The following is a 57,671-nucleotide window of genomic DNA, read 5'->3' on the forward strand; positions in this document are numbered from 1 at the left end:
TATATAAATTTTTCACTGTGGGGTATGGAGAGGAAAAAAAGTTCCCTCTCTTTTTTATTGCAATTATATGGTATAATTGTAAAGTTTACCTTTACTGAAAATATAAACGGGATTATGCTATTTTAATTCAGAAATTAATTGTTTAACATTAAATAAACAATATTCTTTGAAAATAAGATATAAGGAGAAGTGTATGAAAAAAGTAATTCTTTTTAACTTCAACGGGACCATTACCAGTACAAAATTTTTAGCAATTGATATGTATAACGAAATTGCTGAGAAGCAGGGATACAAAAAAATTTCAGAAGAAGATGTTCCTTATTTGAGTGCATTATCGATACGTAATAGATGCAAGGTACTTAATCTACCTTTATATAAAATGCCCTTAGTTGGGATCGCTATAAAAAGAAGATCTCAACAATATATTCCTAATTTGAAACCTGTGTCTGGAATGAAAGAAACTCTCAGTCTTTTAAAACAGGAGGGTTATAAAATAGGATTTACAACAAGTAATAATCAAGTTGTAATGAATGAATTTTTAACAAATCATTCTATTAATATATTTGATTATAGTCATTTTTCTTTTAGTCCTCTCTCTAAATCAAAAGATATTTCTTCATTTTTGAAAAAGTATAATTTAAAGAAAGAAAATGTGGTTTATGTAGGTGACGAACTAAGAGACATTAAAGCAGCTAAGAAAAATGGCCTTTTTTGTATAGCAGTATCTTGGGGATTCGACTCAGTAGAGCTTTTAAATACAGGACGTGCAGATAAGGTTATAACACAACCTAAAGAGATTGTAGATGTTTTATCAAGAATATAATAATGGCTTTTATATTTCTTAATCTATTCCGATAAATTTGAAAACCCTTTGCTTATATGGGCAAAGGGTTCTTTTTTTATGTGAATATTTCTTAAGTTGCAAACCCGTGGAGTTATATTTGTAGTCCTTTTTTTCCTGTATGTAATCTATCAGTATTTGGCGTTCATCCTCAAATAACATTTTTAAGTTACTAATCTCTGATAAAGGCTTCCAGCAAATATCTAATATCAACTCATCTGGATCTTGAAATTTCCTTTCCCCACCTAACAACTTCACTTCGAAATACTTAATATGGACATTTACATCATATGTGACTGTATCACGTTCACATATTTTATCAATGACCGAAATCTTGTATCCCGTTTCTTCCCAAACCTCTCTTATACAGCATTCTTCATATGTCTCAGAGCCTTCTATACCACCTGAAGGTACTGACCATAGTTCTGGCTGATTCGCCTTCTCCTGGGCTACCATTAATATTTCGTTGTGATCGTTTATACAGATTGCAGCAGAGCCTCTCCACTTAGTCACCTGACCCCATCCCCTTTTATAAAATTATCCCCACCACATAGCTAAAACAAATAATGACCATAGGGAAACAAACTAAGTCCTAGGATAACAAGCCAATAAACATCCAGGATACTCTTTTTAAGTTTATTTTTTTTATTGAATATGTAAGTCAATACAATTGTAATTAGATATAAAAAAATGCTTATGCATGTTATAGCAGTCAGGTAGTAGATTGGATTTAACTTTATTATGTTCTTATCCATAAAATAAGAAATATCTTGACCAAATATTGCTAATACAGTAGCTAAAAATAGAAAAGTATATATAAATACATTAGCTTTCATCATATATTACACCTCCAAAACAAACTCTAAATAAGTTATATTTTTATATAATTAGTGTAATTTTACACTAATTTTTGTTTTTTTCAATGTAATAAAAGAGAACTATTAACTAAATATTTTTCCTAACATAATATAGATGGTATTAATATAAAAAGCAGAACATCAAATATGGTGTTCTGCTTTTTATGACATTAATTTATAATACTATAAAAATATTAACGTTCATTTTCCTACATTGTTCGATAAGGCATAAACGTTCCGCCAAAAAAATAACTCCATACTACGAGAAGTACAGCAAATAAAATGAACAAGAACCAACCTCTCACATATGTGTTTAATTTTTGTTTGTTTTGTAGCTTTTCTCTGTATTTTCGTTGGAGATCATGATGTTTCGATATGTTTTTCATTAACATCCCTCCCTTGAATATTGAACAAACGATTGGAGCCAGTGTTATGAAATATAAAACATACTATACATTACCTTTTTTTTATAACTATATTTATGAAAGGTGTTCTTTTAGGTTGAAGTAATCTTTGCACCAGAACCCCAAAGACTTCAAGGTACCAGTGAGTTCTTATTACTTTCTCCTTTGCTATTCATATCCATTACCACTTCTAACAAAAAGAGGAGAAACACAGCTATAAGCTCAGTTATAGAGGGAATAGTAATGCTTCTAATTAATTCATCAGCAGTATGTATAGCAAACCAAGAAAAGCTACAATCAATGACCAGTCTCACGAGGAATTTTCTTTTAGAATTTCTAATTTGTTGAGAAAATGTATTAATAAGAAATATTGATAGTAAATCAACTATAAATCCAATAATAAAAAACAGTAAGAGGAATATTAATAGAGATAGAAATGAGTCGTATTGTACCCCAAATATTTCAAATAAACCAATAAATCCAAACACAAATGCTCCTAGCATTAATGAAATAGCAATAATAACAATTAAAGTTATAAAAATAACAGTAAATGCTTTAGCAAAAAAATTAGATATATTGTGAGAGGGTCCAGTTTTCTTTGCTTTCAAGGTAAATATTCACATCCCTTGCTGCTAATTTTTCTTTAATGTATTTATCCTAGCCAATTGTGCGTATAAGCTAGTATTCCTAAGATGGCTCCAATTCCAGCTCCAAATAAAGTAGCCCCTACTAGCTTTAAGTTATTCTTATTATAAGTCATAAAAAACCTCCTTTCATCCAATTATATACAAAAATGGTTTTTAGTAAATAAATCTCTTTAAACGATATAATTAATATGTATATACACCCTTAGTTAACATAAACGTATTATCGGCAATAACGCAAAAAAGAGGAAAGTTTAGACTTTCCTCTTTTTTATATTCCTAAAGATAAAGCTAGCTATAAATAAAACTCCAAATAAGATCGTTAAATCAAAAATTACTGGATCTCCTGATTGATTAGTTTCATCTACAATTATCCCTTGTTGAAATAATAGCATCGCTCCAATTATTACAAAGAATAAAGAGTTGAATAATATATAGCTATTAGCTTTGATTTTATTGCTTAAAAAAACTACGTACACAAAATTACATACTAAAAAGATAGTTATCAAATAATAAATCGGTCTAAAAAGTGTAAAGGTTTCCCCCAGCATTTATATAATCCTCTCTTTTTGCTATTTTAATTTTAAAAATCAATATATTTCCATTTTATCAAAAAATTGATTTTATTTCACCTTGTATACGCTATACAAAGGTAGTTACCATAATGTACCTTTCCGGTACACATGACAAAAAGAACTCCTTGTGGCTCAAGGAGTTTAGAAAAGGTTACTATTATGAATTATGCAGCTTTTTATACATCTTTGATATGAAAGGCTTTCCTTGAAGGATAAGTTAGGAAAGAATGTATAAAAGTGCACCTTTTATACATATGCCCTTCCATATAAAAATAGTCTTTTGGAAAATTACGATATGACTTATTGTGAAACAAATTTCATATTAAGTTTCCTTTATAAGCTAGCTGACATGACGACCCAAGTTAGCTTTTTTATTTGGATCTTATAGTGAATATTATAAAACTAAATTTGTATACGGTTTACAACCTAAATAAAGAAAAACTACTGTGGTGCTGTTCAGGAAGGATAGTTTTTCTGAGCTTCAATAAATCACTTTGGATATCAAAAACATCATTCATTAGTAAAGCAATTGATTTTTTAGTATCTTTGCTCTCAATTTCATTTAATTTGTCCTCAATCTCATACACAATTGGGAAGTAATCCACTAATTGGTCCAGAACCGCATAAGCGATATAGGACACTCCTTTATTAAATCCACTAGGATGTTGTAAAAGACGTTGTTGTACTGTTTCAATACTGAGTAATGGTTTAAGGTGAAAGGTCACTAAATAATTGTCTCCGATAAATAAGTCCACTTCTTCAACATCTAATGTGTGGCTATTTAAATAATGAAGAACTAAAAAGCTGTAACCCTAATAATAATCAAGTTTAGGGCGTTGTAACAAGTGAAGACAATCTTCGATAGCTAAAGGGGGAAAGTGGAAAAAGGTCTCTAACACTTTTGCTTCCTCTTCAGAAGGAGAGGAAAAGTCTACCCAAAACCATTTAAACGAGGAATCAGATAGGTGAGCAAGGGGCACATCTTCTTTAACCTGTAGGTCTTGTGTAATAGCTATTGTTCGAATCATACTGATGCTCCTCTATGTGATTAATCATTCTCTATTGTATAGTATATTACAGAAAGTAAACGATTAATCCGACTGCTAACAAGGCAATAAAATCTTTCTAATATTTCTTCTTTTTTCGTCACTTGTATCTTTATTTTTCCTAAAATATTTATCTATAAAAATAATAAAACAAAGGAGGAGGAAACTAGGGATGGTATCCAGTATTAAGAAATGCGAGAAATTATCTGTATTAGTTAACGACATAGCAATTCTCTTTATTTCTTACTTTCAAATGTGAGAATACTACATAAATCCCTCTTCATATTTTAATTAGGTAGGAAGAGTACTAAAATCAATTTAGCTGTATAATAACGAATAGTGTATAACAGAGAATTCGTTTCTTTATCCTAATGTTTATAATTAAAACCTACAAAACAACTTATTGTATACGAAAACGTTCTATACGTCCTAGTTTATTAAGATAAAAAGGATTATTAATCTTAAAAACAGGAACGTCTAAGAATGTTACAAATTAATAAGGTGAGATGGAGGGGAAAGAATAAATCATAAGTATATATACTAAAAGACATAGTAGTGGGAGATTTTTATGAAATACGCACAAATTTTTATTGATAATCGAATTCGAAATGCCACGTTGATTGTATTGCTTATTTGTATGAGTATAGCTTGGCTTTTTGATAGCGATTATTGGTACAATATAGCTGTTCTTATGGTTTCAGTATCTTTTATCTTACATGGTATAAATGATTATATCGTAGGAAAGAACAAAGCGCGAGGAACTGTTATTATACTATTGAGTGTTCTTTTCACTCTATATAATTTACTAAGAATCTTTTTTTTATGATGAAAATAAGATTCTTACACTTGCAAAGAACGAGGAGTTTGTATGTTTAAGAAAATAGTAAAATGTTATGATTACAAATTTATTGTAGCCTTAACTGTTCTAAGTCTTATCGGCTTAGTCATGGTTTACAGTGCTAGTATGGTAACGGCGGTTAGTCGTTACGGTGTAGAAGGAGATTATTTTTATCAAAAGCAAAAACTTGCTCTGATAGCAGGCTTTTTCTTTTTCTGTGTTGCTGCCTTTATTCCCTATAAAATTTATCGAGAGAAAAAAGTATTAAAAATTTTATTAATAACAGTGATTACACTCCTTGCCCTGGTCCTTATTTTTGGACATACGGCAGGAAATGCACAAAGCTGGCTTATCCTGGGCCCGATTAGAATACAACCATTAGAATTTACGAAACTAACGATCATTGTATATTTATCGGCTGTTTTTGCGAATAAACAAGAGTATATAAACGATTTAAAGCGTGCTATTATTCCACCTATTCTTATTGTCTTGTTTATTTGTTTCTTAATTGCTTTACAACCGGATTACGGTGGAATCCTACTTATTTTAGGCACAGTCTTAGCCATTGTTTTATGTTCAGGTATTTCAATAAAATCAATGCTAAAGATTGCCTTACTAGGAGTAGTAGGCATACTTATTATGTTAGTCGTTTTATTAGTGACGGGACATATAGACACCGTGTTTTCGCCTGTTCGTTTAGCTCGTTTTACTGGCTATCTACATCCTTTTGAGAACCAACAAGGAAATGGGTACCAACTGGTTAATTCCTACTTGGCAATAGGGAGTGGTGGACTATCGGGCATGGGATTAGGACAAAGTGTTCAAAAGGCAGGTTATCTGCCTGAATCCCACACAGATTTTATTATGGCAATCATTGCAGAGGAACTAGGTTTTTGGGGAGTACTTCTTGTATTAGGACTATTATTTTTTATTATCCTTCAAGGGTTAAAAATAGCAAGAAGATCTAATGATCCTTTTGGAGCACTACTAGCTATCGGTATTTCCGTTATGATAGGTATTCAAGCATTTGTTAACCTTGGAGCAGTAACGGGAATTCTTCCTATTACAGGTGTAACGTTACCTTTTGTAAGTTATGGTGGTTCTTCTCTTACCTTGCTTATGTTTGCTGTAGGAGTACTAGCGAATATATCCATGTTTAATAAATTTGAAAAGAAATACAAACACAAAGTAACAGATCCAAGGGAACTGAAAAGTATCTAATGATTTGTATGAATGACATTTCTATAAAAATTGTTGAGGATAAAATAAAATTATAAACAAAAGACACTGGTTAAGAGCCAGTGTCTTTTGTTTATGGAAGGAGGTCAAGTTTGTAGTATTGCTAAGGGAATTCAAAGGTCTATTAAAACGCCTCTTATGTATCATTTATATACTTTCCTAAAAATCTTTATGTAGAAGATAAAAATTATTCCCTTCGGAAAAACTGCAAGGCGCTATAAACGATCCATAGAAAACAGGCCACCATAACTTGTTTTTCTAGGCAAAGAATAATTGTCCATAGTATCACTAAAGTTAAAATAGGAATAGATAACTTCCTTATCATTCACACCTTTCCTTTCTTCATTATTATCCTATCTATATTCATGAAAACATGGTAGCTTGCCTGTTTTGTGCAAAAAAAAGACGCCTATTAGGGCGCCTATATCCAACGAAATAGTTTGGAAAAGGGAAAAGTGTTTACTTTAAGAATGAACATGATCTTATTTAATCATTCCCCTTTTTAAAAAGAACAAAACATACATTATAGGTAACACAAATAAGCTGCTTAAATTCTCTATTCCATTTATTGATCCTCTGGATTTACCTCGAGACTTTCAACTTCATCATTCTTCTTTACTTCTAATCGCACAACTTTGTTTTTACTATCTCCAGGCATATTGTCGTCATCTTGCTCAAAGTCTTTAGATTTTTTATAAGTCTTTTTTCCACTAGACACTTCTATTGTTACATCATTATCGGTTTCATTAATTAATTTTCCAATTATGTTGTAATCTCCATCAGCATCTTTTTCGTATATACCATTTGAATCTGCTTTTGCTTGAGGAGTTAACTCTAGACTTTCTGCATTGTTATTTTTAGCATCAATCTCTACGTTTACTTGTTTTCCACCAATATCCTTGGGTGTATCTTTTTCTTCTTTAAACGACTTACTTTTAGGTATCTTTACTTTTTTACCATCGATAACAAGTGTTAACTCATCGTTCGTTTCTTTCTCTAATGTTCCTACTAAATCAAAGTCTTCACCTTGTTGTTTACTATCCGGATCTTTGGAGAACTGTTGTAAATTTGATTTGTTTTCAGAAGAGCTATTTTCACTTTGTGATGTATTTTGCGATGATTCATTTTGATTAGAGCATCCTACAAGAGATCCTGTAGCTAAAGTACCGGCTAATGAAATACAAAGCATTACCATTTTTTTATTCATATAGCTTATTTCTCCTTTTTGTTTGTTTTTGTTTATATTGCCTATTCTTTAAAAAACCAAACGAAATTACTTTTTTAAAACCGGAGAAGTAATATAGCATAGTCACAAGAATAATCATAATTATTCTTGTGTTAACTACTATCTTTGTATGAGACCATGCTGTCACCAAATTGAAATTAATTAGTTAGATATTTTGTTCTTTTCTTTATAATGAACTGTATATACCTTTACTAACATCTTCATATAAAATCCTCAGCTCTATATAAGTAGTGATACTATTTGCATGCATTTCACATATATACAGTTTAACTTTCCCATAACTATATTGTAGTAACCCAAGTTTGTTTCATTAAAAATGAGAGAGTTACGGTGTTTTAAACGTGTTTATAATGTTTTAGAGAAGTATCAGCAAAGTTCCACACTTAACTTCTGAATATTTACATTTTAATAAATATTATATATAGAATTAGTGTTAAAATAATGAAAGTTCCATTCTTTAGGATTACCCTTCATATAGATGGTCATTCTAATGTAAGCAAATTCTTTAACATAATCAATTATACTTTGGAAAGGAGGAAAATAAATGGAGTCCATATGGATTGAATACGCCTGGGCATTGTTAATTCTAATTGGTTTAGAAGGTTTATTATCTGCTGACAATGCTCTTGTACTAGCAGTTATAGCTAAACATCTACCGGATGATCAGAAGAAAAAAGCAATTAATTATGGAATTCTTATGGCATTTATTTTTCGATTTGGTGCTCTTTTCGCTATTTCATTTATCGCTAATGTATGGTGGATACAGGCAGTGGGAGCAGCTTATCTTCTGTATTTAGGCCTAAAGCATGTTCTTAAGGACCGGATTGGGAAACGCAATAAGAATATTCATCATGAAGATGAAAAGGAGTCTGTTGTAAAAGGGTTTTGGCCGACAGTAGGGAAAATTGCATTAGCTGACCTTGCTTTTGCAGTCGATTCCATTTTAGCTGCGGTAGCTATAGCCCTTGGTCTTCCAGAATCACCGTTTGATGAAATTGGTGGTATGGATGGAGGACAATTTGCGGTTGTAGTTCTTGGAGGCATTGCAGGTCTTATCTTGATTAAGTTTGCAGCGACCTGGTTTGTAAAACTCCTCGAAAAGCGTCCTGCCTTAGAAACTACAGCATATGCCATTGTTGCTTGGGTGGGTGTCAAACTTGCTGTTATTACACTTGCTCATAAGGATATAGGTGTCTTAGACTCTCATTTTCCCCATAGCACTATTTGGACATTGATCTTCTATGGAGTATTAGTTGGTATTGCTCTATTTGGTTGGTTTGCACCGAGCAATAAGCCTTTACAAAAGTCTTCATCTTAAAAAGATAACTAAGTATGACTTATTAACATAGAAAAACCTTCTGAATTTGGACTATGTAAAAAAGGAAAATTAGACGGCCTTGTAAAATTGATAAGGCTTTCTTTTTCATATGAAGACGGTCTAGATAAATTAAGTAGTTTATAAAATTATACGTTTGTGGTTAACATAAAACAATTTTCCGATACATATGGAAAAACCAATGCTTTGAGAAACATAAGATTGATAAAGGTGGCTTTTTCTTTTTGATGCATTGATGCAGATTTAATGTTCTTTGAGTAGGTGAGAATGGGATTAATGCATATTACAAGCACTTTCTATACCCCTGCTTGTAGTGAGAAAGATGATATTTGTTGTGTTTTATCTTCAGTTATAGAGTTACTTCAAAAAGTAACCTCTTTCTTATGGCAGATTGAGGTTGCTTTTTGACATAAAAATAAAAACTAATCAGTTGCAGTGACCTTTTCTAATTGGTTTAGCAATTGATCAATGAATTGACTGATTACAATGGTGTTCTTACTCGTAAATCCTTCTTCCAAACCTACTTGAATCATGAGTTCTCTTCCTGCCTCTATATCTACAAGTAAAGCCTTCTTTAAAGCATTGTTGTATTTATATGTTTGCAATTATCTCATCACCTATTTCTCTAAGTTGTTGCTTTTTTATTTAACAATAACTAGATTTTCACTATATAACAACATTCTTTCCTTTAAAACCCAATTAGGGTCTTAAAATACCTTTTTCAGGGTCTGAATAGCTCATTTTTAATACCTAATACATGTTACAATACGTCTTGTAGATGCGAATGAAAATTCCATTTCTTATTTCATAGGCAAGAGAAGTCCTCATAATTTGAGGGCTTTTCTTGTGTTTTATCTGATAATAGTTAATTTCGAAAGAAGACCGTTAGATTACAACATAATTTTTCAAGATCATTTATAAGAAATGACCTCCTAACTATTATTTAAGGAAGATATTTTTTGTATCAATGCTACCATTTTTATCTAAGGCAATTTTTATAGCATAAAGAAACATTTGTTGGATAAACTACTAACAAATATGATTATGATGAGAGTGTATACGTATGAGTTATTTTTATGGTGCTACCTTTTTATTTTCTGGTTTATTTCTAATAAACCTGTTATTTTCGTATCAAAGCAAGCATATTGATCCAGCCTTTTGGACGACTTTAAAGTATCAACTTTTTGCCTTTCCACTATTTTTAATAGCCAATATGCTCATCGGATATGGCATCAAATTTGGATTTAAAGCAATTCAGAATTTAACATTTGTTTTGGTTACATCTAAAGGAATAGAGATAGTGATTTCAATATTAATGGGTTATCTATTTTTCAAAGAGGTTCCTACTTGGAAAACAGCATTGGGTTTTTTTATTATGATTGTAGGGATTATTGTTTCGAAAATAAAATAGAACCTTCAACCGTTTAGAAAGTTCTATTGGTAAATTTAAAATAATAAACAACTTCTGTTTGGAGAACGTTGTAGTAAAGCTTTAGTTACCATAATCACTCTTTTGGACCGCAGAAAAAAAGAACCTCTTTTCGCGTAGCTCACGCGCAAGGGGGGGGGTAAGAAAGATTACTATGATGAGGTTATACAGGTTTTTATAAATGACGAACATGCTAATTATTATTGATTAAAGAGAGTCATAACAATCAAGCCTTTTATACATATACTCAGGCAGTAGAAATCTACTCTTTATGGTAAGAATATGTTATGCTTTCTTTTCAGTTATAGATTTTTTAGAACGAGGTACCCTTTTCTTATTTAACTGCTAAAGAAACTTCCACTCTTTCTTTTCCTCTTATAATGATGATGTCCATAACTTCCGTGATGACCACGTCTTTTCCTATAATCATCACTACTGCTATAACTCTTAAAAGGTTTTGATCTTCCTCTTTTATAATCACTGCTACTGTAACGCTTGTGCTTATTATTCATTAGTGAATCAAACAGTTTCTTGAACATGATTTAACCACTCCTCATAGTCATTTTAAATCTATAAAAAACAAAAAGCGCTTTTATCCTTTTAGTAGATAAAAGCGCTTGATGTACAAACACAGACTTCACCCAACTAAAAAAATAGGCAAAGGTCTTGCTAACAATTGAAATTTCCAACAAAGCCGGAAACATTTTGTTTCGTAGTGACGACTTTTGTTGTACAGCTACTCCCCTTTGGAGTATTAAGTTTGTTCAATGGCAACGCAAACCAATTCTATAAGTCAATTAATAACTAATTAGTTATTACTTTACTAAAAAGTATTCGTATTGTTTATCTTCACCGTGCTAGATGACTGAACATTGAACGTTTTTCAAAATTAGTTTAGATATAAGATAGTATAGTGATTAATTCCACTATAAGTGTTAAATCCCCGAGAGGGGATTAGTCTCAATATCTTTAAATACCAACAGTTCTCAATTCTTATGGCAAGGCTCTTCACCTAAAAACTTGTTAGTTCCTTTGAGTGCAATAATTTTTTGTTTAATCTAGGAGTGTACATGACCAGAAAGACAGACCTTCCAATAGTATAGATAACAAAAGCTAGCCAAAGTCCATGATTATGCCATATAGGAGTGATTATAAGCTGAATGATTACAAATAAAATTGTGGCGTAAATCATAGAGTTTCGAACTGGTGCAATTTCAGTTGCTCCTGTAAAAACGCCATATATGACAAGTCCAAAACAAGCAGCGAACGGATAGACAATAAGCCATGATCCGTATTGTAGTGAAATTTCAATAACATTAGGTAGATTTGTAAAAAGCCTAATAATAGGTTCTTGAAAAATCGTATATAAGCTAGATATGATGAAAGCTGTTATTAGCGACCACTGTCTAGATAAAGTAAGAGTTTTCTTATATAACTCTTTGTCATTGGATCCTATTGATTTACCAACAAGAATACTTGAGGCATTGGCAAAACCATCGAAAAGATATGCCATTATGTAGTGAATTTGAAATAATACAGCATTCGCAGCTAGAAATTCTGTACCGAACGAAGCACCTTTTGCTGTAAACATATTAATAACAATTAGTAAACAAATAGTCCGAATAAATAAATCTTTGTTAACATTAAACACCTTTTTCATAGAATGTGTATCCAGGAGCGACTGAACTGAGGGCAGCTTCCATTCAAACGGAGAAGCTTTCCAAACAATAAATACACCTAATACAAAGGCTGAAAATTCTGCAATTAAGGTAGCCGTAGCAACTCCTTGTACGCCAAAAGAAAAAACATGAACAAAAAGAATAGCTAAAAGCATATTTAAAACATTTGTTAGTATCTGTAAACATAAAGCTTGTTTAATCTTAGCCATTCCCATTAACCAACCAAGAATAACGTAGTTCATCAATGTAAAGGGTGCTCCCCATATTCTAATTCTGAAATATTCTACGGCAAACCTACTTACATCAGCATCGGGAGAGATTAATAGAAGGGCAGCGTGTTCAATTGGCCATTGTAAAGAAATAAAAAGGATCCCTAGTGTTACAGCTAATAAAAACGGACGGCATAAAGCAAGGACTCCTTGATCTGGATCGCTTGCTCCATTTGCTTGTGCAGCGAAGGCGGATGTACTAACACGTAAAAAGCCAAATAACCAATATAATGTATTAAAAATAAGCGTTCCTACTGCAACTCCTCCAATGTAAGCTGGAGCTGGAAGTTGTCCAACAACAGCAGTATCTACGGCACCTAGTAAGGGAGTCGTCATAGTTGAGATTGTTAGAGGAATTGCTAAAGTAAGATATGCACGATGATTCATCCAATTACCCTCTTTCTACATGGTAAAAATAAAAACAACAGCCTCGATTATGTTAGTGAAATCGAGGCTTTGCTATACATATATATGTTATTAAATTAAAGCGTACCATTTCTTGTTCCAATTGAACGAAAACGTGGATGCTCTGCAAGCATAGAACTTCTCATTTCCTTTACTATAGGGTTTTCTGAAGTAAAGAAAGCATCTTTTGAATGGAAATGCTCAATTAATTCTCCTTTTTCTAATACACCTAATGTATCGCTAATAGTATAGGCAGCTTTAATATCATGGGTAATAAAAAAATACGATAACCCAAAGTCTTCTTTTAATTCTCTTAATAGTTCTAAAATTAGGGTTTGAGTAACCATATCTAGACTACTTACAGATTCATCTAAAACAATGAGCTTTGGTTTAAGAGCAATGGCCCTTGCAATATTAACCCTCTGCAATTGGCCACCACTAAATTGATGTGGATATTTTTTCAAGTCTTTTTCACAGAGCCCTACTTTCTCTAATAATTCAATTACAGCTCTTTTTTGTTCGCTTAACGTTAGCTTTTCATAGTTTTCTAACGGTTCTGCAATGATACGTTCTGCTGTCATTCTGGGATTGACTGCTGAGTGTGAATCTTGAAAAACAACTTGAAGATCACGCCGAAGTTTCTGACGAGTATGTTTATCCGCATTGTAGATATCATGTCCTTGAAAGAGAATCTGCCCGTATTGTGGTTTTTGCAAACCAAGAAGTACTTTTCCTAAAGTGCTCTTACCGGCTCCACTTGTACCAAGTATCCCAAAACATGTACGTTCTTCAATAGAGAAGGTGATATCAGAAAGTACTTTTCTAGAACGATTTTTCCATTTAAAAAATGTTCTGTTTTCGTAGCTATGAGTGACTTCATTTACTTGTAATAAACTCACTTGTTCACCTCTTATAAAAATGCTTATAATATATCAAATTAAGTTGATAACAGGTTCATCTAAATATAGTGTTGGCCTTGCATTCAGTAATTTCTTCGTATACTCATGCTTAGGATTATCAAATAGTTGAAAAACATCTGCTGTTTCAACTATTTGCCCATGTTGCATGACTGCTACTTCATCAGCCAGTTCAGCAATAACTCCTAAGTCATGAGATATCAACAAAATCGCCGAACCATAATCAGAACGAACTTTGTCCAAATGACGCAGTACTTTCTTCTGATTATTGACGTCTAATGCAGTTGTGGGTTCATCAGCAATAATAATAGCTGGACGGAGGCTTGCTGCAATAGCGATCATTACTCGTTGAAGCATCCCCCCACTCAGTTGAAAAGGATAGTATTTCAAAAGCTTGTTAGGTTCAGGTAAATTCACTTGTTTCATTGACTCAATGGCAAGCTCTGTCGCTTGTTTTTTATTCCAATTCGTATGAGAGCGAATAGTTTCAACAAATTGGTGTCCAATAGTAAAAACGGGCGTAAAAGTATTCATTGGATTTTGCATGATAAAGGCTATATCCTTACCACGAATTTTACGCATTTCCTTTTCAGCTAAACCGTTTAACTCTTGTCCCTTTAGCATTATGCTTCCTTCAATTATTGTTTCTTTACGATTAAGAAGCTGAAGAATAGACATACTCGTAATAGTTTTACCACAACCACTTTCACCAATAAGACCGAGAACCTTTCCAGGCTTTAGTTCAAAATTTATATCTTTAACAAGATCTGTAATACCATTTTTGGTTTTTAATTGAACATGTAAATCTCTAACTTGTAACACTTTTGACTCTTCTGTTCCCAACTTTTTTCATTCCTTTTCAAAATCGACGTTTGACACCGTAACGTTCTGATAGCGCTTCGCCTAATAGATTGAATGTAACAATGATAAGCATAATAGACAAACCCGGATAAAGCATGAGTTCTGGATTTGTTCGAATATACGATTTTCCTTCGTGAATCATTGCTCCCCATTCAGGTGTAGGAGACTGGACGCCTAATCCGAGAAAAGACATAGCCGATATATCCATGATAGCCCATCCCATTTCCAACGTACCCATTACGACAAGTGGAGGTAGCACATTTGGGATAATATGATTTTTGATGACTTTCCATTGCGATGATCCATTGATCTTTGCAGCAGAGATAAAGTTCTGTTCTTTCAAACTAAGAACCATCCCTCGGAACATTCTTGCGTAATAAACCCATTGCACAAGCATCAAAGCTAAGATAACTTGCGGCAGTCCAGGTCCAAATATGCCAACTAACCCTAGTACAAGGATTAGGCTTGGGAAAGCCATAACACCGTCGCAAAATCTCATTAAAACATGGTCAACCCAACCACCTTTATAACCTGAAAAAGTACCAATGAGTAAACCAATTGCTAATGATGAAATGAAGATAAGCATAGCAAAACCTAGTGAGATACGTGCTCCATATAAAATACGTGATAGGTTGCATCTTCCTAAATGGTCGGTACCTAATGGATAATTCCAGCTTGGAGACTGCAATTTATAAGCCAAATTGACAGCGATTGGATCGTGTGGCGCAATCCAAGGAGCTACTATAGCAATGATAAAAAGAACACCTAATATTGTTGAACATATAGGAATTACTCTTTGATTTTTAAATCTCATACGTATACTTGTTATCATCAATGCTGTCCTTCTTTCCTTGAAATACGCGGATCTATATACATTTGAATTATATCTACTAGTAAGTTGCTCAAAATAAATAAAATAGCTGCTATTAGTACATAGCATTGAATAACAGGAATATCACGATTAAAGATAGCTTCAATGAAATAACGACCAAATCCAGGCCAAGAAAAAACCGATTCAACGATAATTGTACCTGTAAGTAATTTTCCAAGGTTCATTCCAAGTCCAGTTATCATTGGAGAAATGGCAATTCTAAGAACATGCTTTGTCATAATTGTTTTTTCCTTCAGCCCTCTAGTCCGAGCAAACAGTACATAGGGCTCTTGTAAGTTTTCAAGAACACTTGAACGTAATAGCCTTGTATACATTGCTATTAAAGGTAGGGCTAATGTAATAGAAGGCAGTACGAGATGCTGCCATGTCCCAATTCCCTCAACTGGAAAAAGATTAAGCTTAACAGAAAAGAAAAAAACCAAGATATAGCCCAGCCAAAAAGTTGGAATAGATGCACCAAAAAAGGAGAGTAGTCGACTAAAATGATCGATAGCGCCTCCTTTCTTTACTCCCGCCAAAAAACCAAGAGGCACGCTGATGAGCACGGCTATTAATATACTTGCTAGAGCTAGTTGGATAGTGGCTGGTATTCGATATATGACCTCATCCCATACTGGTTTATTTGAAACGTAAGATATGCCAAAGTCAAGTTGGCATATCTTCAAAATAGAGTTTGCATATTGAACAAGAAATGGTTGATCTAAACCAAACTCATGTCTTTTTTGAGCTAAAATCTCATCAGTCTGTTGGATGTGTGCTGCTGTTAGATAAGCTTCAGCTGGATCCACCGATGAGAGGTGAACCATTCCAGTCGTGAAAAGTGCGGCCAAAAGAAAAACTGGAATAATGGACATAATTCGTTTTAGTATATAATTGCCCATGAAAACCTCCTGCTAGCTACTGTTTGATGCTAATTCCTGTGAATGGATTTTCATCACGATTAGCAGGGAATTTAAAATCTTTTACATTCTTTTGATAAATGGCTGTTTTCTTCATATATGAAATAGGAATAATAGCTCCTTGGTCTTGTATTGACTTTAAAATAGACGAATAGAACTGTTGGCGCTCTTTTTCATCTGTTGTTTGAGGAACCTTCGCCATTTGTTTAATTAACTCATCTTTATTTGGATATGCTGAAATAGCTTCATTAAACCCATACCCTTCTGATGCAACAATATTTAAAAATGTATGAGGATCATAAGGAGCACCAAAATTACTATAGAAATTAATATCAAATTTATTATCTTTAAATCTTTGAACTTGGTCTGGTAGTTCAACTCCCTCAATGTTTAATTTAACCCCAATTGCCGCCCATTCAGATTGAAGAGTTTCGGCCATTGATTTTTGAATTGATTCTGCTGAATCATACATTAGGTCAATTTTAAGTAACTTTCCATCTTTTTCACGAACTGTTTTTCCTTTAGGAAGTTTCCACCCGGCTTTGTCTAATAGAGCCTTTGCTTTTTCTACATTATACTTTACCAACTTCACATCTATATCTTTCGTGTAAGGTAAATTTGTAGGTAAGATATGGTTTGCTTCCTCTTCTAAACCAGAAGTCACTCCTTTAACCAACTCTTCTTTATTAAAGCCATAATGTAGGGCTTGGCGTACACGTTCATCTGAAAGCTGTTCTGTTTTTGTATTCATAACAAGCTGTCTTGTAGCAATTGGTTCAGAAACCCTAGTTTCATATTTTCCAGTGGACTTTAGCTGCTTAAACGTGTCTAGACTGACAACTCCTTCTCCATAAATCATGTCCAAGTCACCTTTTTCAAATGCGAGTACTCTCGTTTCTGCATCTGGAATAACTTTAACTTTGATTTTTTCTACTTTTGGAATTTCTCCCCAATAATTTTCATTTCTTTTATAAATAGCATATTCGTCTGTTTTATAATCTTCTAAAATCCAGGGACCTGTACCTACCGGTTTGACGATACCCTTTGAAGTATCACCATCTTTAGGAAAACCAGCTTTTCCTAAGAAACGAACTGGTCGAACTACAGCTAGTTCCTGAATTGTTGGGTAATATGGTTCAGTCAATGTTAATTTGAAAGTATTTTTATCCACTACTTCTGTTTGAGCTATTTTTGTAATGAAACCCAACCAACTGTGTAATTCTTTATTATTCAAAATAGTGTCAAAATTCTTCTTAACAATTTCTGCATTAAAGTCTGTTCCATCAGAGAATTTCACACCTTTACGCAAATGAAAAGTATATACTTTACCGTCCTCAGAGATTTCCCATGACGTAGCTAGGTTTGGTTTTATTTTACCACCATCTTGATAGCTTACTAATGGCTCATATACCATAGATTGAGCAAATAATTGTGAAGGATTGTAGACATGTGGATTCATTTCTCCTACATCTCTCGGCCAAGCAATGGTCAGCATGTTATCATGCTTGCCTTTCGATGTTGATTCCGCATTATTAGCGTTAGAACAACCAACCAATAATGTCGACAAAATTAAAATAGATAAAATAAATAACTTAATATTCAGAATACTGTTCCTCTTCGACATAACGATGTCTCCTCCTCGGTGTTGATAATCATTTTCAATTGTAAGCAGGATCCGTATTCTTGTCAATGTAATATTAAAGTCTTTATTTCATTATTGTACGAACTTGTCAAAATAACGTTTTAATGAAGTTCTATAAATAAAATTCAGAATAAAAATAAAGAAAAATAACCTTTTAAATAGATTTTTTTAAAACATATAATTTACATTAATTTAATTAGTTATACTATTTATTCTAAATATGAACAAGTTCGTATTTGTCATCAGTAAGAGTAAATGATAAAACTTTAATTTTTCATTAAATACTTTAATATTTACTCACATATATTTGTATATTCACCATAATGAAAAGTCTCTCTAGTTAGCAAAATGGGTATATTTACAAAAGGAAATTTTTTAATGAAAAATATAATTATTTAATCTCTTCTGTATATTAATCTATAAAACTAGCCAGACTCATAATGTATTCGCCTATATCATTAAATTTGAAAATCCTTTGCCTATATAGACAAAGGATTCCTGTTTCACAAAATGTAATTTGTTGTAAGTTACATTATATAGAAGGCTTTTAACCCTTATAAATCTGAAGAATGTTTTATTTCTCTCTCCAAAGAATGTTTAGAGTTTATCCTTAAACTAATAAAAGTAGATATAACTAAAGTAAAAGTACATAGGCCTAATAACATCATTAGACTGTTATAACCTATTTTATCAAGTAAGAATCCAATTAGCACAAGACATAATTGCATAATAGTTCGATCAATCATGGTCTTAAATGAAAAGAATCTTCCATGGATGTCTGAAGGTACTTTTTGTTGAGAATATGTATATAGAAGAGGGTTAAACATACCATAAGCCAAGCCAAACAATCCAAACGCAAAAACTGTTATATAGAGATTTGTTAGTGAAAGTAAGAGTTGTGCTCCTCCCATCAACCCACAAGCAAACAGAAGAATTAATACCTGTTTTTGATATTTTTTTATCATTTTTTTTATAAATAGTCCAGCAATCAAAATGCTTGATCCCTCAACAAAGTAAAGTATTCCCATAATAAAACCAGGTTTTCCTTCACCAACTTCAATAACAAACAAATTAAATCCTGAAATAAAGATCAAAGGAATTATAGATAATACTAAAACCGTCTTTATGGCATGGTTTTTTAGAATGATAGGGAAAATTTCCTTAAACTTAGTCTTAACTTTTTTATTATTCAATTTTAAATTGTCAGGAATAGATAGTAAGAAGTTGATGAAATAAAGAGTAATGTAAGCAATAAGGGCAATGATAAACAAAACGTATAAAGGCGCGATAGTTAACAATAAACCAGCTAATACAGCCCCAAAAATTCGAGATAAAGTAATAATATTTATATTAATGGCATTAACAGTAATTAAATCATCTTTATCAACTATAGATGGCAAAATTGTTTGTATAGTAGGATTAAAAAAAGAAGCCGAGCAACCAATTCCTATACTATATACTACCATCCAATAAATTGAACCTGTATATATAGCAATTAACATGGCTATAACAGAAGTGATTCTCATTAATCCAACTAACCTTAATACTTTTACTTTAGAGGTAACGTCTATATAACGTCCTGCATACGGTCCTATCATTACCCCTACAATTCCTCCAATAACAAGAAAAAATGCCTGAAGGGTATGAGATTCAATATGGTTTTGTAAGAATTGCAAATTACCAATAGTGCCAAACCATATTCCCATTTGGAATACTAATTGACTTCCCAAAACAATACTTAAATTTTTATTCTTTAATATGGTTTTTAAGGAATTCATTTCTACCTCTCTCCCTTAAATCTGAAATCTCTTCCTTGCATCTTTACTTCATCGCTTAAATGACCTAATCCTGAAAGCCCACAGACGATTTCTTTTTCTTTATCAATACACAACTTTTCTTCTACTAATTCATCTTTAAGATGCCCCGTAAAAAATGCTCCAAGTTTCAGCCATGAAGCTACTAAGTAAAAAGTTTGACTTAAATGCCCAACATCCATCATTACAATACGGTATACTCTTGGACTGTTATATTTCCACATGGGTCTTTCTAATACTGCCGTATAAAAAAAGAGGACAGATGCATTCTCTACATATTCCTGTCCAGCAGCCATATCTACAACATCAGATATAGTTCCTTTCTTAATTACATCTAAAGAATGATTCTGTACGTTATAATGATATAAGCCTTTCTCTAATCCTTTTACATTTGATATGTAAGGGTATACTTCAATAGGATGTCTTGCCCCACCAGAAGGACTTGTTTTAAAAAGATTCTTTCCTATTCCAGAATCTCTTTTACAAGAATGTGCTCCCCAAACAAAATAAAGAAGGGTTGATAATTCTGTTAAAGTTATAGGCTCTTTGGAAAAAGAACGAACAGTTTGCCTTTCTAAAAGAGTGTCAATAAATTCTCGGCCTTTTTCAAACATTGGAAGAGGCAACTTGATTTCCTCTAACCCCCGATAAGTCTTATATATAGGTGGGGACTTTATATTTTGTTTTTTAGTAACTAACCTATCATAGTCTTGATTTACATCTAGGTAATTATCTTTATGAAGGAGTCTTGTATTAAAATGAAAATATTTAGCTGGAGTTCCCCATTCTTTCCAATTAGACAATTTTAGATTTTCCTCATTATTCTCTTCTACTAATATATGTACTTCTTTAAGGGCTTTAATTATGTCTGTAATCTCTTGTTCTTTAAACTTTATATTTCCTTCTTGCTGTAATTTTAAAGAGGCCTCTTTTGGATCTATCCACTCTTTAAATGAACTTAAAATAGGGAACATGGATGGTTCTAAGCTGTATTGCTCATGTCTTATAAAATCATCTACCATAAGATGACCGTTTTTCCAAAAGTGAATGATGTTTTCTGATACTTTTAGTTTCATAATAACTTCTCCTAACCTAATAGACATAAGATATGTTTTCTAAAAATAAATGACTGCCCTATGAAGGGCAGCCATCAATTGGTTTCAATATTACAATTATTTTGATGGAGAAGTTTCACCGTGTTCTAAATTAACACGAATTTTATACTCATTTTCGCATGGTTTAAAAACTGTCATGTGTTTCATCCCCCTTTAGATAATTTGTAATATATTACATGTTTTATTTTCCCATAAAGAGATTTTTTTGTCAATTAATTGTCTGAAAATAACAAAAATAAACAATTTATTGTCGATTTGTCCGAAAAACAATTAAGCTTTATCGTAACAAAATGACCCTTCTTTAATTTTAGTCAGTGTTTTTTCTCTATAACTACTGTATAAGATATTCTACTTTAGTTAACATAAATCAGATTATGTTAAATTCGAAATCAACTTAATTATGCATGTAATACTTAACGTACTTCCGTTGAAAATACGTTAAGTATTACTTTTATTAATTATATAAGTTTGGATGTGCATATTATTTATGATAATTATACTAACTTATCTTTTTATCATAGAAGGACATATATTGCGTTGATAAAACCAGTGTTAATTCAGTTCTATACCATGTAATCTTCACATAGAATATACAACAAATCGTAACTGTTACGTTTTAAAAAGTGTTATAATCATTATTTTTAAGGTTTTTATCTTTTAAATGAATTTTTTATATTAGCTCTTTCTTATTAGCAGCATAATTTATTCAGATTCTATCATATAGTTCTAGTAATTGGAGGTGAAACGATAAGTTATGACAACCCTATCACAGTTAAGTAAAGATTTAATAGGTGTGTTGTTATTGATGCTTTTTGGTTACTGCTTTTTCTTTGTTGATATAAATACAAATGATTTAGCTATTCCGGCATCTTTATTAAATGTAAACTCCATTTTTTTAAGCATTGTACTTGAAGCTATCCCCTTTATCTTGCTGGGAGTATTTGCATCTGCTCTTATTCAAGTATTTGTCTCAGAAAAATTCATTCAGCGTCTGATTCCAAAAAATCCGTATATAGCTCTTTTACCAGCTGTTCTAGTAAGTGCTCTTTTACCGGTTTGTGAATGTGCCATTATTCCAGTTATAAGGCGGTTATTAAAAAAAGGTATGCCTCTTCATATCGGCATTGTCATTCTAGTTGGGGCACCCATTTTAAATCCCGTTGTCTTTGCTGCTACTTTTTATGCGTTCCAGTCAAATACGTCCATCGTCTACAGCCGTATGGGTCTAGCTGTTGTTGCTTGTATATTAATTGGTCTATCCGTTTATTTCCTTTTTCAGAATTCCAATCAGTTACGAGATGTATACGTTCACGAACATGAGGAAGCAAAAGTAGGAAATAAGTTAAAACAGATGTTGTATCATGCCAGTGATGAATTTTTCGATATGGGCAAATACTTATTATTTGGTGCACTTGTAGCAAGTCTATTTCAAACCTTTTTAGATAGACAACTATTGACGAACCTTGCTAGCAATGACTACATGTCTTCTGCTGTTATGATGGGATTTGCTTATGTACTTTCACTTTGTTCAGAAGCAGATGCTTTTGTAGCTTCATCTTTTTCTCATACATTTTCACCTACAGCTCTTCTTGCCTTTCTACTATATGGACCTATGATGGATTTTAAAAACACCATTATGCTACTAGCTTTTTTCAAAAAACGTTTTGCATGTAGTCTAATTCTTATCATTACTGTGAGTGTGTATCTCATCACCATCACTTATGGAATAGTTAGTAAGTAGATAGGAGAAATGATATGAAGAAAATTGATCAGCAATTTATCATTTATATAAGGGGGATATTACTAATTGGTTTTTCCCTCCTTATGTTTAAACTCATGTTAACAGGTAAAATCATCCAATTTATTGCACCTAAAATGCTGCCTTTTATATTGTTTTCTTCTGGTACCTTTTTTTTGTTGGGAATTATACAAATTTGGCGAAGTAGTGTAAAGAAGGATGTAACTTGTGAATGCGGTCATGATCATATAGAAAAAGGAAATATTCGAACAACGCTTATTTACTCCTTATTTCTATTGCCTATCATGACAGGCTTTTTATTTTCTGACCACACACTTGATAGTTCTGTTGCAGTAAAGAGAGGGTTAAGTTTTTCCGTTAATAAATCTGATACTCAGCAACAACCCGCAGATGATGAAAAAATTGATACTACTAATTCAGAACTAGAAAAAGATACGAATGATTTATTGTCTGGAAATTTAGATGAAACGCCAAAGAATGTTCCCACCACACATCAAAATAGTATTGCTGCTAAAGTGGCTCCTAAAGGTTTTTATGAATTACTGGAAGAGAAGCTAGTCAAACAACCGAAGATTTCTATAAATGACACCGACTATATTCCAGTCATGAACATTATTGAAAACAACACCAATCAGTTTATAGGAAAAAAAGTCGAAGTCAGTGGCTTTGTCTATCGTGAAAAAAGATTTAAAGATAATCAATTTGTTGTTGCTCGCTTTGGCATATCCTGTTGTGCAGCAGATGCATCTGTATACGGCTTATTATCTACACTAGAAAATGCCTCAACATTAAAAAAAGATACGTGGGTTCATATAAAGGGAACAATACAAAAAACTACGTACAACGGAGAAGATGCCCCCTATGTTCAGGTTCAACAAATTGAGTCCATTGACCAGCCTGATAATCCTTACGTGTACGAACTTTATCAAGGTGAACAGCTCATAGGCCCTGGTGAATAGTGTAATAATCAATAAATAAGATCAGAAAAAGCAGGTTAAATATTAACCTGCTTTTTTAGATTGTTGTGTAATCAAACCTTTTAAAGTTCTAAAATCAAAAAGTGAGGTAAGCTATTTTCTATTATGTCTGTTGCAAATTTCAAGTGAATGAATCCTTAAACTTACTCCAACTCTCTTCAAACTCTTTCTGCGTTAGAAGATATTGATTTAATTCCTATTCTATTCTATTTTATCTTATTCTAAATCTATGCCAATAAATACTAACTTGATGTGACAATCATGGAATTGATTATCCCATTCACCCAACAAATGTGGATTTTTTTACAATTTGCTCTTGTTGGTTTGTTGGTAAGGAGGCAATTCAATAAGAAATAGGTTCAATACTTACAGTATGCCCCACCTTGAGACATTAAAAGCGCTAAATTATTTCTGATAGCGCACCACGCAATACCTTTAGCCCTCACTATCCACTTTGGAATTGAATAAAGCCATTTAGTGAAACATTCTGAATGAAAAGGCTTCTTTATGGCATATACAAAAGAACTAATTCCACATTCCTCTGTTTCTAGTGTATGCTAATGTAAAGTGTGCTCAATCATATTATGCTTATTGCAAAGTTGTATTTCCACATTTACTAACAGAACAGTTAACTAACAAATTGTTTATGCCTTCCATAAGCAAATGCAACCATTAGAATTCCAAATACGGCACAGATTGTATACATCAGCGAATAAGACAAAGCATCCGCAATTGGCCCCATTACAATACTTCCTAGTGATACACCTAAATCGGCCGTTGCGATAAATAATCCAAGCAGCGTATTACGATTATTGACTGGTAGTACAAAGGTTAAATATGTTGTTAATGTAGGATAGATAATCGCTTGAGCCACTCCCATTAAAACGGCCGCAGTATAAAAGAAAAAAGCGCCTCCAACATTCGCAAAGCTAATGGACTGCGCTGCTAAAGTCAGCATTAAGAGCGTTCCCATCATATAAAAAGAATGCCACTTTCCATCTGAAGGGATTTTTTTCATTAATGTAAATCGCGCTGCCACTACCGTTGCAGCTTGAATCATAAGGTATATTCCTGCGTGCCCATTTTTCACTTGCTCTGCATAGAGAGGGACAAAGGTCGTTACGGCTCCAAAAACCATGGAAGAAACGAGCATGATAATGCTACATCTAAAAAGGTAGCGATTTTTAAACAGTTGACTAAACGAAGCACTCATCCCAAGAGGTGGTTCCGTTTTCTTCACTTCATTATGTGAATTTCTTGTTGAACCATAACCTACTAGGCCTGTTAAGCTAGCAATGGCTACCATTACAACAGCAAAATATGTTCCATTATCTTCTTGCCAAATTCCGATAGCTAACAGAGGGCCAAGAATACCCGGAATATATGAACATAAAGAGTAAAGAGAAATTCCTTGAGAGCGATCTTCTTTAGGTAAAGCATCAATAATCGCGATTTGCAGCGACATTGAGAAGAAAGCCGTACAAACTCCCTGTAGTATCCGAGCTGTAAAATAGCCCCCTAGGCCTGTAAACGTATATAAAATTAAGGCTGCAGCGTTAATAAATAGAATAACTCGCAACACTTTAACCGGACCATATTTATGAATGATATAACCTGCCCAAGGTCTAAAAAACATCGTTGTAAATAAGTAGGCACCCATAATGATGCCAATTGTTGTATTAGTTGCCCCTAAGCTGCTTCCTTTTAGAGGAATAACTACGTTTAAGATTGCATTTGCGCTAAAATAAAGAAGCACTAGTGCATATAAACGTAAGAAGGGCCAAGATAATGCTCCGTTCATTGTTTTCTCCTCCTATGTATGATACTTACATCTATAAGATAATTGTTTTTTTCAATAATGCTTGGGCATATGACGATTTCACATGCTTAAGATTCTGCATTGCTACTATCTCTTCAATTTTTCCACCCTTAAAAATCATAAGTCGATCACAAAGATATGTTGCAGCTTGCAAATCATGAGTAATAAAGATATAGCTCATATCGTGAGCGCTTCTTAATTCCTTTAATAAATTTAAAATTTGAAACTGCACAGATATATCTAACGAGCTGACGGCTTCATCAAGTAGAAGATACTTTGGCTTCGTTGCAATCGCTCTTGCAATACAAACTCTTTGCGCTTCTCCTCCTGATAATTCATGCGAATATTTGTCTTTATAAGATGCAGGAAGCCCTACCTGATTAAGTAGGATCTCTACTTGCTTCTCTTGGTCTTCTTTTCTCTCTTTTATCATTCGAAGTGACTCCATAATCGCTTGTTGAACGGTAAAAAAAGGGTTAATGGAAGATGCGTAATTTTGAAAAACTGCACTCATTTTTCCTACCCGCGCTTTTACATGAATTGTACTTACTCCATTAAGAAGGACACTCCCTGTATCAGGACGTTCAATTCCTAAAATTAAACGTCCAAGAGTCGACTTGCCACTACCACTTTCACCAATAATTCCTAAGCATTTCCCGATCTCGCACTCAAAGCTGACGCCTTTGATTACCTTTCTTTTATCTTTTGACAAGAGCCCCCCAGCTTTATATGATTTTTCAACATCACATACTTTAAGCATGTACAGTTCCTCCTATCATTTTCTGAAAATGCTCACTAAGCGTACGCTTAGTTGAAATCAGATACTCTGTATATTCATGTTGAGGTTTTAGAAAGACGTCTTGTGCAGCTCCTCTTTCCACGATATGCCCGTCTTTCATCACGACAATCTGATCAGCTAATTTGTTCACAATCCCTAAGTCATGTGAAATAAAAATCATGGAAGATCCAATGTTTTTTCGTAAAGCCATCAATTGTTCTGCAACTTCAAACTGTGAAATAGTATCCAGTGCTGTGGTTGGTTCATCTGCAATTAAAACGTCTGGCTCTAGTAGTAAAGCAAGGGAAATCATCAATCGCTGAAGCATACCTCCAGAAAGCTGATATGGGTATTTATTCATTATTTCTACGGGATTTTGTAGCCTCACACGCTTCATCGCATCAGCAAGGTGCCTCTCAATTTTCTCATAGCTCCAATCTGTATGCTGCTTTAAAGTAGCTACCAAATGGCTTCCGACAGGATCAGAAGGGTTAAAAGCACTCATACCATTTTGCATGACCATACAAAGCTTCTTCCCTCTTTTACTTTTCATTTGTTTTTCGGATAGTTCGGACAAGTTTTCACCCTTTAACCAGATGTGACCATATTGTTTAATACCTCTCTTATGCAGTCGCATGATGGACTTACACGTCATTGATTTTCCACTACCACTTTCTCCTACTAAAGCTAAGCATTCCCCCTCATTAACCTGAAATGAGCTGTTATGAATAATTGACTTATTGGTTTTACAATCGAATACCTTTAGCTGTTTTACTTCTAATAAACTCATAGCTTTATTTTGCAGCCCCCTTTTCATTTAACGTTGGCATTCCTATTTTCACTTCTTCTTCCAATTTAACTTTCGTTTTAGCAAGCTTTGGATTTAACGCAACTTGAAGCGCATCTGATAAGAAGTTAAAAGCTAGAACAATCGTAATAATAGCTAGGCTTGGCGGTAACAATAGCTCTGGCTTTGTAAAGATAACGTCTCTTGCTTCGTTTAACATCATTCCCCACTCCGGATTTGGAGCTTGAATCCCTAAGCCAAGAAAAGAAAGCCCTGAAATTTGCAGAATGGTGGAGCTAATTGAATTGCTTGAAATGACGGCAATATCTGCAAAGGTGACCGGCAACATATGGCGGTAGATGATTGTGAAATGATTTAGTCCAGTTGCTCTCGCAAACTTTACATATTCTAAATCGCTATATTGCATCACAGAAACGCGAATCACGCGCGCAAACCATGCCCACTTCATTAAAATAAATGCAATCAAAATGTTCTCTAAGCCAACACCTAAGATACCAACGATAGCAAGCGTAATGACGTACACAGGAAAAGAAAGCATAGTGTCACAAACTCGCATAATAATAGAATCCGTAATTCCTTTAAAGTACCCTGCTATAAACCCTAGCAGCGTACCGAGTACAACCGATAATAATAAAGCAATTAAGACATAAATAATGCTAGGGCGAATACCGTAAATGATCCTGGACAGTACACATCTTCCTAGATGATCATTTCCTAACCAGTATTCAAGTGAAGGCGCTGCGTATCGAAGGCTCATATTCACCTTAATAGGGTCGTTCGGAGCAATGAAAGGGGCAAAAACACCAACTATTAAAGTAATTACTATAATAAAAAGCGCAATAAAACCTAGCTTATCCTTTGCTAGATTTTTTAGTATCCGCATGTTATTCACCAACCCTTAGCTTTGGGTTTAATGCCGTATTAATAATGTCCGACGTTGTATTAAATACAACAAAAGCAGCAGCAATAATAAGTACATAGGCTTGTATTACTGGGAAATCCCTATTTAAAATTGACTTTACGCTTAAGCTCCCCAACCCAGGCCATGCGAATACATTCTCAATTACAACAGTTCCACCCAAAATAAGGGGTATCGACATACAAAAAATAGAAATAGATACTTGTAGAGAGTTTTTTAAGATGGCTACTATTATTTTTTTCTCAGGTAGACCTGAAGCTCTTGCATACAGTACATAATCTTCATTTAGGTTTGCGAGCATTGAACTACGTACCGTCCTGAAATACAGCCCGATATGAGTAAGAGCGATAACTGAAACGGGCAGGATATAGCTTTGATATGATTCAAGTCCACTTGTCGGAAGCAAATCAAGCTCAACGGAAAAACACCAAATTATTAAAATCGCAATCAGGTACGCTGGAAGTGCTGATAAAAAAAAGAAAAGTCCTCTAATAAAACGGTCAAGCACTCTATCTTCTGTTAACGCACAAACGACTCCTAAAGTTATAGAAGAAGTAATAATCACGATTGATGAAACGAGCGTTAATTTTAGCGTATTAAAGAAAGCTGGCCCCAACAGGATCCAAACCGATTCATCTTTAACATAGGAATTTCCAAAATCTAATTTAAGACATGATATAAGCCAATTCATATATTGAACGATAAATGGATCATCTAGCCCTAGATCTTCCTTTGTTTGAGCGATGAGCTCATCAGTAATGACCGGTACGCCTTGTGCTTGTAAAACTAATTTAGCAGGATCTTGAGGAGATAAATTAATTAGTACAAATGTAAGAAATGAAATAACTAATAGTAGTGGAACCGTTAGCATTAGCCTTTTTACAATGTACACACCCATGATTCATCTTCCTTCCTATATTTTTGTCCGATAAAAAAGGGAGAAAACTCCCTTTTTTCATTCAAACTTCATTTGTTCAAATGGCAACTCGTACTGGGTTTGCTTAAATGAAATCCCCTTTAAGTTTTTCGGAGCTACCACCGTTACGTTTCCATTCGTAATTGGAATAAACACTGCTTCATCATGTACAATTGTTAAGATATCCGCATATAGCTTTTGACGTTCTTCCTCAGTTGTCGACACCATGACTTGTTGAATTTTTTTATACAGCTCATCAGCTTCTTTAATTCCCTTGGTTGTGTGCAAGTATGAAGAAGACGAATTAAACGATGCAATAGTACTTTGTGGGTCATATGCTAGCCCCCATGTTTGATTAAACAATAAATCATAATCCCCTGTAGCTCTTCTATTTGCAATTGACGTTGACTCTTCTCCTGTAAGCTTCAGCTCTATCCCTACCTCTTTAAGAGAGTTTTGAATAAATTCAGCCTGCATTTTTTGTGAAGCAGAGTTACTGTCGTAATAAAGCTTCATAGCTAAAGGCTGATTTCCTTTTGTGCGAACGCCATTTTCCCCATCTACTTTCCATCCAGCTTCATCAAGGATTCTCTTGGCTTTTTTTATGTCATACCCGCGCTTTTTGAGAGAGACATCTGCGTAATTTACGTTTTTGGAAAACAAGGTATTTGCAGGGAGTTCTGTTCCTTCGAAAATCGTTTCGCTAATGGTCTTGCGATCGATAGCGTACCAAACTGCTTCACGCACTGCTGTTTCATTAACTGGACTTTCAGACTTACTGCTGTTAGCTACAATCATTTTTGTGTTCATTTGTTTACTTCTGACCAGTTGGTAATCACCAGAATCAACAAGTTGCTGCATTGCTTCTACATCGATACTGTCTGCGCCTCTATCATCCGTAAACACAAAGTTCACTTCACCTTTTTGTAAAGCTAGAAACGTCGTATCGCCTTCTGGAAGTACTTTTGCCGTAATCTTTTTAATTTTTGGTTTTCCTGCCCAGTAGCTTTCATTTGCTTCAAACGTCGCATATTTGTCTACTTTATGACCTTTTAATACATATGGACCTGTACCGTGATAACCCTTCACGCCACCTTTGGTACCACCGTTTTTAAAGTCATTCGGAGAAATAAACACGTAAGGTCTTGTCATTGATAACTCATCTAGTGTTGGATAATAAGACTCTGATAACACGAGCTTTATCGTATATTCATCAATAACGTCGCAGCTCACAATTTTAGTAGATAGCTTAATCCAAGAGTGTATCTGTGCGTTTTGTTGCACCGCATCAATATTCTTCTTAACTGCTTCTGCGTTAAACGGCTCTCCATCATGGAACTTTACATCTTTTCGAAGCTTGAATGTATATGTCTTTCCATCCTCTGATATTTTCCAAGACTCAGCAAGCAAAGGTTTAATTCCATCTTCCGTATTCTCTACGAGTGATTCGTAAACCATCCCTTGCGCTGACATCGAACCTGGGTATAAATGCGGATTCATATCATTAATATCTTTAGAAGTTGCATAGGTGATTTCTTTTTTGTCCGTTGCATCTGTACTTGCCTTCTCATTGTTACTACAAGCACTTACTATAAGGAAAACTGTGCAGGCAAGAGCCACTAAAATAAGCCGTTTACTTTTTCTCACGTTAATTCCTCCACCATTCTATTCTGTCACTAATATTGTTAAACTAGGCTTTTATCAAGCTCTTCATAAATCATCTGTATATCCTCTTCAAAAGATAGATTCGAAAACGCATTTGAAAGCTTCACTTCTTTATTAGCTTCTGAAAAAGCTTTTACTTTATCTTCATAAGCTGTTAAAAAACAATCGATTGTTGGACAATCGCTTTCTACATATCTAGCAATAGATTGAATCATTTTCAAACGGTAATAATCCTCTTTTGGCATTCGCGGAATATCCATTTTTTTTTCTTTGTTCATAAACACCGTTTGAATCGGAACTGCCGAAAAGTCGAAATAGCGTCCCTTTTCATCTGGCTCTGAGAAAGGGTCTACCAATAAAGACGCATAGCGAACATATAGCAAATATTGCTGGTGAATGCTGTTAAGTTCATTAAAGTTTTCAATATCCTTAAGAGATACACTTTCTCTTCGAATCGGATAATTATCTTCTGTCATAAACTTCAGCAAATTCATTTGTTTAACGTTAAGTTGTGAAAGCACCTTCATAATTTCTTTCCATTGATTAACCATATTCTTCATTAATAAAGGTGTAATTGGCCCTTCCGGATAGATTTTATATACATATTTCTGGTGCTTCTCCTCTTTAAAAATATATCTGAGTGAAAATTCATTCATAAATAACGGAGGATGTACGTATAGTGAGATATTTCGCGTCTCTGCTTCAATTGGTGTTTTCATAATTTCAAAAATTAAGCCTAAATCTTTATAAAGGTTTACCAACTTTTCAACCGCATCAGAAGGAAATTGTGTAGACCCAATATAAATTTTCTTCTTAATAGCCGTTGTTAGCACCTGGTATGATGGCTCAGATCTCAACCAGCGCGTATCTCCGTAATATGTAGAAAAACTTATTACCTCCACCTGAGGATTAAATTGCTTCATATAATGATGCACTAAATAATTTGAACCAAGGGTCGGCGATATTAATATAACTCTTTGTACACCTTGTAGTATGTTTTTTGGAAGAGACTTTAACACATCTAAGTAAGCATCAGTTGTGACTGCTAGAACGAGAGTATCCCATGTCCCAATCACTTCTTCATACTTAAAAAATACATCATCAACTATAAAATGTCCCTGCATCTTTTCATGCTTTCGATTTTGAATACTTACTTCAACAAGGTGACCATGCTTCACTAAGGAAGAAAAGAATTTTTCTGAACGTATAGAAGGTCTTCCTGCAATACCTACTTTGCTATTTAAAGCTTTCTTAAAATTCAATCCAATCTGTAAAGTTGTGGGGCCCGTTCCTAACAACAAAATATTTTTAAATAACTCCAAATTCTTCACCCTTTCTTTGCTTTTGATATAGTGCAATATCAAAAACCTGATTTGGGCGTAAAACACGACTAATTAACGTCCACTTTGCTAAATTAACTTTTCTTAACGGATAATTAAAAAGTGACTTTAAGTCGTTACCATACCTCATCGCAATCGTCACTTCGTCTCTCGTTAAATCATGTAACTGGTCTAATATGTCATATTTTTCTTTTACGGTAGAGCTAAAGATAATATGCGTCACATCTTTTATAAAACCTAGCTGATCTAATTCACTATTTTGAACTCGAACATTCAACCCGTCCCCCAATATACTTAACACTTTTTGGCCTAGATCAATTGCCTCATCATCAATATCGATTCCTACTACTTCGGCTCCTGTTTTTTTAGCGATCAGTAAAGGGGTCATTGGAAAAGCTCCAGAACCAATTAAAAGCACTTTAGACTTAGGTTTTATTTGGAAATTTCCGAACTCTTCCTCAATACAAGACTCAATATTTTTAAAGTAGTCTGTAATTTCCACTTGTCCATTAATCAATTGAAGAGCTCGATATTTTTCCATGATAGAAACACAGCGAGAAGAGATATGCTGTAATTCTGGAAGTAGTTTATCGCCCATATGTCCCGATTGAAATAATACCCACGTTTCTTTATTTTTTTCGCTAAGAACAAAAGCTGTATACTCATTAATTAACTTTTCTAGCTCTTCAAAATGATGAACGGTACCATCATATTTTTCTGACCAATAGTTGAACCCTTCTAAAAAATCTAGTATTTTTTGTTTAAATCTCAATAATTCTTCCACAGATTCTCCTCCTAATTTACTTAATTTACAATGTAATAAATGCTTCTCCCTGAGCCACAATATTAACAGTTCCTTCAATCTGAAGACTTTTTAAAGTTTTGTTTTCATGCTCTCCGAATACATAAATACTGCCACCAGGTTGCTTAATTCTAACGCTTACTTTTCCTTTACGTGAAAATGCAAGGTAAGCTCCAATTGAAGCCGTTCCAGATCCACACCCCCTTTCCCATACCATACTGTTTAGCTTTGGGATATAAATGAGAGGAGCAAGGTAGTGTGATTCTTCCTCATAAAGCAAGATACCAATTAAAATATCCGGATATATCTCTCCCATTGACTGAGCAATATTCTCTGCTGTTTCTTTCATTTCTGCATTAATTCTTTTTACTTTAAGTACAAGATGAAAAAAATCCTCATACTGAACGTTATAAGCTTCCAAGTATGTATTCTTATATTCTATGTTTCTAGGTTCAATCTTTTTAGGTAAGGGCATTGAAATTCGACAACGATAATTATTTGCTTCTTTCTTCACTCGGCATCTAATTAAGTCGTCAGTTCCTGAAGTCTCAATTAATAAATCAGATTCATTATTTTCCCTTAAACCTTTTTCGTGAGCAATGAATACAGCTAAAGACATACATGCGTTTCCACAGAATTCATTTCCTGCCATCCGGAGATTACCATCAGCATTCGATTGTTTCGGCTTTTCAATAAAACCTACCTGTTCTGCATATACATGGTCGTATGCCATCAACCTTAAGGCAATTTGTTGATAGTCCTCTTTTAAGTGCTGACCATCTACTAAAATTGTCATATTTTGAGTCGGACTAAATTTAATAAACTTTACATGTCGTTTCATCACAAATACCTCTACTTATTTTTTAGTGAAATCAACCTTTATTCATAATTCATGATAAAACAAGGAAATATTGTGTATTCTTATTTGTCTCAACTTGATTGCCTTGTACTTGTTCTGTGTAGTCAATCCATTTATAACTTTTTATTTTTGTTTCTAATTTTTCGTTTATTTCATCTTCAATTTCGTGCATCAATTTCATTATTTCATCTAACGACATACTAAAGCGCTTTGCTGCCTGAAGGTGGGGTAATTGCTCTTTGAGAAGGGTTAAAAATTGCTTCTTTGTTTCAGATTGCTGTGCTAAACTATCTTCAATGCCTTCAATAAACTGATAAAGCTTTCTTTTATTACTTGGTAGATGATTCACAATATTCCTCGCAAAAATCTCGAGTATCTTCTCATTCATTACAAACGACCACCTTTCTCTTAGTGTTCAAAATCATTTATATTAAGGTTATGACTGTGCTTTCTAAATTTCCAAAGGGTATTCTTAACATAAATCAAACAGGAACCTGTAAGCACTACACTAACGAAGTTCCTGTTGTTTAACTGCTTACCAGCTAGATTTTTTAACTCCAGGTATTTGTCCTTTATGTGCTAATTCACGAAAGGCGATACGAGACATTTTAAACTTTCTTAAGTAGCCTCTAGGTCTTCCAGTAATTTGGCAACGATTATGAAGCCTAGAAGGTGCTGAATCACGAGGAAGCTTACTTAATGCAGTATAATCCCCTTTTTCCTTTAGTTCTCTTCTTAGATCCGCATATTCAAATACCATTTTTTGTCTCTTTAGTTCTTTTGCAATTTTTGATTTTTTTGCCACTTATATTTACCTCCTAAATAGGCTTGAGTAATCGTAACTATTACGATTTAAAGATTAGACTCTTTAAAGTGAATAGACCCATATTAACTCTCTTTCTCAACTATCTAGATTAACAAATAGTTAACTACAGTATTAAGTGAACGAATCATTTCTTTTCTCTCATATTATATTTTTGAAGGAAACGATCCACTCTTCCACCTTTATCTGCAAACTTCTGCTTTCCTGTGTAAAACGGATGCGTATCAGAACTGATCTCTACCTTAATCAATGGATACGTATTTCCGTCTTCCCAAACGGTGGTTTCATTCGATTCTTGGGTAGAACCTGTTAAAAACTTATAGCCACTGTTTGTGTCCATAAACACTACTTTCCTATAGTTTGGATGTATGTTTGGTTTCATGCTATCACCTCACGGTTAAATTCTTTCCATTAATGATAATCGAAATCATTACGTTTTGCAAGTAGAGAAGTTAGGATCCTAGTGTAAAAAATACACCTAACTTGCAATGAATCTCTAAAACTTGGACATACTGATACTATTATTTATTAAAAAGGCAGTATTCCGTAATAAAGTATAGAATACTGCCTTTTTATCAATTATTTTTCAACTTATAGCCTTTGAACTGATACCCATATACTTTTGTTAAATCAACAAAGCTCTTATAGGAATACGTAATGGCAACCGGTGTGCCTACTTGGACTTTATCATAAAGCTTTTCGATGTCTGCGTTATGCATTCTTACGCAACCTTGACTCACATATTTTCCAATGCTACTCTCATTGTTATTGCCGTGAATGCCGTATGTATCACCATACGTACCGTTTGCATTTAGCCCTAACCAACGTTTTCCTAACGGATTGCCAGGATCACCCCCAGGAATATGTCCTGTATAGTAAGGACGGTTTTTAATTTTGTTCACGACTTTAAAAAATCCAACAGGTGTTTTATCCCACGTTTTACCTGTTGCTACTGGATCAACAATTTCAATATAGCCATTGTGAAAATAGGCAAGCTTGTTGTAGTACTTGTTAATAATAATCAAATCTTGATTCGCTGGCTTACTTGCTGCTTCTGTTTTCCCCTGATTTACTCCACATAATGCGACCATTAATAATGTAAGAACGGTCATTGATTTCATAAAAATGTTCTTCATAAAAACTCTCCTCTTTTTTATATTTTTATAAGAAACAAAAAAGCATCTTCCAATTAGAAAGATGCTTTCTCGTCACAATCATTTATAAATAAAAACCTAGTTAATCGATAATTTTGGCATGCAGAGAAACGCTCTCTGACGAAATAAACGTTTGTTTTGCATACACCTACTCATTCGATGCAAATCTCAAACCCTCAAAAATCTAGCCATTCTTCCACAACAATTAAATTAGGCCTAAATTCCCTATTTAACAATCTACGAAAAAAGCTATTAATTAATTATATTTTTTCTTTTCTCTGTATTCTTGTTAGAGTTACATCTATTATTTATAAATAAAAAAATATAGATATTTATACCATATGATGCAAAAGTATTATTTTATGTATATTTGTAGATAAATAGTAAATAAAATGTAATAATTATTTGGTGTCTCAAGAGAGCAAATACATTATTTGGGGGTTCCTATGAAAAAAATATTTAAAAATAAAATTGTACAATTGGGGTTAGCATTAGGCGTTGGGGCCGGTATTTTTAGCTTACCTCTCATTACCCATGCATCAGATACGAATAATTCCTATTTCTATCATATTTATTCATATCAAATAAATACTAGAGATGATTATGCTTATAGGGAGACTGGAAGTGTAGATAATCCATGGAAAGTTAGATTAACCTCTTCTACTGAATCAAAAGACAGTAAATCTATAACTCGTTTTTGGTTAGAAAATAAAAAAGAGACTAATGTATCAGCATCTGTAAATAAATTAGAGGGTGATCCGGCTAGCTATATGAAACCATATTCTTCAGCCAATAAAACTTATGTTTATTTAACAGCAGAGAATAATAACTACAACCTTGAACAATATTCAGCTACAGGATATTGGGATGAGGAAACTTGGTAATAAAAGAATAGAGAATAAAAAGTTGCTCTCTCTCTTTTATTCTTTATCAACATTTGTCTAATACACTTTATTAGGAGGATACATATGAAAAGTTCTCTCTTGAGAATTTATAAATCTAGAAAAAGTATGATTTTCTTCTGGATTATCATTTTGTTACCATTGATAGAATTATCATCTTTCTATATTACGAAAATAAAATGGGGGACAGACTATCACCCAGCTATTTCTTTCTTTCTTTCGGGATCAGGAGGACATATACCACAAATTTTACTTTTTTGGTTCTTACCTATTTATTTTTTAATTATTTATTCTGATAGTTACACTCAAGATGTAAAATATGGATATAACTGTATTGAAATTTCAAAAGTTGGAAAGAAAAATTATATTCGAACGAAATTTCTTGTCTCCTTTTTTGCGCCTTTTATTATCATGACCTTAGCGCTAGGAATAAATTTAGTTCTTTCATACATTCTTTTTGCTGGAGGAACATATTCATTAGGGCTATTTGAAATGCATTTTGCAAATGATTTGCTACATAACTTCAGTTTAAATAATCCTTTTTTAACTTGTCTTATATTCTTACTAAATGTGAGTATTTTCTCTGGATTAGCTGGTACGCTTGGATTGAGTGCTAGTCTAATTTTTAAAGAACCCAAATATACTTATCCTGCGGCCTTTTTTACGTGGTTTGTCTTAATTATTCTCAATAATTCAATGATGAATGTTTTTCAACCTTTTACAGAATACGGTTTTCACCATGTTGTAAGCGCAGAAATACGTTATTTAATTATATTGATCTTAATTCCCTTCTTCTCATATTTTTATTGGATCAAGAAAGATGAATTATAATGAAAAGATACCTAACTTCAGTTTTAATTCTATTAATTATGTTCTCTATTTTATGGTATATGCAGAACAGTATATATATTTCTCATCCTAATGATCAACATATACTACTTATTATGAACGGAAGCTTGCAGGGATATAATTCACTTAGAGTTCTTGCTATAATATCCTTGGTTTTTTTATTGTTTATGAACATGCTTACTGTTAAGGAAAGTGCATCTTTCTTTATTCGATATAAATATAGATTACGTTTGTTTCATAATAGGACAATGAATATTTTTTGTTCTTCTATAATTTTCGTTACATCATTTTTATTAGTAAATGTAGTATTTTCTCTTGTGTTTATTGGTCACGATGTAATGTTGGAATCCCATTTTTATCTAATTACTTCTTTAAACGGTATAGCTATGGTACTGTTTTATTTTTGGATAGGTTTACTAACTAAAGTCTTAGAAGACTGGCTTCACTCAAAAAATATTTCCGTTGTTATAGCATTTATCATAGTTATGTTAATTTATTTTATTGACTTACCTTTTTGGGTTCCATTCGATGATATGCGTATATATGAAGCCCTGCTAAGTGGTTTATGGACATTAGCAGATATACTATTCATCTATGCTCGTCAGTTTGGAATAGTTATAATTCTATATGTTGTAGCTAAAATAATTTTCAGTGACAAGGACTTCATATTTTATGAAAAATAAAGGGTTATTCTTAATTATCCTAATTTCTTTTACATTGCAAAGTATAATTAATGGTCCAATTCTAGCTGAAATTTATCCTTTCTTTTCTAAAGAATATACTTTCTTATTGGGGCTTCCTCAAGCTACTCAATACCAGATGTTGATGCTGTGGTATCTAACTTTTGCGAGTATAAGTTTTTATTTTTCTGGAAGGATTAAAGATATTTTATATGGATATGGAAAGTATATCATGGTTAGAAATTACGACCGTGTAAAATGGATGATAGTACGATATATAAAGGCTGCTACAATGTTAGCAACAATTGTATTGTTAAAAATTGTTATATCGCACTTAGTCGTGGGAATATTCCAAGCGCATTGGGAATTAGAAATAAACATGTTGTTATTTAAATCTCTAGTGATTTATTATCTTACGTTTCTACTTTTGCTATTGTTGCAATTACTATTAGAGCTGTACCTCAACCCACAAATTGCATTTTTGTTTGTTAATACATATGTTGTAGGTGCTATTTTAACTGCAGGTCTCTTAATTAAATATAAATTAGATAGTTTATATTTATATTTTTTGATTCCTAACTACGCAATTGCTTCGCGTTTAAATATTACTTCAAATTCATCAGTAATTATCAGTTATTTTCCAGCATTAATAGTAATTATCTCTTTAATAACTTTAGTTTTAATTGTTTCAGTAAATAAGGTAAAAAAAATGGATTTATTATAATAGAGGTGTAAGGAATGTCAAATATAAAAATAAAAAATTTGTCTAAAGTAATTAAGAAACAACAAGTTCTTACCGATATTAATTACAATTTTGAACCGGGAAAGATATATGGAATCTTTGGAAGAAACGGTTCAGGAAAAACTATGTTATTAAGAGCAATTTCAGGACTAATACTTCCTACAAAAGGTAGTGTTGAAATTGAGGGAGAAAAATTACACGAAGAGATTTCTTTCCCTCCCAGTATAGGCATCATTATTGAAAATACAGATCTACTCCCCCAATACGACGCTTATACTAACTTGAAGATATTAAGTAAAATAAAAAAAGTCGCTAGTGATGACGATATAAAAGAGGCCATAGATAGAGTAGGTTTAGACAGTAATAGTAAATTAAAAGTAAAGAAATTTTCTTTAGGCATGAAGCAAAGATTGAGCATTGCTCAGGCCATATTCGAGAAACCAAGTATTATTCTTTTAGATGAGCCTACAAATGCTCTTGATGAAAATGGAATAGAACTTATACGCAAAATGTTATTAGAAGAAAGAGAAAGAGGGGCTCTTATCGTCATTGCTAGTCATAATAAAGAGGATTTAGAGATACTGGCTGACCATAAAATTCAAATGATAAATGGATCACTCGTAAATGAGTAATATTAACGCTTATATCCGTTTCCCTCTACACTTAGAGAATAGGTCAGCAAATATGCAAAAAAGGTATTGATTTTAAATTAATGCCTTTTTTGACATGCTTAAATATAAGATGTTGAATCACCTCATATTTAAGTTAAAAGTAATACATGTTAATTATTTGTAAAGTAAAACCCCTATTATTATTCCCTAGAATGAGAATAAAAAGAACACTAAAGGAAACTTAGTAGAGGAAGTGTTCAATTTAATTTTGATAAACAATACTACATATTGAAGAAGTAAAGGTAGCTTTAACCTTTTTATTCAATTAATAATTTAACTTATGGTAGAATTTTTATTACATAAGAAGGTTTACTTAAAAGGAGTAATTTATGAAGTTTAAAGATTTTTTATTATCTATAATGTTAAATGTTTTTTTGGGATATTTATGGATTTTCTTAATCCAAATAATCTTTGATTTGGTTAGATTTAAAGAACATCCCGCATTTTTTGGAGGAACGTTAACGATTTTGGGGACTTTATTATTTGGAGAAGTTATAAGACGAACTAATCCATTCATCAAGTACAAAGTTAATCATCCTGTAAAAATTGCAGGTTTTATCGCTTTTGGATTAGTGGTTGTTTTTAATTTATATTGGATAAATTTTTAGTAGACGTAGAGAATATGGATTGTAATGTATCAATAGGAATATAAAGCAAGAACGTCTATACCTATTGATAGTGGACGATCTTTATTGTTATTATTACTTTTTGTAAATTTCCGGTAGATATTTTGAGTTAAGAAAATACTTTTATTACTGCTCTTTAATAGTCTTATCGAAAAATCTTTCCTTGTTATTATTAAAGCTGCTACTACTTCTTTCTATTTTCCTTTTGTTTCCATACTTACTTCTGCTAAGATTTTTACTTTTAGTGCACTCATTGGAAATGTCCCTATCTACTATAACAACTTTTTATAAAAAAGAGAGCACTAAGGCTCTCTTTTTTTATTATACGATACTATTTTGTGTTTTCAACTTACTTTTCTATAATATATACCTTTGAGTTTTAAAGATATAGATAAAATAGATTTATTGACTTTGGTAATTATATCCTTTAAACTAAATACAAGTCACTCAAATGAGTGACTTGTATTTAAAGAGTGTGAGGGATTATATGACTAAAACACCGTCTGGATTTAAGCGTTTGAATGCTGATATTCCGGAAGAATTGTTCAAGGAATTTGCAAAGAGATGTATTGAAGAAGGTATGAGCAAAAAAGAATTTCTTGTTCAACTTTTGGAAAAAGAACTCTTTAAAGATTCAAAGAAGTAAGGAAAAAAACAAAATAAAAGGGCACTTTCCCTGCCAGGAAAGCACCCCATGTAGAACTCGTAAGGACTTCTATTATAACATGGGTTGCCCTCAAAAAACAGGAGGGTCTTATCATGGATCAAAGTGAAAAACTTTTAATAGGAATTGAACATATTTTGAGTGTGGCATCTGATTTAGTTGATGAAGTTGCTCGACTAAAAAGTGTAGAGGAAGAATGCAAAATCCTGAAAGAAAAAGTATTTCTCAATCAATTTACAGTTGCTGAACAACAAGTTTTTGCGCTTGCTTTAGATGGATATTCTGGAAGGGAAATGCAGTTGATTCTGTCTAAAGAAGAAACCACAATCAAATCACAAAGACAAACTATTATACGCAAATTAGGTGTATCCTCCATGAAAGAAGCCGTTGAAAAATTTCAACATTTGGAGTACAAATCACCAAGAAAACTTCTTCAGTCTCTATAAACTGACGTGACCTTTAGAGAGACTTCACATCATCAGAATATACACAAAGAGTCACCTATTAAGGGGACTTTATATCCACACTATGTACTCAGAACAGAACCTTAGGGTGTGCACCTAAGCAACTTTCGTGGTATCACGGTGAAGCTAGGCTCTGCCTAGCCCCACACACCCTGTGGGGGCAAAAACCCCTTATGCTCTTCAAGATGTTTTTTACGTTTTTTATGTTGGTGCAATAAAAACACAGAAAAGGAGAACACACATGGAGATTAAAGTGAGAAATGTATGTCCGGTTGCTGTGAGTAAAGTAGATCGTTTAGCCAAAGAAAAAGGTCTTTCTCGACAAGCTTTTTTGAAAGAACAAATTGAAACATTATCTATTATGGAAGAAGTAGAAAAGCAAGAGCAAGCCATCAATGATTTGTATGATCGAACGATAGATACCATGCAAAGATGCTCAGATGCGATGACAAATATGGATCATACATTCAATAAACTCTTTGTGGAGGATGAAGAATAATGACAGCAAGCAAACACAGAAGAATGATTTCTTTAAGTGAAGAGGCTGATGAATATCTTCATAAACATATGAAAGAAAGAGGCTATCGTTTTCCAGGGGATGCCATTGCAGATATCATTCGAAAATATGAACGATTAAAAAATAATGAACCTGATGAAACATTTTTAGATGCTGCTACAATTGACGCAATAGGTCAGGCTTATCTGAAAAGAGCGAGTGGATTTTATCAATACTTAGACGATGAATTAAATGAGGTAAAAGAAACGACAAAGAATACACAAATAGACACTCGAATATTACTAGAGCTAGTTAATAACTTATACGATCAATTAAATATCCAAAAGTTTAAGCCCACAGAGTTCAATGAAACAGAGGCTACAAAGAAAGCCAAAAGAGTTGCGCTACACAAGATTCAAGAAGAAAAAATGCAGTTCAGGGAAAAAAGAAAACGGGAAGCAGCAGAAGAAATGGACCATTTATTTGAAGGTTAATCGTAGCGTTTATAAAAGCAGGCATTCGCCTGCTTTTTCTGCTTCTATACTATAGTGAGATGAAGAATTGTAGTAGCTAAGTTCCAAAAGGCTATTTATGAGTAAATTTAGCTTTCATACCTATGTCTTGATCAATACATTACGTGTGTTTTATAGGCAACCTCCTAAGCTATGTAGTTAGTTGCTATGGCTTTTAAAAGCCATTGTGAGCTTCTAAGAATAAAAAAGGGTTTATAAAAAACTATTCAGAAGACATTAAAGAGGCTTATACAAATCGTAAGAACCACTCAGAGCTACCTTAAGGAACAAGATAAAACATACGCTTCCCTCTCACAAACAATACAGTAAAAATTAAATGAACTATATAGTAGTGCATTGCTTTTTAACACTCCAAATTCGTGTACTCCTCTATTTTTTAATATACATAAATGAGTTTAACTTAAGATTAACTTGTAATCTCTATTTTTTCAGGAGGTCAATTTTCATTTCCAACATTGCTTCAATTTGTAAATAAACAACTACTTTTCTATGTAATTTAAAGTTACAATAGGTATATTGCCACTTATCATAAAAAGAGAATTTTCACCATATGAAGAATATTTTAATTCATTATTCACCAGATGATGCGCACGTAGGAGCGTCACTTAAAGAATTCTTAAGGAGAGCAAATTATAATGTGTTAACGGGAGATTCAGTTCCAGATAGTGGACGATTAACTTCGATATTTGTTGAGCCGGGATTACTATTGGAGACACTTTTAAAAGTTGACTTAGCAATTGTTTTAATTTCTCAAAATTATGTAAGATCAGCGTCGTATCAAATGGAATCTGAAATGCTAGAAAAACATTGAAGTTTGCGAGAAAATCTTTATTGCTGATTGTACTTGACGATTCTACTCCGCAATTTGGTTTTGCAGGGATTGGTTATTCCGAAGTCGATAAACAGGATATTTTAAATAGGAATTTTAAGGAGATAAATTAGACTTCTTGCAGTAAAAGAAGCAGAAATCTATCAAACAAAAACAGAAGAGACTGCTGAAAAAGAGAGCAAAAAAGAGGTTATAGATAGGATTAATGACAGTTTAGAATTAAAAGAGGTAATTTCAGATCTTAAGAGTAGAGAAAAGTTTAACAAAAGAATTGCTATGGGGTGCTACTCCATAGGAACTGCCGGAATTATTATAGGGGCTATTCTTGCTTATTTTAGTGTAAATAATATTTCAAGTGATAAAAACTCATATTATTATATCTACGTAGGTGCAAAAAACTTAGCTATCATAGGGTTATTAATTTTATGTAGTAGGTATACCTTTAACATAGGCAATATCTTTATGGAGGAAGGAGTTAAACAAGCAGATAGACTACATGCTATACATTACGGAAAGTTTTTTTTAGAATCCTTCCGAGAGAAATTATTTTTTGAAGAAATGAAAGACCTATTTAAAGACTGGAATATGGATAGTAAACCCTCCCTCCTTAACAATCCCGATCCAATGGCTGCTGATATGTGTGGGGCTAGGCAGAGCCTAGCAAAGCCGTGGGTACAAAGAAAGTCGCTTAATGTCCCCTTTGCGTCTCCCTATGTTTTTTCATTTTATGGCTAAATATTGTTGCTTTTCATTCATTTTTTCATCTTTTCACGTAAAATTTTCTGCTTATATTCATGAAGCAGGATGCTTTTAGCATCAAAGTGAATCTTTTATATCTTTGTTTCTGTTTCTCTATTCTTTTGATAAAAATTAAAGACATGTACTTTTCAAATTAAAAATTTTTCATTAATTCACTAAATAACTTTTTAAGATTTTATTATCACCCTAATATATAACTAAACAATTAGATTTTCTTTTTTCTTCTGCAAGAATCTAACTCTATTTTTTTAAAAAAACGAGTTAATTATAACTAATTTAGACTCAATTGAATTAAAATTAACTCAACAAAAAAGAAGTTTAATTCAATTAAAATAGAGCATATCAACTTGTCTAATTAAAAGCTGTCGAATCTATATTTTTTATACCCAATTAGTAATTAATTGATTTAAATTAATTTCAATTAGGTGTACACAGACTAAATGTACCAATAAAAGGTGACTCTACCTAATTAATATTCATTCAAATAAGATAACTAATCCAGACTCAATTGAGTCTGGATTAGTTATGACTACTGAACAAAATCAGGAAATGAACATAAGTGGGAGAAAATAAAATGATGACTTAAAAAATAGATTATGTATTTATACCATGCTGAAAACTTGGTTAAATAATTAAGCAGCGAATATAGTGATCAAAAGTAACAATTTATAACTGCGTGAATGTATTAACACCTTTTAATGCAGAGGAAAGATCTCTAATACCTAGAGAATTAGCTAAGATTCTTCAAAAAAGAGGCTATGGTCATATTAAAGAAAAAGCAAAACACATTTTAGCGTTTCAAAAATTTATCAAATCTCTCTAGACAATGAGTGCCTGAAATTAAGTATGTCTCTATGATACGAGGCGGTTGGTTTTATTTAGCATCTTCATTAAATTCACATTAAAGAAATTGTGTACTATTTTTTCACGTTTAATAACATCAGAATTAATCATTGAAGCACTTCAAAAGGCTTACACTGTCCAAAAGCCCTAAAATGGCTTACCTATTCGTAACGATTTCGATTCACAATAAATAAGAGATAAAGCATCTTTTCAGCCAAAAAGACTGCTTTTATGATAATGCCTACATAGATATGTTTCACACCATATTACAGAAGAAGTGTATTATCTAAACAGAAGCGACAGTAGTCTCAGCTATTAAAATCCTTAATCTATTGAAGATTAAATGAGAAAAACAACTTAACACATAACTTTTTTGTTCTAAATTATCGATCCAAACTTGATAGTTTAACTTAAGATTAACTTAAAATAACCTCGTTGCATACAACCTCAATTTAGTTTAACTAAAAATGAAATAAGTTACACTAAATTAAATATAAATAAATAAAAGTTTAATTAAATTGCAATTAAGTTATACTTAGTTGAACTTAATTGCAATTTAATTAAACTTATTGTAATATTTTAAAAAACTATAATGGATTTGTAGTTTTTTGAAGGACTCAGTTCAAATTTAATTGAACTACATAACATAAAATATAATAAATTTAATTCAGTTAAGTGTGAAATCTGCTAGAATAATAAAGACAAGCTTTAAATTAAGTCTAATTTAATTAGTCAGAACCAATTAAGTTAGACTTAATTGAGTTATTAAAAATATTTCATATAAGAAGATACTAACTAAGTTAGATTAATTCGTTTGTGAGGGAGGTACAATTATGAGCGAAGAAACAATGGTTATTTCAGAAGTTGCTAGAAAATTTAATATAGAAAATCATCAGTTACGGGACTGGTGCGAAGTCGGGTTAGTACGACATAAAAGAATTGGAAGAATAAGATACATATTTACTGATGAAGATAAAAAAATCGAGAAGATTATTGAACTAAAGGAAAAGTTTGGAAAACATGCACCAAATGAAATGATTCGTGAAGAATTAATTAAAGCAAATTTAATGAGCGAAGAACAAACAAAAATTATTAACAAGGATTTAGAGGAAGAAGATATAAACGAAAACTCCTTTAAAGAAGCATTTTTATTGCTTGCTAAAAAAATAGAAGAAATGGATAAAAAAATGGAAAAGAAAGAACAACTAACGCTTCCATCTGAAAATTTGGCAGAAAAAAAAGATGTTATAGAAATAAAAGAACAGATGAATAAACTTGAACAAGACAATCAGCGTTTAAAAGAAGTGAATGATCAATTACTTAAAAAACTAGATTCTATCCATTCAGCTATGACCGAAATTCAAAAAGAACAAGGGAAAAGCATATGGAAAAGAATGTTCACAAAATAATAAAACAGCTTCTAATTACTGGTCAGTAATTAGAAGCTGTTTTATTATTTTTGTAGCAGTTGTCAGAGAAAGTTCTCTTAATACCTTCAACAATAAATTCATTTGAATATAGATAGGATTTGCACCTCATAAAAGGTGCAAAACTAAATCTTTTGAGATATATTACTAATTCTTATTGAATTATGAGATTAATTAACGCTATAATAAAACTAACAAAAATGACCGGAATAGAAAAAAGACTTCAACTGTTTAAGACGTGTTGGTAGCACTCTTAAACCGTTCCCCCTAGTTACAGTAGGGAAAACACTTGTCGAAGTCTCTTGTTAATAGAGTTAGTTTTTCTATAAAATAAAACTTATGGTTTTATTTTATATGAAATAGCTGTCTATTTCAAGGGCTTAGTTCATCAAAATCACGACATTGTTTTCCTTTTTCCAGGGAAACAGTGTCTTTTTTTGTTCCTTAAAGGAGATAATGAACAAATGACAAAAATATTGACCTGCTATTTAAAAGATGTAGACACCTTCAACGGACGGCTTAAGTGGTTGTGGAAGAACAAATCCACACTTCGGAAAAAGAAAGAAGAGTTTTTAGAAATTATCCGTACTCATTATAAACAGAACAAATCAGCTATACATAAAGAATTTCCTAAAAAAAGAATGGAAATGCTTGATCATGTCATCTATAACCTAGTGGCTACAGGCATCCAAGCCATTCGTTCTGAAACACTCATGAAGAAATTTAAAGTTTCTAAAAGTACGGTTTCTCGTTTTGTACGTTCGTTAAAAGCGACACCTTTTATACTTGTAGCACGTTACATTAAAGAAGATGCAACAGGTACTCATCCTGATAGCTATGTATTTATTCTTAAAAGCCATAAGAACTTTAATCACATTTGCGAAGAAATCTTTTTTGCCCATGATACAACAGGTATACAAACAGTCCAACAAGAAGAAATGACAACTCCTGTGACGCTTCCTGTGATGTATCCAGAAAGTGCTGAAAACGTTGATACACCAAGCCTAAAGGCCGATAAATTACCTGGTGCCTTTATTAACCTTGATTTACCTGTAAATCATATAAATAATCATTTAATGTCTGCTTCACAGTCATTTACCTATATCAAAGGTGTTCCTAAGAAAGTCAATCAAGTCTATGCAGGTAAGTATGGTCATCAACTAAAAGACTTTTATGCTCGCATTCAAAATGCTGCAAAAGCCGTAAAACGAGATACAGAGATTGATATTACTAAAGGGCAAGTACATGAAATTGCGTATACATCTATTATTGGACTAGACAAATATGTACATGAAGCTAATCATAAAGGCAATTCTTTGTCCTTAGATAATATGTGCCAATTACTCTATAAAATTGCGAAAAACCAATTCTATCAGTTGGTGAACCCTAAAAACCAGGATTATTCATCAGTATATCCAACTCATGAGGAAGTTATACATAAAGAAGAGTCATCAACAAAATTGTTTACGCCAAAACATATTATCCGTAAAGAACTCGTTCCTGATTGGTTAGAGGCTGAGCAGGATCAAGAGAAGGGTACAAAAAAAGTAGAAATATCTTTAGAACAACAGCTTGAAATGATTCAGTTAAAACAAGACCTAGGGCAAGAACTTACACCAGAAGAAGACTGCTTGCTGCAAGAACATTGCTCAACATACAGTACGTTAGAAATGGCGAAACTGAAACAAGATTTAGGACAAGCATTAACACCTGAGGAGCAGAAATTGTTGCATAAACATGCTAAATTAAAGGAACCAGCTTCTTAATTTTTAAAAATAGCTAAAGTAAAGCAAGGACTTTCACTATTTTTAACGTATTCAGTGTTTTAAGGGCGGACTTGGCAGGATTTGAACCTGCAAGACACCAAAGTTGTATAGTGTAATACGACTGGCTGCTCTGCCATTGAGCTACAAGTCCACACTACAAGTATGCACATAGTCTTTGTTTATATGTACGACAGAAGAAAATGTAAAAAGTGAAGAAATCCCTTAGAAGCTAAATTATTATTAGGATATGTTTATTTAGAACACTGTTCTAAATAATAAATAAATCTATATCTACGCAGGAGGAGCACATTATGCCACATAAAATTACGTTAACTGGATCAGCCACAGGACCACTACGAGAATACGATCGCTATGTTGCCTTTGATATGCGTGAAAAAGGGTCACCATCTGCGCCTAAAGGCTTGAAGAAGAGTACGTTTATTTCGTACACGGTATTTGTTGCAAAGAAGGCTTTTAACAAAACAGGTCTCACGAAAAAAAGTATTATGCATGAAAAGATCTTAATTCAAGGAGAACCAACTTTAGATATTCCGATTGATGAATGCCCTGGTGAAGTAGGTGTAATCTGCTTCCAGATTACCGTTCTCCCGAATAAGAAAGACAAAGAAGACAATGAACCAAACGATAAAAAAGAGGCCAAACAAGAGGCTTCTTCAGCGCAACAAGAAGTTGCTGCTACCAAACAGGAAGAAAAACCGGCACCTACTTCTCAGCCTGCAGCAAATGAAGAGAAGAAAGCTGAAAAAGTACAGACAGAAGTGAAGGAGACACCTGTTCAAGAGAAAAAGGTGGAGCCACAAAAGAAACAAATAACAAATCAGCCAAAAGGGACACAAGATCTTCTAAGTTTCGACGAAATCATCGTACCGGAAGAGTTCTTAAAGACACGTCCAAACCCTCAAAAAACACAAAAGGTCATTGATTTTGTGAAACGTACAGGGCGTCTCGATGAGCCATTAACGATTGAAAAAGGATCGAATATCTTGAAAGATGGTTACCGTCGTTATATTGTGGCCAAAACCGTTAAAATGGATAAAGTTCCAGTTATGTATGAATATCAGAAGTCATAATGTATTTCCTTGAAGCCAATCCGTTGTATCCGTTGTAAGGAGATTGATAACATTGAGAGTTGTGAAAGAAAGCATTATTTATCCATTACCAGAGGATCAAGACATTGCAAAATTAGAAGCTTCTTTTCGCATCCAATTGCCCAATGCGTATAAAGAATTCTTGAAACAATATAACGGATGTACAGTAATAGATTCTACACCCCTAACAATCATCAATAAGAGGTGTCAAATTGAACGTTTTTTGGGCATTATTAAAAACTTCAGTGAGCATCCTTATGGGGTGTATGATATTGGTTGCTGCGAAACCTCTTTAGGAGAACAAGGGCGGAATTTCTATGATGAAGATCTCATTGGATCTGAATTAATTCCAATTGCGAAGCTAGCATGGGGAGATTATTTGTGTTTGAACTTTCACTATGATAGTAACAATCCGTCTGTTGATTTTTTAGATTACGAAGAATCATATGAGTGTGATCCAGCTACATCAAAGATTGCTGAGACCTTCCAAGAGTTTTTGAGTATGTTATTATCTAAGGATACGAAATAGCAGAAAATGCTATTTCGTAATGAGATCATCTACTCATTTTGATTTTCAATCATAAAAGAGGAAGTGTCGACATGAAAAAGTGGCTTTGGATCATGTTATCCGTTGGAGTTATTACTCTCGTGTTTATGATGAATTACTTTATAGACAAAAGTCAGCAACAACCAAACATTATACGAAGCGTTTCACTTACAACTAGCACATCTCCTAATCAACAAAACATTGTTGAAGTAAAAAAGATGTATAAACAAACCACTGATTATTTTGATTATGAGCAAAAACAAAAGGCTGATTCTCTTAGAATGTACTACGGACAACCTGGAAGTACTCTTAACCAGTATAAGGAGCTCCAAGAAATTCACCCTTCTATGATTCATGATGTTGATGTACATTGGAAAAATGAGCAACATGTCATCATTAACATTATGAAAATGAATCAACAACATAAAAACAAGGTGTACAAGCGATTTAACTATAATCTTGACGAGATGTAGACTTTGGATTTATGGTTTTATATCTCTGCATCGGGAGTCTTATGTATGGTGTTACACTAGGAATTGTTATCCTCATCTGAGGAGCTATATAGGTAGATAAAGTGTTAATTTATAAGAAGGGGAGAAATATAAAGTGAATCAAGTAATAAAACCAGCAGGATTTTGGATACGCCTATTAGGAAATCTATTAGATGGCATTATTGTAAGTATTCCTTTGGGGCTTATTGGCTTTCTTATTACAGGAGACTTTGATCGTGAAGATCCCATTACATCACTCATAGGTTTTATCTATGCAGTTGCTGTACCTATTTTATGGTATGGATATACTATAGGGAAACGAATTGTTGGAGTGAGAATTGTCAAAGTCAATGGAAAGAAACTTGGAATTGGAGCAATGCTATTAAGAGTTCTTGTAGCCGGCATTGTTTATGGTATTACATTAGGTATTGCGTTAATTGTAAGTGTGTTCATGGTGGTTTTCCGTAAGGATAAAAGAAGTCTTCATGACATGATGGCAGGCACTTACGTTACATATTCAAAACCAGGTGAAATAGAGGATAAACAGGCATTTGTAGATTAATACTTAATCTACAGTAGGGTAACTTGTGATTTATTACCTTTTGTGATTCCAGATACAGATAGCAAATTGAGAAGTTTGCCATATTCAATAGTAAAGATATTTTTGGTGGAATAATATAGGAATTCAAACTTTCTTTCATATGCAATACCGAATATCCTCTATTTCTAATCTACTATTCGGGACTATTTAAAACTCCTACACCTTAATGGTTAGGAGTTTTTTCTGTGTATTATCTATAGGGTATAAGCAGATAGCTACACATTAGAAAATTTCTTAAGCTGTGAAGGGTTAACTATAGATTATCGAATATACTCATTATTTTCTTGTTCCACTATCCATACAAGTAACTCTTTTTCTTTGCTATTTAAATGTCGACCTAAACGTTTTTCAAAATCAAAAACTAATTCGTCGAATCGAGGGCTATTTTCCATCTATATTCCTCCTGTGCCATCTGCAGTATAAGGTATAAAAGATATATTTAATATAAATCTTTATCCTTGTTTCTTGTTACTGAAACTTTGCTCACTTTTAAGATGTTTTTAATCATATTTAGAACAAAGACCGCCCATTATGTCTCATTATATAAGGCGGTCTTAACTGTATTCATGCTATATGTTTATGCCCAAAATATCGACACTATTCTAAAAAGACGTCAGGTAAAAAAGCCAATGGCTAAAATCAATGCCACACAAGCCAAATAGATATTCCCACTCCAATCTCTCTTTTCCCTTTCATGCACCGCATAACTGTTATAAGAACCTTCAATCGGCTTTATTTTAAGTTTTCGTTGGACTTCTTTATCTAAGATCAAGTCTAATTCCTCCATTGTTTGATAATTGTAAGGTAGGAATCGCCCTTGTACGTCTCTCGATCGGCTGCTGACGTCTCGTAATTCTTTCTGCCTTTTCATGGCTAGAGGACTGTTGGTTGAATTCAATAGTTTTTCCAGAGATCGATTGGTCGTCTGTTGATGTTCCAAGTAACGTAGAAATTCTTGTAGACGTTCTTTTTCTCTCACGGTCATCATTTTCTCCTCCTCCTTTCTCTTCGATGTTGGGCTCTTGTTCCATCCATAACGGGTGTGAAGAAGATTGCCATGGAGAGGAGGGGAGAGGGACGTCACTTATTTTATACTGATTCATTAGCGTTAAAAAAACAGGGTTGTGCGCTGCTGTAAAAAGCGCACATCTTATAATTTGATTTCGGTCTAACTCGGTAGCCTGAAACAGACTATCTACATATGTACGATAAATAGAATGATACCGCACAGTTGGTCGATAAGTGTCTACATGATTTTCCGGCTTCTTATTTTTCTTCATATGCGCTTTTCTCTTTCAGAATGACATCTAACATCTTCTTACCTTCTAACGTTAAATAGACGTCTTTTCGATTCAATAGCGAGGTTGCTAATTCTTTTGTCATTTCAATCGCTCCATTCTTGGTAGCATAAGGTGACGTCTCTTTCTGACGTCTTACTCTATGATATGAGCCGATGCTTGTCCTATATGTAACTTTTTTTTTTATGATTAAAAAAGTTACATAATGTCCATACTTCTTGATAAAGGAGATGGATGTATGGTTCTAGGCTTAGGAAAGAAGCGAACAAGGTTTGGAAGGTGGTTGGATAAGCAAGAAGATATCAATCAATTAGAACTCGAAAATGCCACAAAGTTAAGTCGCCCAACCATATCGAGGCTTTGTAATGATAAAAACTACATACCTAAATACTCCACAATTTATAGAATAAATGCAGGGTTACGAAAGTTAAAGAAGGATGTAAAAGTAGAAGATTTTCTACAGTTGTAAATAGGTAATGCACTTAAGGCTTATAAATGGAGTTATTAATACTAATAATTTAGCTAAATTAAATTTTGATAAAAAATGATTATATGAAAAACTTCAGGAATTAGATATAAGTTCTATTTCATAGGTATTTTATGTAGAAGTTGGAGGAGACGTAGCGATCGATCCAGTAGCAATTGGGCAAGCGATTGCGGATGCAGCTAAAACGGCTGATAATCGAAGTGGTTTTGTCAAAGGAGCAATGGAAAAAGCGCTTTTTGAATCGGGTCAACAATATAATGTAGTGGTCATGAATTTGAGTCAAGGTTATAATTCAAACCAGTTACAAGGTGTCCAATATTTTGATACCGTAGATTACGATGGTATCACGTTTGGAGTTTGGATATTTGAAGAAGGAACGTTTATTAATGAAGGTGACGGAGGATACGATAACTGGGCCTTTAGAGGTTGGTTTGAACGAACGGGAGATGACGAAAAAACGGTCAACTTTCGTAGACCTTAATCTATATAAAAAGAATTCATTTTGAATAATTATTTGAACAGCCCCCTGTCAAGTAGACAGTGGAAATAATAAAAAAATTAGGCGGCTTGAATCCTATATTCTAATAGACTTAAGCCGTTTAATCTTTCTTGATAACGTTTGTTATTGTAAAAATCAATATAATCATTTATTGATTGTTGTAACGTTTCAATCGTTTCGTACTTATGTGGGTAATATTCTTCACACTTCAACGTTCCCAAAAAAACTCCATTGGTCCATTATCTATACATCTTCCTGCACGTGACATGCTATGAACCATTTTTGCTTTTTCTACTTTTCTCTTAAACACACGGGACGTGTATTGATACCCTCGATCACTATGAATTAATGGTTGTTCATTCTTTTTTAAGATAGCGATAGCTTGGTCTAATGTTTGAAATACCAATCCGTTATTGTTTGAATCTCCCAATACATAACTAATAATAGAAGGAAAGCGAGAAAAATATATATCATTACAAGAATAATACTCTTAAGTCTCTTTGTCTTAAACAGTGTTAAAGACCTTAATTACATTAGGTAATTAAGCAAAATAGTTATCTCTTTTTTTTAAAGCATTGGCAATTTTTCTGACTCCTTCTTCAACTCGGTGATTTTCAACATTTGATACATTTAACTTTAAAACCCGTTCTTTGTGAAAGTTGGCTAAATAATTACTTTCAACTGAATCCAGATATACACCCTGTTCGTATAAATAACGAATAAATAACTTCATATTTACTTGTCTAGGTAGCAAAATATGACCATGCATAACTATTTCTGACGATGATTCGTAATTAGCCAGATGCTTTTGCAGAGATTGATGAAGAATTTGTGCACGTTTATGGTAAATACTACTTACTTTTGATTTATTATGTTCAAACATACCACTTTTTATATAAAGATATAGGGCAGCTTGTGAAATCATAGAGCTATCTATATCTGAGGTCATTCTAAATTTTTGAAAGCTACTAAGAATTGGAGGAGGAAGTACGGCTAAACCAATTCTTAAACCTGGAAACATGATTTTTGAAAAGCTCTTTAAGTAGATAACCTGTTCCTTTATATCCTCTGAAAAAAGAGGATCATTCTTTGTGTTATATTCAAAATCTGCTAAATAGTCATCTTCTATGATATACACATTGTATTTATAAGCTAACTGTAAAATAGCTGCTTTGTCTTTTTTGCTATATGACGTTCCTAAAGGATTATGGAAGCGTGGCATTGTATAAAAAAATTTAACCTCTTCTTCCTTGAATATTTTTTCTAGTTGCTCTAGATCAATACCTTGTGCTGTACGTTGAATGCCTATTGCATGAATTCCATATGTTTTCAGCATATCCATATACAAATGGTAACTAGGTTGTTCAACTAAAATAGTAGATCCGTTATTTGGAAAAGGCATCATACTCAGTAAAGCGAGTGCCTGTTGAACCCCTGAAGTGATGAAGATCTGTTCAGATTTCGCAAATACTTGATAAGATTCTAAGAGTCTCTTAGCTTCTGCAATTAATAAAGAGAAACCTTTTGGTGTTCCATAACGAAACAATTCTTCTTGATATGTATCAATCGCTTTATTAATACACTGTTGAAAGTCTTTATAAGGAAATGCATGCCATGTTGGAGATGATGTTGCAAAATCAACGCCTTCAGTAGATCTAGGTTCTTCGAAAACCTGATGTTCTACAACGTAATAACCACTCTTTGGAATAGAATAAATAATATGTTGCTCTTCCAAACGTTTTAAGGCAGATATTATGGTACTTTTACTACAAATATATTCGAGCGATAAGCCTCTAATTGATGGTAATTTTGCCCCTGATGGAAAGTCCCCAGACTGTATCTTTTGAAGTAGAGAATGATAAATTGTTTCATATTTAAGCATAGTATTCCTCCAAATACACATCTGTACCGATACAGATGTGTATTTTTTATATCGTAGATATTGCTTGTTTTTCTTACTATAGTGATAACCGGCCGGATAATTCTAAAGGAGGTCAATCACATGGTTAAAAAGAAAAAAGCATATATAGCTGCACTTACTTATGCTATCATTATCGGATTGTCATTTATGTTTGTCAAAGTTGCATTAACTATTGCTACACCTTTTGATGCATTAGCGCATCGATTTACTATTGCTTTTGTGGGGGTTACAATCTTAAAAGTACTGACGAAAAAAGCATTAAAAGTAACTAAAAAGGATATAGTGATTATTGCTTCATTAGCTATTTTATACCCCACTCTCTTTTTTGCTTTTCAGGTATTTGGACTAGTAAATGTATCATCATCTGAAGCCGGAATTATTCAAGCAACAATCCCAATTTTCACCTTAATCTTTGCGAGCATATTTTTAAAAGAAACATCTACATCTGGTCAAAAGATAGCTATTATTTTCTCGGTGGTAGGTGTGATATATATTATGTATATGAACGATATAGAAAATAAAAATACTAGTCTACTAGGAAGTGGTTTGATTTTACTTTCTGCACTTGTATCGTCCCTATACAATGTATGTGCTCGAAATTTAACTCAACGATATTCCTTATTCACTATCACATATATCATGAATTTATTTGGTTTTATTACCTTTAATGGTTTAGCACTGATAAATCATCTAATGAATAACACTATCCATCAATTTATGAAGCCTTTTGTTCATCTCAATTTTGTGATTGCAATTGTCTATCTAGGTTTATTATCATCTTTAGTTACTTCCTATCTTTCTAATTACGCTTTATCAATAATAGAAGCATCTAAAATGAGTGTCTTCAGTAATTTTGCTACACTCATTACAATCTTGGCAGGAGTAATTTTTTTAAAAGAACAATTTCACCTTTACCATCTAGTCGGGGCCATTATCATTATTGCAGGAGTTATAGGAACAAATTGCTTTGGCGCAAAAGGTAAACACAGTAAAAAAGCCTAGTTTCCATAATCCATATTCCCAGGATACAAAAACCTTAGAAATCTATAGATTCCTAAGGTTTTTATATTCATGTTTCTTTTCATTCGTCATAGTAGCCTAACTTAATATCCAGTAAATATTGCCAAGTCCATACTTTAACACACTAAGTACATCCCATTAAATATTACCTTTTATTTATTCAATCGGAAGTAAAGTATCAACCACGATACTGTTTACAACATTAATATACGCAAATGCACTTGCTTTCATAACATCCGTATCTGTTGCCTTGGCAATATACTTTTCGCCTTTGTATTCCACTTGGATCTTTACTTTTCCTAATGCTTCCTTACCTCTTGATACACTGCTAATATTATATTCAATCAATCTAATATCTAAATCACTAATTTCTGTAATAGCAGAATACAAAGCATCAATTGGGCCAGAACCGACGGCACTGCTTTTTAATATTCGATCACCCTTTTTAATCTTCACACTTGCAGACGGGAAATTTGTATTACTAACAACTTGCAAGTCGATTAGTTCATAAAAATGATGACTATAGTGCATTATATCCTGATTATGAATATCATTTTTCGCATAATAATTCTCAACGATGACATATAAGTCATGATTATATACTTCTTTTTTCGCATCTGCCAATGCAAGGAAAGCTTCAAATATCCCTTCAAATTGTATGTTAGTCATCTCATTAAAGCCTAATGATTCAAGGGCATTTTTCACCGCATGACGTCCAGACCGGGCGGTTAAAACAAGTTCCATATCGTCTAAACCGACTTCAATTGGGCTAATGATTTCATAAGCATCTCTTGCTTTTAATAAGCCGTCTTGGTGTATACCTGAAGAATGAGCAAAGGCATTATCTCCTGTAATGGCTTTATTTACTTGTACATCAAGCCCCATTAAACTACTTACTAACCTAGATGTATTTATAATTTCTTTCGTATTAATATTTGTGTACGCATTATAAACTGATGAGCGCGTATTAATTGCCATCACGACCTCTTCTAGTGCAGCATTGCCTGCACGTTCACCAATGCCATTTATCGTACACTCAACTTTATCTGCCCCATTTTTAATTGCAGCTAACGTATTCGCAGTTGCCATACCAAGATCATTATGACAATGGACACTTAAAAGCACTTTATCATTCAAATTTTTCAAGCGATCATTTATTTTAAAGATTAGTTCACCAAACTCTTCCGGCTCGGCATAGCCAACTGTATCGGGCACATTAATAATGGTAGCTCCCGCCTTTACAACAGCTTCGATCGTTGCCCATAAATATTCGAAATCGGAGCGAGACGCATCCTCCGTTGAATATTGTACATTTGGTAGAAATGTTTTGGCATATTTTACTGCATCAACACCAAGATCTAAGATTTGACTTTTCGATTTTCCAAACTTCTTTTCCACATGAATGTCTGAAGCGCCTAAAACTATATGGATTAACGGTTTTTTAGCATATTTCACACTATTATAAACAGCATCAATATCAGTCTTTACTGCTCTTGCTAACGCTGTAATGATCGTTTCGTCTGTATTTCCTATTTTCAGAGCAATTTCTTTCACAGCATTAAAATCACCAGCTGAAGATGAAGGAAAACCAGCTTCGATAATATCGACTTTCAGCTTCTTTAGTTGCTGCGCTACTTCTAGTTTTTCATACAGGTTCAACTTAGCCCCTGGGACTTGCTCCCCATCTCTTAAAGTCGTATCAAACATCCAAATTTTTCTCGTCATTTCAGAAACACTCCTTCTTCATATGAATGTATAAAAAAAGCCCCGCCTCTATAAAAATATAGAGACGAGGCGTTGCTCGCGGTACCACTCTAATTGATCAATCATTACATAATTAACCCACTCATTTTCGGCAGCTATCACCACCTATCTTCATA

General features: G+C 33.1%; 63 protein-coding genes, 1 tRNA gene, 2 pseudogenes and 1 other annotated feature (1 of these 67 running past the window's edge). Of the genes and pseudogenes, 28 read left to right on the forward strand and 38 right to left on the reverse strand.

Annotated features, from left to right (window positions below; all coding sequences use genetic code 11):
- Window positions 1-193: 193 nt before the first annotated feature.
- Window positions 194-823, forward strand: coding sequence for an HAD-IA family hydrolase (locus ACO1DI_RS22470; RefSeq protein WP_228307854.1), 630 nt, complete (start codon window positions 194-196; stop codon window positions 821-823).
- A 120-nt stretch (window positions 824-943) separates the two neighbouring features.
- On the opposite strand, the pseudogene ACO1DI_RS22475 reads toward ACO1DI_RS22470, so the two are convergent.
- From ACO1DI_RS22475 to ACO1DI_RS22495, 5 genes and pseudogenes are all read right to left on the reverse strand, one after another.
- Window positions 944-1,354: pseudogene (locus ACO1DI_RS22475) on the reverse strand (NUDIX hydrolase); the annotation flags it as partial.
- A gap of 553 nt (window positions 1,355-1,907) precedes the next feature.
- On the reverse strand, window positions 1,908-2,084 hold the full coding sequence (locus tag ACO1DI_RS22480) for a hypothetical protein (protein ID WP_155404210.1): 177 nt from the start codon (window positions 2,082-2,084) through the stop codon (window positions 1,908-1,910).
- Window positions 2,085-2,233: 149 nt separating this feature from the next.
- Window positions 2,234-2,710: a YrvL family regulatory protein gene (locus ACO1DI_RS22485; protein WP_047751954.1), complete on the reverse strand. Its 477-nt coding sequence runs from the start codon at window positions 2,708-2,710 to the stop codon at window positions 2,234-2,236.
- 1,030 nt (window positions 2,711-3,740) lie between these two features.
- Window positions 3,741-4,118: pseudogene (locus tag ACO1DI_RS22490) on the reverse strand (CorA family divalent cation transporter); the annotation flags it as partial.
- A gap of 15 nt (window positions 4,119-4,133) precedes the next feature.
- On the reverse strand, window positions 4,134-4,349 hold the full coding sequence (locus ACO1DI_RS22495; protein ID WP_228307856.1) for a hypothetical protein: 216 nt from the start codon (window positions 4,347-4,349) through the stop codon (window positions 4,134-4,136).
- 586 nt (window positions 4,350-4,935) lie between these two features.
- Between ACO1DI_RS22495 and ACO1DI_RS22500 the strand changes: the two genes are divergently transcribed.
- Entirely contained in the window at window positions 4,936-5,193 is a 258-nt protein-coding gene (locus ACO1DI_RS22500) for a hypothetical protein (protein ID WP_047751953.1), read from the forward strand.
- A 42-nt stretch (window positions 5,194-5,235) separates the two neighbouring features.
- Window positions 5,236-6,426 (forward strand): putative lipid II flippase FtsW, encoded by a 1,191-nt coding sequence (ftsW, locus tag ACO1DI_RS22505; protein ID WP_228307857.1) that lies wholly within the window; start codon window positions 5,236-5,238, stop codon window positions 6,424-6,426.
- A 583-nt stretch (window positions 6,427-7,009) separates the two neighbouring features.
- On the opposite strand, the gene ACO1DI_RS22510 is transcribed toward ftsW, so the two are convergent.
- Window positions 7,010-7,651 carry a hypothetical protein gene (locus ACO1DI_RS22510; RefSeq protein ID WP_047751951.1) on the reverse strand — a complete coding sequence of 214 codons (642 nt, stop codon included), beginning with the start codon at window positions 7,649-7,651 and terminating at the stop codon, window positions 7,010-7,012.
- Between the two features lie 583 nt (window positions 7,652-8,234).
- On the opposite strand from ACO1DI_RS22510, the gene ACO1DI_RS22515 reads away from it, so the two are divergent.
- Window positions 8,235-9,008 carry a TerC family protein gene (locus tag ACO1DI_RS22515; protein ID WP_047751950.1) on the forward strand — a complete coding sequence of 258 codons (774 nt, stop codon included), beginning with the start codon at window positions 8,235-8,237 and terminating at the stop codon, window positions 9,006-9,008.
- A 440-nt stretch (window positions 9,009-9,448) separates the two neighbouring features.
- On the opposite strand, the gene ACO1DI_RS22520 is transcribed toward ACO1DI_RS22515, so the two are convergent.
- On the reverse strand, window positions 9,449-9,631 hold the full coding sequence (locus tag ACO1DI_RS22520; RefSeq protein WP_047751949.1) for an aspartyl-phosphate phosphatase Spo0E family protein: 183 nt from the start codon (window positions 9,629-9,631) through the stop codon (window positions 9,449-9,451).
- A gap of 458 nt (window positions 9,632-10,089) precedes the next feature.
- Here ACO1DI_RS22520 and ACO1DI_RS22525 point away from each other — a divergent pair, with 458 nt between their 5' ends.
- Window positions 10,090-10,437, forward strand: coding sequence for a hypothetical protein (locus tag ACO1DI_RS22525; protein WP_047751948.1), 348 nt, complete (start codon window positions 10,090-10,092; stop codon window positions 10,435-10,437).
- 356 nt (window positions 10,438-10,793) lie between these two features.
- Here ACO1DI_RS22525 and ACO1DI_RS22530 read toward each other — a convergent pair whose 3' ends face one another.
- From ACO1DI_RS22530 to ACO1DI_RS22570, 9 genes are all read right to left on the reverse strand, one after another.
- Entirely contained in the window at window positions 10,794-10,994 is a 201-nt protein-coding gene (locus ACO1DI_RS22530) for a hypothetical protein (RefSeq protein WP_080963444.1), read from the reverse strand.
- Between the two features lie 473 nt (window positions 10,995-11,467).
- Window positions 11,468-12,790 carry an MATE family efflux transporter gene (locus tag ACO1DI_RS22535; protein ID WP_228307858.1) on the reverse strand — a complete coding sequence of 441 codons (1,323 nt, stop codon included), beginning with the start codon at window positions 12,788-12,790 and terminating at the stop codon, window positions 11,468-11,470.
- A gap of 95 nt (window positions 12,791-12,885) precedes the next feature.
- Window positions 12,886-13,707, reverse strand: coding sequence for a nickel import ATP-binding protein NikE (nikE, locus tag ACO1DI_RS22540; RefSeq protein ID WP_047751946.1), 822 nt, complete (start codon window positions 13,705-13,707; stop codon window positions 12,886-12,888).
- A gap of 33 nt (window positions 13,708-13,740) precedes the next feature.
- Window positions 13,741-14,568, reverse strand: a complete 828-nt coding sequence (gene nikD, locus ACO1DI_RS22545; RefSeq protein ID WP_047751945.1) for a nickel import ATP-binding protein NikD — start codon at window positions 14,566-14,568, stop codon at window positions 13,741-13,743.
- A 16-nt stretch (window positions 14,569-14,584) separates the two neighbouring features.
- Window positions 14,585-15,418 (reverse strand): nickel ABC transporter permease subunit NikC, encoded by an 834-nt coding sequence (nikC, locus tag ACO1DI_RS22550; protein WP_228307859.1) that lies wholly within the window; start codon window positions 15,416-15,418, stop codon window positions 14,585-14,587.
- The gene (gene nikB / locus ACO1DI_RS22555) at window positions 15,418-16,359 is read right to left on the reverse strand and encodes a nickel ABC transporter permease subunit NikB (RefSeq protein ID WP_047751943.1); all 942 of its coding nucleotides are present in this window, start codon (window positions 16,357-16,359) and stop codon (window positions 15,418-15,420) included. Before nikB ends, nikC begins: the two co-directional genes overlap by 1 nt.
- A gap of 16 nt (window positions 16,360-16,375) precedes the next feature.
- Window positions 16,376-18,001 carry a nickel ABC transporter substrate-binding protein gene (gene nikA / locus ACO1DI_RS22560; RefSeq protein ID WP_047751942.1) on the reverse strand — a complete coding sequence of 542 codons (1,626 nt, stop codon included), beginning with the start codon at window positions 17,999-18,001 and terminating at the stop codon, window positions 16,376-16,378.
- A gap of 572 nt (window positions 18,002-18,573) precedes the next feature.
- Window positions 18,574-19,797: an MFS transporter gene (locus ACO1DI_RS22565; protein WP_047751941.1), complete on the reverse strand. Its 1,224-nt coding sequence runs from the start codon at window positions 19,795-19,797 to the stop codon at window positions 18,574-18,576.
- Window positions 19,798-19,799: 2 nt separating this feature from the next.
- Window positions 19,800-20,909: a SagB/ThcOx family dehydrogenase gene (locus ACO1DI_RS22570; RefSeq protein ID WP_047751940.1), complete on the reverse strand. Its 1,110-nt coding sequence runs from the start codon at window positions 20,907-20,909 to the stop codon at window positions 19,800-19,802.
- A gap of 793 nt (window positions 20,910-21,702) precedes the next feature.
- Between ACO1DI_RS22570 and ACO1DI_RS22575 the strand changes: the two genes are divergently transcribed.
- Both ACO1DI_RS22575 and ACO1DI_RS22580 read left to right on the forward strand, forming a co-directional pair.
- A complete protein-coding gene (locus ACO1DI_RS22575; RefSeq protein WP_047751939.1) occupies window positions 21,703-22,689 on the forward strand; it encodes a permease in 987 nt (328 codons plus the stop codon).
- A 14-nt stretch (window positions 22,690-22,703) separates the two neighbouring features.
- On the forward strand, window positions 22,704-23,666 hold the full coding sequence (locus tag ACO1DI_RS22580; RefSeq protein ID WP_228307860.1) for a TIGR03943 family putative permease subunit: 963 nt from the start codon (window positions 22,704-22,706) through the stop codon (window positions 23,664-23,666).
- A gap of 377 nt (window positions 23,667-24,043) precedes the next feature.
- Here ACO1DI_RS22580 and ACO1DI_RS22585 read toward each other — a convergent pair whose 3' ends face one another.
- The 14 genes from ACO1DI_RS22585 to ACO1DI_RS22650 form a co-directional block, all read right to left on the reverse strand.
- Complete coding sequence (locus ACO1DI_RS22585) at window positions 24,044-24,214, reverse strand: GTP-binding protein (protein WP_223260266.1); 171 nt, start codon at window positions 24,212-24,214, stop codon at window positions 24,044-24,046.
- A gap of 98 nt (window positions 24,215-24,312) precedes the next feature.
- Window positions 24,313-25,485: a staphylopine family metallophore export MFS transporter CntE gene (cntE, locus tag ACO1DI_RS22590; RefSeq protein WP_047751937.1), complete on the reverse strand. Its 1,173-nt coding sequence runs from the start codon at window positions 25,483-25,485 to the stop codon at window positions 24,313-24,315.
- Window positions 25,486-25,516: 31 nt separating this feature from the next.
- Window positions 25,517-26,263 carry an ABC transporter ATP-binding protein gene (locus ACO1DI_RS22595; protein ID WP_228307861.1) on the reverse strand — a complete coding sequence of 249 codons (747 nt, stop codon included), beginning with the start codon at window positions 26,261-26,263 and terminating at the stop codon, window positions 25,517-25,519.
- The gene (gene cntD / locus ACO1DI_RS22600) at window positions 26,256-27,071 is read right to left on the reverse strand and encodes a staphylopine uptake ABC transporter ATP-binding protein CntD (protein WP_228307862.1); all 816 of its coding nucleotides are present in this window, start codon (window positions 27,069-27,071) and stop codon (window positions 26,256-26,258) included. The genes ACO1DI_RS22595 and cntD overlap by 8 nt, the downstream gene beginning before the upstream one ends.
- A 4-nt stretch (window positions 27,072-27,075) precedes the next feature.
- A complete protein-coding gene (cntC, locus tag ACO1DI_RS22605; protein WP_228307863.1) occupies window positions 27,076-27,972 on the reverse strand; it encodes a staphylopine uptake ABC transporter permease subunit CntC in 897 nt (298 codons plus the stop codon).
- A gap of 1 nt (window position 27,973) precedes the next feature.
- Window positions 27,974-28,906 carry a nickel/cobalt ABC transporter permease gene (gene opp1B / locus ACO1DI_RS22610; RefSeq protein ID WP_047751934.1) on the reverse strand — a complete coding sequence of 311 codons (933 nt, stop codon included), beginning with the start codon at window positions 28,904-28,906 and terminating at the stop codon, window positions 27,974-27,976.
- Window positions 28,907-28,963: 57 nt separating this feature from the next.
- Complete coding sequence (gene cntA, locus ACO1DI_RS22615) at window positions 28,964-30,571, reverse strand: staphylopine-dependent metal ABC transporter substrate-binding lipoprotein (protein WP_228307864.1); 1,608 nt, start codon at window positions 30,569-30,571, stop codon at window positions 28,964-28,966.
- A gap of 38 nt (window positions 30,572-30,609) precedes the next feature.
- A complete protein-coding gene (locus ACO1DI_RS22620) occupies window positions 30,610-31,911 on the reverse strand; it encodes an opine metallophore biosynthesis dehydrogenase (RefSeq protein WP_228307865.1) in 1,302 nt (433 codons plus the stop codon).
- On the reverse strand, window positions 31,898-32,713 hold the full coding sequence (locus ACO1DI_RS22625; protein ID WP_228307866.1) for an SAM-dependent methyltransferase: 816 nt from the start codon (window positions 32,711-32,713) through the stop codon (window positions 31,898-31,900). The genes ACO1DI_RS22620 and ACO1DI_RS22625 overlap by 14 nt, the downstream gene beginning before the upstream one ends.
- A gap of 25 nt (window positions 32,714-32,738) precedes the next feature.
- Entirely contained in the window at window positions 32,739-33,572 is an 834-nt protein-coding gene (locus ACO1DI_RS22630; RefSeq protein ID WP_047751931.1) for a diaminopimelate epimerase, read from the reverse strand.
- Between the two features lie 49 nt (window positions 33,573-33,621).
- Window positions 33,622-33,978, reverse strand: a complete 357-nt coding sequence (locus ACO1DI_RS22635; protein WP_047751930.1) for a hypothetical protein — start codon at window positions 33,976-33,978, stop codon at window positions 33,622-33,624.
- A gap of 147 nt (window positions 33,979-34,125) precedes the next feature.
- Complete coding sequence (rpsN, locus tag ACO1DI_RS22640) at window positions 34,126-34,395, reverse strand: 30S ribosomal protein S14 (RefSeq protein ID WP_047751929.1); 270 nt, start codon at window positions 34,393-34,395, stop codon at window positions 34,126-34,128.
- A gap of 145 nt (window positions 34,396-34,540) precedes the next feature.
- The gene (locus ACO1DI_RS22645; RefSeq protein ID WP_047751928.1) at window positions 34,541-34,795 is read right to left on the reverse strand and encodes a type B 50S ribosomal protein L31; all 255 of its coding nucleotides are present in this window, start codon (window positions 34,793-34,795) and stop codon (window positions 34,541-34,543) included.
- A gap of 193 nt (window positions 34,796-34,988) precedes the next feature.
- A complete protein-coding gene (locus tag ACO1DI_RS22650) occupies window positions 34,989-35,549 on the reverse strand; it encodes a L,D-transpeptidase (protein ID WP_155404208.1) in 561 nt (186 codons plus the stop codon).
- A 464-nt stretch (window positions 35,550-36,013) separates the two neighbouring features.
- Here ACO1DI_RS22650 and ACO1DI_RS22655 point away from each other — a divergent pair, with 464 nt between their 5' ends.
- The 14 genes from ACO1DI_RS22655 (at window position 36,014) to ACO1DI_RS22720 (ending at window position 47,818) form a co-directional block, all read left to right on the forward strand.
- Window positions 36,014-36,451 carry a DUF2712 domain-containing protein gene (locus ACO1DI_RS22655; RefSeq protein ID WP_228307867.1) on the forward strand — a complete coding sequence of 146 codons (438 nt, stop codon included), beginning with the start codon at window positions 36,014-36,016 and terminating at the stop codon, window positions 36,449-36,451.
- An 84-nt stretch (window positions 36,452-36,535) separates the two neighbouring features.
- Entirely contained in the window at window positions 36,536-37,300 is a 765-nt protein-coding gene (locus ACO1DI_RS22660) for a hypothetical protein (protein ID WP_228307868.1), read from the forward strand.
- Window positions 37,300-38,001 (forward strand): WxPxxD family membrane protein, encoded by a 702-nt coding sequence (locus ACO1DI_RS22665; RefSeq protein ID WP_228307869.1) that lies wholly within the window; start codon window positions 37,300-37,302, stop codon window positions 37,999-38,001. Before ACO1DI_RS22660 ends, ACO1DI_RS22665 begins: the two co-directional genes overlap by 1 nt.
- Window positions 37,991-38,722, forward strand: a complete 732-nt coding sequence (locus ACO1DI_RS22670; protein WP_228307870.1) for a DUF2705 family protein — start codon at window positions 37,991-37,993, stop codon at window positions 38,720-38,722. Before ACO1DI_RS22665 ends, ACO1DI_RS22670 begins: the two co-directional genes overlap by 11 nt.
- Before the next feature lie 14 nt (window positions 38,723-38,736).
- A complete protein-coding gene (locus tag ACO1DI_RS22675) occupies window positions 38,737-39,372 on the forward strand; it encodes an ATP-binding cassette domain-containing protein (RefSeq protein ID WP_165573157.1) in 636 nt (211 codons plus the stop codon).
- A gap of 368 nt (window positions 39,373-39,740) precedes the next feature.
- On the forward strand, window positions 39,741-40,019 hold the full coding sequence (locus tag ACO1DI_RS22680; RefSeq protein WP_165573156.1) for a hypothetical protein: 279 nt from the start codon (window positions 39,741-39,743) through the stop codon (window positions 40,017-40,019).
- 505 nt (window positions 40,020-40,524) lie between these two features.
- Window positions 40,525-40,683 (forward strand): hypothetical protein, encoded by a 159-nt coding sequence (locus ACO1DI_RS22685; protein ID WP_228307871.1) that lies wholly within the window; start codon window positions 40,525-40,527, stop codon window positions 40,681-40,683.
- Window positions 40,684-40,796: 113 nt separating this feature from the next.
- Window positions 40,797-41,147, forward strand: a complete 351-nt coding sequence (locus ACO1DI_RS22690; protein WP_228307872.1) for a helix-turn-helix transcriptional regulator — start codon at window positions 40,797-40,799, stop codon at window positions 41,145-41,147.
- A 259-nt stretch (window positions 41,148-41,406) separates the two neighbouring features.
- Window positions 41,407-41,664, forward strand: a complete 258-nt coding sequence (locus ACO1DI_RS22695; protein ID WP_228307873.1) for a hypothetical protein — start codon at window positions 41,407-41,409, stop codon at window positions 41,662-41,664.
- Window positions 41,664-42,155, forward strand: a complete 492-nt coding sequence (locus ACO1DI_RS22700; protein ID WP_165573153.1) for a hypothetical protein — start codon at window positions 41,664-41,666, stop codon at window positions 42,153-42,155. Before ACO1DI_RS22695 ends, ACO1DI_RS22700 begins: the two co-directional genes overlap by 1 nt.
- 589 nt (window positions 42,156-42,744) lie before the next feature.
- On the forward strand, window positions 42,745-43,005 hold the full coding sequence (locus tag ACO1DI_RS22705) for a hypothetical protein (RefSeq protein ID WP_228307874.1): 261 nt from the start codon (window positions 42,745-42,747) through the stop codon (window positions 43,003-43,005).
- A 294-nt stretch (window positions 43,006-43,299) separates the two neighbouring features.
- Window positions 43,300-43,758 carry a hypothetical protein gene (locus ACO1DI_RS22710; protein ID WP_228307875.1) on the forward strand — a complete coding sequence of 153 codons (459 nt, stop codon included), beginning with the start codon at window positions 43,300-43,302 and terminating at the stop codon, window positions 43,756-43,758.
- A gap of 1,700 nt (window positions 43,759-45,458) precedes the next feature.
- Window positions 45,459-46,034, forward strand: a complete 576-nt coding sequence (locus ACO1DI_RS22715) for a MerR family transcriptional regulator (RefSeq protein WP_034655621.1) — start codon at window positions 45,459-45,461, stop codon at window positions 46,032-46,034.
- Between the two features lie 482 nt (window positions 46,035-46,516).
- Window positions 46,517-47,818: a replication protein gene (locus ACO1DI_RS22720; RefSeq protein ID WP_228307876.1), complete on the forward strand. Its 1,302-nt coding sequence runs from the start codon at window positions 46,517-46,519 to the stop codon at window positions 47,816-47,818.
- A gap of 66 nt (window positions 47,819-47,884) precedes the next feature.
- On the opposite strand, the gene ACO1DI_RS22725 is transcribed toward ACO1DI_RS22720, so the two are convergent.
- Window positions 47,885-47,969, reverse strand: a tRNA-OTHER gene (locus tag ACO1DI_RS22725).
- Window positions 47,970-48,129: 160 nt separating this feature from the next.
- Here ACO1DI_RS22725 and ACO1DI_RS22730 point away from each other — a divergent pair.
- The 4 genes from ACO1DI_RS22730 to ACO1DI_RS22745 all read left to right on the forward strand — a co-directional run bounded on the left by ACO1DI_RS22730 (window position 48,130) and on the right by ACO1DI_RS22745 (window position 50,527).
- Complete coding sequence (locus tag ACO1DI_RS22730; RefSeq protein ID WP_228307877.1) at window positions 48,130-48,909, forward strand: plasmid stabilization protein; 780 nt, start codon at window positions 48,130-48,132, stop codon at window positions 48,907-48,909.
- 61 nt (window positions 48,910-48,970) lie between these two features.
- On the forward strand, window positions 48,971-49,456 hold the full coding sequence (locus ACO1DI_RS22735) for an SMI1/KNR4 family protein (RefSeq protein ID WP_228307886.1): 486 nt from the start codon (window positions 48,971-48,973) through the stop codon (window positions 49,454-49,456).
- A gap of 71 nt (window positions 49,457-49,527) precedes the next feature.
- Window positions 49,528-49,947: a hypothetical protein gene (locus ACO1DI_RS22740; protein WP_228307878.1), complete on the forward strand. Its 420-nt coding sequence runs from the start codon at window positions 49,528-49,530 to the stop codon at window positions 49,945-49,947.
- Window positions 49,948-50,080: 133 nt separating this feature from the next.
- Window positions 50,081-50,527, forward strand: coding sequence for an RDD family protein (locus tag ACO1DI_RS22745; RefSeq protein ID WP_154974689.1), 447 nt, complete (start codon window positions 50,081-50,083; stop codon window positions 50,525-50,527).
- Window positions 50,528-50,826: 299 nt separating this feature from the next.
- On the opposite strand, the gene ACO1DI_RS22750 is transcribed toward ACO1DI_RS22745, so the two are convergent.
- The 3 genes from ACO1DI_RS22750 to ACO1DI_RS22760 all read right to left on the reverse strand — a co-directional run bounded on the left by ACO1DI_RS22750 (window position 50,827) and on the right by ACO1DI_RS22760 (window position 51,846).
- Window positions 50,827-50,958 (reverse strand): hypothetical protein, encoded by a 132-nt coding sequence (locus ACO1DI_RS22750; RefSeq protein ID WP_255256943.1) that lies wholly within the window; start codon window positions 50,956-50,958, stop codon window positions 50,827-50,829.
- A 221-nt stretch (window positions 50,959-51,179) separates the two neighbouring features.
- Window positions 51,180-51,338 carry a hypothetical protein gene (locus tag ACO1DI_RS22755; RefSeq protein WP_155404219.1) on the reverse strand — a complete coding sequence of 53 codons (159 nt, stop codon included), beginning with the start codon at window positions 51,336-51,338 and terminating at the stop codon, window positions 51,180-51,182.
- Window positions 51,325-51,846, reverse strand: coding sequence for a hypothetical protein (locus ACO1DI_RS22760; RefSeq protein ID WP_053001520.1), 522 nt, complete (start codon window positions 51,844-51,846; stop codon window positions 51,325-51,327). The genes ACO1DI_RS22755 and ACO1DI_RS22760 overlap by 14 nt, the downstream gene beginning before the upstream one ends.
- A 256-nt stretch (window positions 51,847-52,102) precedes the next feature.
- On the opposite strand from ACO1DI_RS22760, the gene ACO1DI_RS22765 reads away from it, so the two are divergent.
- Window positions 52,103-52,333, forward strand: coding sequence for an XRE family transcriptional regulator (locus ACO1DI_RS22765; protein ID WP_047752044.1), 231 nt, complete (start codon window positions 52,103-52,105; stop codon window positions 52,331-52,333).
- Between the two features lie 238 nt (window positions 52,334-52,571).
- Window positions 52,572-52,832 (forward strand): hypothetical protein, encoded by a 261-nt coding sequence (locus ACO1DI_RS22770; RefSeq protein WP_228307879.1) that lies wholly within the window; start codon window positions 52,572-52,574, stop codon window positions 52,830-52,832.
- A gap of 77 nt (window positions 52,833-52,909) precedes the next feature.
- Here ACO1DI_RS22770 and ACO1DI_RS22775 read toward each other — a convergent pair whose 3' ends face one another.
- The 3 genes from ACO1DI_RS22775 to ACO1DI_RS22785 form a co-directional block, all read right to left on the reverse strand.
- Window positions 52,910-53,071 carry an IS3 family transposase gene (locus ACO1DI_RS22775; RefSeq protein ID WP_080963453.1) on the reverse strand — a complete coding sequence of 54 codons (162 nt, stop codon included), beginning with the start codon at window positions 53,069-53,071 and terminating at the stop codon, window positions 52,910-52,912.
- On the reverse strand, window positions 53,059-53,319 hold the full coding sequence (locus ACO1DI_RS22780) for a DDE-type integrase/transposase/recombinase (protein ID WP_080963452.1): 261 nt from the start codon (window positions 53,317-53,319) through the stop codon (window positions 53,059-53,061). The genes ACO1DI_RS22775 and ACO1DI_RS22780 overlap by 13 nt, the downstream gene beginning before the upstream one ends.
- Before the next feature lie 72 nt (window positions 53,320-53,391).
- Complete coding sequence (locus ACO1DI_RS22785; protein ID WP_047752043.1) at window positions 53,392-54,732, reverse strand: PLP-dependent aminotransferase family protein; 1,341 nt, start codon at window positions 54,730-54,732, stop codon at window positions 53,392-53,394.
- A gap of 120 nt (window positions 54,733-54,852) precedes the next feature.
- On the opposite strand from ACO1DI_RS22785, the gene ACO1DI_RS22790 reads away from it, so the two are divergent.
- A complete protein-coding gene (locus ACO1DI_RS22790) occupies window positions 54,853-55,773 on the forward strand; it encodes a DMT family transporter (protein WP_047752042.1) in 921 nt (306 codons plus the stop codon).
- 174 nt (window positions 55,774-55,947) lie between these two features.
- Here the strand turns inward: ACO1DI_RS22790 and ACO1DI_RS22795 are convergent, their stop codons facing one another.
- Entirely contained in the window at window positions 55,948-57,516 is a 1,569-nt protein-coding gene (locus tag ACO1DI_RS22795) for a 2-isopropylmalate synthase (protein WP_228307880.1), read from the reverse strand.
- 57 nt (window positions 57,517-57,573) lie between these two features.
- Window positions 57,574-57,671: a binding site (T-box leader), on the reverse strand (it continues 146 nt past the right edge of the window).

It is taken from the genome of Priestia sp. 40, assembly GCF_049368575.1.
Lineage (GTDB): Bacteria > Bacillota > Bacilli > Bacillales > Bacillaceae_H > Priestia > Priestia zanthoxyli.

Excerpts from the sequence above, each read along its gene's own strand:
- ACO1DI_RS22470 (WP_228307854.1), top strand. The coding sequence starts at position 194 with ATGAAAAAAGTAATTCTTTTTAACTTCAACGGGACCATTACCAGTACA.
- ACO1DI_RS22480 (WP_155404210.1), bottom strand. The coding sequence starts at position 2,084 with ATGAAAAACATATCGAAACATCATGATCTCCAACGAAAATACAGAGAA.
- ACO1DI_RS22495 (WP_228307856.1), bottom strand. The coding sequence starts at position 4,349 with ATGATTCGAACAATAGCTATTACACAAGACCTACAGGTTAAAGAAGAT.
- ACO1DI_RS22500 (WP_047751953.1), top strand. The coding sequence starts at position 4,936 with ATGAAATACGCACAAATTTTTATTGATAATCGAATTCGAAATGCCACG.
- ftsW (WP_228307857.1), top strand. The coding sequence starts at position 5,236 with ATGTTTAAGAAAATAGTAAAATGTTATGATTACAAATTTATTGTAGCC.
- ACO1DI_RS22510 (WP_047751951.1), bottom strand. The coding sequence starts at position 7,651 with ATGAATAAAAAAATGGTAATGCTTTGTATTTCATTAGCCGGTACTTTA.
- ACO1DI_RS22515 (WP_047751950.1), top strand. The coding sequence starts at position 8,235 with ATGGAGTCCATATGGATTGAATACGCCTGGGCATTGTTAATTCTAATT.
- ACO1DI_RS22525 (WP_047751948.1), top strand. The coding sequence starts at position 10,090 with ATGAGTTATTTTTATGGTGCTACCTTTTTATTTTCTGGTTTATTTCTA.
- ACO1DI_RS22530 (WP_080963444.1), bottom strand. The coding sequence starts at position 10,994 with ATGTTCAAGAAACTGTTTGATTCACTAATGAATAATAAGCACAAGCGT.
- ACO1DI_RS22535 (WP_228307858.1), bottom strand. The coding sequence starts at position 12,790 with ATGAATCATCGTGCATATCTTACTTTAGCAATTCCTCTAACAATCTCA.
- nikC (WP_228307859.1), bottom strand. The coding sequence starts at position 15,418 with ATGATAACAAGTATACGTATGAGATTTAAAAATCAAAGAGTAATTCCT.
- nikB (WP_047751943.1), bottom strand. The coding sequence starts at position 16,359 with ATGGGCAATTATATACTAAAACGAATTATGTCCATTATTCCAGTTTTT.
- nikA (WP_047751942.1), bottom strand. The coding sequence starts at position 18,001 with ATGTCGAAGAGGAACAGTATTCTGAATATTAAGTTATTTATTTTATCT.
- ACO1DI_RS22565 (WP_047751941.1), bottom strand. The coding sequence starts at position 19,797 with ATGAATTCCTTAAAAACCATATTAAAGAATAAAAATTTAAGTATTGTT.
- ACO1DI_RS22570 (WP_047751940.1), bottom strand. The coding sequence starts at position 20,909 with ATGAAACTAAAAGTATCAGAAAACATCATTCACTTTTGGAAAAACGGT.
- ACO1DI_RS22575 (WP_047751939.1), top strand. The coding sequence starts at position 21,703 with ATGACAACCCTATCACAGTTAAGTAAAGATTTAATAGGTGTGTTGTTA.
- ACO1DI_RS22580 (WP_228307860.1), top strand. The coding sequence starts at position 22,704 with ATGAAGAAAATTGATCAGCAATTTATCATTTATATAAGGGGGATATTA.
- cntE (WP_047751937.1), bottom strand. The coding sequence starts at position 25,485 with ATGAACGGAGCATTATCTTGGCCCTTCTTACGTTTATATGCACTAGTG.
- ACO1DI_RS22595 (WP_228307861.1), bottom strand. The coding sequence starts at position 26,263 with ATGCTTAAAGTATGTGATGTTGAAAAATCATATAAAGCTGGGGGGCTC.
- cntD (WP_228307862.1), bottom strand. The coding sequence starts at position 27,071 with ATGAGTTTATTAGAAGTAAAACAGCTAAAGGTATTCGATTGTAAAACC.
- cntC (WP_228307863.1), bottom strand. The coding sequence starts at position 27,972 with ATGCGGATACTAAAAAATCTAGCAAAGGATAAGCTAGGTTTTATTGCG.
- opp1B (WP_047751934.1), bottom strand. The coding sequence starts at position 28,906 with ATGGGTGTGTACATTGTAAAAAGGCTAATGCTAACGGTTCCACTACTA.
- ACO1DI_RS22630 (WP_047751931.1), bottom strand. The coding sequence starts at position 33,572 with ATGAAACGACATGTAAAGTTTATTAAATTTAGTCCGACTCAAAATATG.
- ACO1DI_RS22635 (WP_047751930.1), bottom strand. The coding sequence starts at position 33,978 with ATGAATGAGAAGATACTCGAGATTTTTGCGAGGAATATTGTGAATCAT.
- ACO1DI_RS22645 (WP_047751928.1), bottom strand. The coding sequence starts at position 34,795 with ATGAAACCAAACATACATCCAAACTATAGGAAAGTAGTGTTTATGGAC.
- ACO1DI_RS22650 (WP_155404208.1), bottom strand. The coding sequence starts at position 35,549 with ATGAAGAACATTTTTATGAAATCAATGACCGTTCTTACATTATTAATG.
- ACO1DI_RS22655 (WP_228307867.1), top strand. The coding sequence starts at position 36,014 with ATGAAAAAAATATTTAAAAATAAAATTGTACAATTGGGGTTAGCATTA.
- ACO1DI_RS22660 (WP_228307868.1), top strand. The coding sequence starts at position 36,536 with ATGAAAAGTTCTCTCTTGAGAATTTATAAATCTAGAAAAAGTATGATT.
- ACO1DI_RS22665 (WP_228307869.1), top strand. The coding sequence starts at position 37,300 with ATGAAAAGATACCTAACTTCAGTTTTAATTCTATTAATTATGTTCTCT.
- ACO1DI_RS22670 (WP_228307870.1), top strand. The coding sequence starts at position 37,991 with ATGAAAAATAAAGGGTTATTCTTAATTATCCTAATTTCTTTTACATTG.
- ACO1DI_RS22675 (WP_165573157.1), top strand. The coding sequence starts at position 38,737 with ATGTCAAATATAAAAATAAAAAATTTGTCTAAAGTAATTAAGAAACAA.
- ACO1DI_RS22680 (WP_165573156.1), top strand. The coding sequence starts at position 39,741 with ATGAAGTTTAAAGATTTTTTATTATCTATAATGTTAAATGTTTTTTTG.
- ACO1DI_RS22685 (WP_228307871.1), top strand. The coding sequence starts at position 40,525 with ATGACTAAAACACCGTCTGGATTTAAGCGTTTGAATGCTGATATTCCG.
- ACO1DI_RS22690 (WP_228307872.1), top strand. The coding sequence starts at position 40,797 with ATGGATCAAAGTGAAAAACTTTTAATAGGAATTGAACATATTTTGAGT.
- ACO1DI_RS22695 (WP_228307873.1), top strand. The coding sequence starts at position 41,407 with ATGGAGATTAAAGTGAGAAATGTATGTCCGGTTGCTGTGAGTAAAGTA.
- ACO1DI_RS22700 (WP_165573153.1), top strand. The coding sequence starts at position 41,664 with ATGACAGCAAGCAAACACAGAAGAATGATTTCTTTAAGTGAAGAGGCT.
- ACO1DI_RS22705 (WP_228307874.1), top strand. The coding sequence starts at position 42,745 with ATGAAGAATATTTTAATTCATTATTCACCAGATGATGCGCACGTAGGA.
- ACO1DI_RS22710 (WP_228307875.1), top strand. The coding sequence starts at position 43,300 with ATGGGGTGCTACTCCATAGGAACTGCCGGAATTATTATAGGGGCTATT.
- ACO1DI_RS22715 (WP_034655621.1), top strand. The coding sequence starts at position 45,459 with ATGAGCGAAGAAACAATGGTTATTTCAGAAGTTGCTAGAAAATTTAAT.
- ACO1DI_RS22720 (WP_228307876.1), top strand. The coding sequence starts at position 46,517 with ATGACAAAAATATTGACCTGCTATTTAAAAGATGTAGACACCTTCAAC.
- ACO1DI_RS22730 (WP_228307877.1), top strand. The coding sequence starts at position 48,130 with ATGCCACATAAAATTACGTTAACTGGATCAGCCACAGGACCACTACGA.
- ACO1DI_RS22740 (WP_228307878.1), top strand. The coding sequence starts at position 49,528 with ATGAAAAAGTGGCTTTGGATCATGTTATCCGTTGGAGTTATTACTCTC.
- ACO1DI_RS22750 (WP_255256943.1), bottom strand. The coding sequence starts at position 50,958 with ATGGAAAATAGCCCTCGATTCGACGAATTAGTTTTTGATTTTGAAAAA.
- ACO1DI_RS22760 (WP_053001520.1), bottom strand. The coding sequence starts at position 51,846 with ATGAAGAAAAATAAGAAGCCGGAAAATCATGTAGACACTTATCGACCA.
- ACO1DI_RS22765 (WP_047752044.1), top strand. The coding sequence starts at position 52,103 with ATGGTTCTAGGCTTAGGAAAGAAGCGAACAAGGTTTGGAAGGTGGTTG.
- ACO1DI_RS22770 (WP_228307879.1), top strand. The coding sequence starts at position 52,572 with ATGGAAAAAGCGCTTTTTGAATCGGGTCAACAATATAATGTAGTGGTC.
- ACO1DI_RS22785 (WP_047752043.1), bottom strand. The coding sequence starts at position 54,732 with ATGCTTAAATATGAAACAATTTATCATTCTCTACTTCAAAAGATACAG.
- ACO1DI_RS22790 (WP_047752042.1), top strand. The coding sequence starts at position 54,853 with ATGGTTAAAAAGAAAAAAGCATATATAGCTGCACTTACTTATGCTATC.
- ACO1DI_RS22795 (WP_228307880.1), bottom strand. The coding sequence starts at position 57,516 with ATGACGAGAAAAATTTGGATGTTTGATACGACTTTAAGAGATGGGGAG.